General features: G+C 72.3%; 51 protein-coding genes, 1 rRNA gene and 3 pseudogenes (1 of these 55 running past the window's edge). 14 read left to right on the top strand and 41 right to left on the bottom strand.

What is annotated here, in order from left to right; genetic code table 11:
* From era to hrcA, 12 genes and pseudogenes are all read right to left on the bottom strand, one after another.
* Positions 1-679, bottom strand: the 5' portion of a protein-coding gene (gene era, locus IEY61_RS23390; RefSeq protein ID WP_189047889.1) for a GTPase Era. It extends 239 nt beyond the left edge of the window; 679 of the gene's 918 nt are visible here — the first part of the coding sequence; its start codon is at positions 677-679; its stop codon lies beyond the left edge, outside the window.
* A complete protein-coding gene (locus IEY61_RS23385; protein ID WP_189047887.1) occupies positions 676-1,053 on the bottom strand; it encodes a cytidine deaminase-like protein in 378 nt (125 codons plus the stop codon). Before IEY61_RS23385 ends, era begins: the two co-directional genes overlap by 4 nt.
* On the bottom strand, positions 1,046-2,452 hold the full coding sequence (locus tag IEY61_RS23380) for a hemolysin family protein (RefSeq protein WP_189047885.1): 1,407 nt from the start codon (positions 2,450-2,452) through the stop codon (positions 1,046-1,048). The genes IEY61_RS23385 and IEY61_RS23380 overlap by 8 nt, the downstream gene beginning before the upstream one ends.
* Positions 2,428-2,901 carry an rRNA maturation RNase YbeY gene (gene ybeY / locus IEY61_RS23375; protein ID WP_189047883.1) on the bottom strand — a complete coding sequence of 158 codons (474 nt, stop codon included), beginning with the start codon at positions 2,899-2,901 and terminating at the stop codon, positions 2,428-2,430. Before ybeY ends, IEY61_RS23380 begins: the two co-directional genes overlap by 25 nt.
* Before the next feature lie 15 nt (positions 2,902-2,916).
* A pseudogene (locus IEY61_RS31450) lies at positions 2,917-3,279 on the bottom strand (PhoH family protein); the annotation flags it as partial.
* 279 nt (positions 3,280-3,558) lie between these two features.
* Positions 3,559-4,026, bottom strand: a pseudogene (locus tag IEY61_RS31445) (LAGLIDADG family homing endonuclease); the annotation flags it as partial.
* A gap of 273 nt (positions 4,027-4,299) precedes the next feature.
* Positions 4,300-5,046 (bottom strand): annotated as a pseudogene (locus tag IEY61_RS31440) (PhoH family protein); the annotation flags it as partial.
* Positions 5,047-5,221: 175 nt separating this feature from the next.
* Entirely contained in the window at positions 5,222-6,562 is a 1,341-nt protein-coding gene (locus IEY61_RS23365) for a serine hydrolase domain-containing protein (RefSeq protein WP_189047970.1), read from the bottom strand.
* Between the two features lie 44 nt (positions 6,563-6,606).
* Positions 6,607-6,966, bottom strand: coding sequence for a histidine triad nucleotide-binding protein (locus tag IEY61_RS23360; protein WP_189047879.1), 360 nt, complete (start codon positions 6,964-6,966; stop codon positions 6,607-6,609).
* Positions 6,967-7,513: 547 nt separating this feature from the next.
* Positions 7,514-8,248 carry a 16S rRNA (uracil(1498)-N(3))-methyltransferase gene (locus IEY61_RS23355; RefSeq protein WP_189047877.1) on the bottom strand — a complete coding sequence of 245 codons (735 nt, stop codon included), beginning with the start codon at positions 8,246-8,248 and terminating at the stop codon, positions 7,514-7,516.
* Positions 8,249-8,261: 13 nt separating this feature from the next.
* On the bottom strand, positions 8,262-9,407 hold the full coding sequence (dnaJ, locus tag IEY61_RS23350) for a molecular chaperone DnaJ (RefSeq protein ID WP_189047874.1): 1,146 nt from the start codon (positions 9,405-9,407) through the stop codon (positions 8,262-8,264).
* Between the two features lie 67 nt (positions 9,408-9,474).
* Positions 9,475-10,497 (bottom strand): heat-inducible transcriptional repressor HrcA, encoded by a 1,023-nt coding sequence (hrcA, locus tag IEY61_RS23345; protein ID WP_189047857.1) that lies wholly within the window; start codon positions 10,495-10,497, stop codon positions 9,475-9,477.
* 206 nt (positions 10,498-10,703) lie between these two features.
* Here hrcA and IEY61_RS23340 point away from each other — a divergent pair, with 206 nt between their 5' ends.
* Positions 10,704-11,255 (top strand): DUF4870 domain-containing protein, encoded by a 552-nt coding sequence (locus IEY61_RS23340; protein WP_189047855.1) that lies wholly within the window; start codon positions 10,704-10,706, stop codon positions 11,253-11,255.
* Between the two features lie 37 nt (positions 11,256-11,292).
* On the opposite strand, the gene hemW is transcribed toward IEY61_RS23340, so the two are convergent.
* On the bottom strand, positions 11,293-12,516 hold the full coding sequence (gene hemW, locus IEY61_RS23335) for a radical SAM family heme chaperone HemW (protein ID WP_189047853.1): 1,224 nt from the start codon (positions 12,514-12,516) through the stop codon (positions 11,293-11,295).
* Positions 12,517-12,536: 20 nt separating this feature from the next.
* On the opposite strand from hemW, the gene IEY61_RS23330 reads away from it, so the two are divergent.
* The 3 genes from IEY61_RS23330 to IEY61_RS23320 all read left to right on the top strand — a co-directional run bounded on the left by IEY61_RS23330 (position 12,537) and on the right by IEY61_RS23320 (position 15,436).
* Positions 12,537-13,331 carry an enoyl-CoA hydratase-related protein gene (locus IEY61_RS23330; protein ID WP_189047851.1) on the top strand — a complete coding sequence of 265 codons (795 nt, stop codon included), beginning with the start codon at positions 12,537-12,539 and terminating at the stop codon, positions 13,329-13,331.
* 117 nt (positions 13,332-13,448) lie between these two features.
* Positions 13,449-14,312, top strand: a complete 864-nt coding sequence (locus tag IEY61_RS23325; RefSeq protein WP_229706377.1) for a hypothetical protein — start codon at positions 13,449-13,451, stop codon at positions 14,310-14,312.
* 218 nt (positions 14,313-14,530) lie between these two features.
* On the top strand, positions 14,531-15,436 hold the full coding sequence (locus IEY61_RS23320; RefSeq protein WP_229706376.1) for a phytanoyl-CoA dioxygenase family protein: 906 nt from the start codon (positions 14,531-14,533) through the stop codon (positions 15,434-15,436).
* A gap of 140 nt (positions 15,437-15,576) precedes the next feature.
* Here the strand turns inward: IEY61_RS23320 and IEY61_RS23315 are convergent, their stop codons facing one another.
* From IEY61_RS23315 to IEY61_RS23300, 4 genes are all read right to left on the bottom strand, one after another.
* Positions 15,577-15,864 (bottom strand): GlsB/YeaQ/YmgE family stress response membrane protein, encoded by a 288-nt coding sequence (locus IEY61_RS23315; protein ID WP_189047847.1) that lies wholly within the window; start codon positions 15,862-15,864, stop codon positions 15,577-15,579.
* Between the two features lie 248 nt (positions 15,865-16,112).
* Positions 16,113-16,403 carry a GlsB/YeaQ/YmgE family stress response membrane protein gene (locus tag IEY61_RS23310; RefSeq protein ID WP_189047845.1) on the bottom strand — a complete coding sequence of 97 codons (291 nt, stop codon included), beginning with the start codon at positions 16,401-16,403 and terminating at the stop codon, positions 16,113-16,115.
* A gap of 99 nt (positions 16,404-16,502) precedes the next feature.
* A complete protein-coding gene (lepA, locus tag IEY61_RS23305) occupies positions 16,503-18,380 on the bottom strand; it encodes a translation elongation factor 4 (RefSeq protein WP_189047842.1) in 1,878 nt (625 codons plus the stop codon).
* 93 nt (positions 18,381-18,473) lie between these two features.
* Positions 18,474-19,007 carry a DUF4240 domain-containing protein gene (locus tag IEY61_RS23300; protein WP_189047840.1) on the bottom strand — a complete coding sequence of 178 codons (534 nt, stop codon included), beginning with the start codon at positions 19,005-19,007 and terminating at the stop codon, positions 18,474-18,476.
* A 38-nt stretch (positions 19,008-19,045) separates the two neighbouring features.
* On the opposite strand from IEY61_RS23300, the gene IEY61_RS23295 reads away from it, so the two are divergent.
* Positions 19,046-20,035, top strand: coding sequence for a phosphotransferase family protein (locus IEY61_RS23295; protein ID WP_229706375.1), 990 nt, complete (start codon positions 19,046-19,048; stop codon positions 20,033-20,035).
* A gap of 169 nt (positions 20,036-20,204) precedes the next feature.
* A complete protein-coding gene (gene rpsT / locus IEY61_RS23290; RefSeq protein WP_189047838.1) occupies positions 20,205-20,471 on the top strand; it encodes a 30S ribosomal protein S20 in 267 nt (88 codons plus the stop codon).
* 204 nt (positions 20,472-20,675) lie between these two features.
* On the opposite strand, the gene IEY61_RS23285 is transcribed toward rpsT, so the two are convergent.
* From IEY61_RS23285 to IEY61_RS23270, 4 genes are all read right to left on the bottom strand, one after another.
* On the bottom strand, positions 20,676-21,170 hold the full coding sequence (locus tag IEY61_RS23285; RefSeq protein ID WP_229706374.1) for a hypothetical protein: 495 nt from the start codon (positions 21,168-21,170) through the stop codon (positions 20,676-20,678).
* Positions 21,167-22,147, bottom strand: coding sequence for a DNA polymerase III subunit delta (holA, locus tag IEY61_RS23280; RefSeq protein ID WP_189047836.1), 981 nt, complete (start codon positions 22,145-22,147; stop codon positions 21,167-21,169). The genes IEY61_RS23285 and holA overlap by 4 nt, the downstream gene beginning before the upstream one ends.
* Positions 22,148-22,259: 112 nt before the next feature.
* Positions 22,260-24,725, bottom strand: coding sequence for a ComEC/Rec2 family competence protein (locus tag IEY61_RS23275; protein WP_189047834.1), 2,466 nt, complete (start codon positions 24,723-24,725; stop codon positions 22,260-22,262).
* Positions 24,722-25,666, bottom strand: coding sequence for a ComEA family DNA-binding protein (locus IEY61_RS23270; RefSeq protein ID WP_373293201.1), 945 nt, complete (start codon positions 25,664-25,666; stop codon positions 24,722-24,724). The genes IEY61_RS23275 and IEY61_RS23270 overlap by 4 nt, the downstream gene beginning before the upstream one ends.
* 107 nt (positions 25,667-25,773) lie before the next feature.
* On the opposite strand from IEY61_RS23270, the gene IEY61_RS23265 reads away from it, so the two are divergent.
* The gene (locus tag IEY61_RS23265; protein ID WP_229706373.1) at positions 25,774-26,220 is read left to right on the top strand and encodes a TetR-like C-terminal domain-containing protein; all 447 of its coding nucleotides are present in this window, start codon (positions 25,774-25,776) and stop codon (positions 26,218-26,220) included.
* 50 nt (positions 26,221-26,270) lie between these two features.
* On the opposite strand, the gene IEY61_RS23260 is transcribed toward IEY61_RS23265, so the two are convergent.
* From IEY61_RS23260 to pepN, 6 genes are all read right to left on the bottom strand, one after another.
* Positions 26,271-27,038 carry an SDR family NAD(P)-dependent oxidoreductase gene (locus tag IEY61_RS23260; RefSeq protein ID WP_308424588.1) on the bottom strand — a complete coding sequence of 256 codons (768 nt, stop codon included), beginning with the start codon at positions 27,036-27,038 and terminating at the stop codon, positions 26,271-26,273.
* A gap of 76 nt (positions 27,039-27,114) precedes the next feature.
* Positions 27,115-27,963, bottom strand: a complete 849-nt coding sequence (locus IEY61_RS23255) for a DegV family protein (protein WP_189047830.1) — start codon at positions 27,961-27,963, stop codon at positions 27,115-27,117.
* 43 nt (positions 27,964-28,006) lie between these two features.
* Positions 28,007-28,678, bottom strand: a complete 672-nt coding sequence (locus tag IEY61_RS23250) for a histidine phosphatase family protein (RefSeq protein WP_189047828.1) — start codon at positions 28,676-28,678, stop codon at positions 28,007-28,009.
* A complete protein-coding gene (gene rsfS / locus IEY61_RS23245) occupies positions 28,675-29,079 on the bottom strand; it encodes a ribosome silencing factor (RefSeq protein WP_189047826.1) in 405 nt (134 codons plus the stop codon). Before rsfS ends, IEY61_RS23250 begins: the two co-directional genes overlap by 4 nt.
* A 100-nt stretch (positions 29,080-29,179) precedes the next feature.
* Positions 29,180-29,776, bottom strand: coding sequence for a nicotinate-nucleotide adenylyltransferase (nadD, locus tag IEY61_RS23240; protein WP_189047824.1), 597 nt, complete (start codon positions 29,774-29,776; stop codon positions 29,180-29,182).
* A 67-nt stretch (positions 29,777-29,843) separates the two neighbouring features.
* A complete protein-coding gene (gene pepN, locus IEY61_RS23235) occupies positions 29,844-32,357 on the bottom strand; it encodes an aminopeptidase N (RefSeq protein WP_189047822.1) in 2,514 nt (837 codons plus the stop codon).
* Positions 32,358-32,425: 68 nt separating this feature from the next.
* Here pepN and IEY61_RS23230 point away from each other — a divergent pair, with 68 nt between their 5' ends.
* The gene (locus IEY61_RS23230) at positions 32,426-32,644 is read left to right on the top strand and encodes a DUF397 domain-containing protein (RefSeq protein WP_189047820.1); all 219 of its coding nucleotides are present in this window, start codon (positions 32,426-32,428) and stop codon (positions 32,642-32,644) included.
* Positions 32,645-32,684: 40 nt separating this feature from the next.
* Here IEY61_RS23230 and IEY61_RS23225 read toward each other — a convergent pair whose 3' ends face one another.
* On the bottom strand, positions 32,685-33,071 hold the full coding sequence (locus IEY61_RS23225; protein ID WP_189047818.1) for a hypothetical protein: 387 nt from the start codon (positions 33,069-33,071) through the stop codon (positions 32,685-32,687).
* 176 nt (positions 33,072-33,247) lie between these two features.
* Here IEY61_RS23225 and IEY61_RS23220 point away from each other — a divergent pair, with 176 nt between their 5' ends.
* A complete protein-coding gene (locus tag IEY61_RS23220) occupies positions 33,248-33,715 on the top strand; it encodes a DUF4383 domain-containing protein (protein ID WP_189047815.1) in 468 nt (155 codons plus the stop codon).
* A gap of 88 nt (positions 33,716-33,803) precedes the next feature.
* Here the strand turns inward: IEY61_RS23220 and obgE are convergent, their stop codons facing one another.
* From obgE to IEY61_RS23190, 6 genes are all read right to left on the bottom strand, one after another.
* Entirely contained in the window at positions 33,804-35,279 is a 1,476-nt protein-coding gene (gene obgE, locus IEY61_RS23215) for a GTPase ObgE (protein WP_189047813.1), read from the bottom strand.
* 89 nt (positions 35,280-35,368) lie between these two features.
* Positions 35,369-35,623 carry a 50S ribosomal protein L27 gene (rpmA, locus tag IEY61_RS23210; protein ID WP_189047811.1) on the bottom strand — a complete coding sequence of 85 codons (255 nt, stop codon included), beginning with the start codon at positions 35,621-35,623 and terminating at the stop codon, positions 35,369-35,371.
* An 11-nt stretch (positions 35,624-35,634) separates the two neighbouring features.
* On the bottom strand, positions 35,635-35,949 hold the full coding sequence (gene rplU / locus IEY61_RS23205) for a 50S ribosomal protein L21 (protein ID WP_189047808.1): 315 nt from the start codon (positions 35,947-35,949) through the stop codon (positions 35,635-35,637).
* 332 nt (positions 35,950-36,281) lie between these two features.
* On the bottom strand, positions 36,282-39,416 hold the full coding sequence (locus IEY61_RS23200) for an Rne/Rng family ribonuclease (RefSeq protein ID WP_189047806.1): 3,135 nt from the start codon (positions 39,414-39,416) through the stop codon (positions 36,282-36,284).
* Positions 39,417-39,546: 130 nt separating this feature from the next.
* Positions 39,547-40,266, bottom strand: a complete 720-nt coding sequence (locus tag IEY61_RS23195; RefSeq protein ID WP_268240685.1) for a TIGR03936 family radical SAM-associated protein — start codon at positions 40,264-40,266, stop codon at positions 39,547-39,549.
* 91 nt (positions 40,267-40,357) lie between these two features.
* Positions 40,358-42,343, bottom strand: coding sequence for a TIGR03960 family B12-binding radical SAM protein (locus IEY61_RS23190; protein ID WP_189047804.1), 1,986 nt, complete (start codon positions 42,341-42,343; stop codon positions 40,358-40,360).
* A gap of 202 nt (positions 42,344-42,545) precedes the next feature.
* Between IEY61_RS23190 and IEY61_RS31860 the strand changes: the two genes are divergently transcribed.
* Entirely contained in the window at positions 42,546-43,910 is a 1,365-nt protein-coding gene (locus IEY61_RS31860; RefSeq protein WP_268240684.1) for a hypothetical protein, read from the top strand.
* A 70-nt stretch (positions 43,911-43,980) separates the two neighbouring features.
* Here IEY61_RS31860 and IEY61_RS23180 read toward each other — a convergent pair whose 3' ends face one another.
* On the bottom strand, positions 43,981-44,679 hold the full coding sequence (locus IEY61_RS23180; protein WP_189047802.1) for a lysophospholipid acyltransferase family protein: 699 nt from the start codon (positions 44,677-44,679) through the stop codon (positions 43,981-43,983).
* Positions 44,680-44,846: 167 nt separating this feature from the next.
* Positions 44,847-47,993, bottom strand: a complete 3,147-nt coding sequence (gene ileS / locus IEY61_RS23175) for an isoleucine--tRNA ligase (protein ID WP_189047799.1) — start codon at positions 47,991-47,993, stop codon at positions 44,847-44,849.
* 481 nt (positions 47,994-48,474) lie between these two features.
* Here ileS and IEY61_RS23170 point away from each other — a divergent pair, with 481 nt between their 5' ends.
* Together IEY61_RS23170 and sigJ are read left to right on the top strand one after the other, a co-directional pair.
* Positions 48,475-48,915: a carboxymuconolactone decarboxylase family protein gene (locus IEY61_RS23170; protein ID WP_189047797.1), complete on the top strand. Its 441-nt coding sequence runs from the start codon at positions 48,475-48,477 to the stop codon at positions 48,913-48,915.
* On the top strand, positions 48,912-49,817 hold the full coding sequence (gene sigJ / locus IEY61_RS23165; RefSeq protein WP_229706370.1) for an RNA polymerase sigma factor SigJ: 906 nt from the start codon (positions 48,912-48,914) through the stop codon (positions 49,815-49,817). The genes IEY61_RS23170 and sigJ overlap by 4 nt, the downstream gene beginning before the upstream one ends.
* A gap of 35 nt (positions 49,818-49,852) precedes the next feature.
* Here sigJ and ndk read toward each other — a convergent pair whose 3' ends face one another.
* On the bottom strand, positions 49,853-50,278 hold the full coding sequence (ndk, locus tag IEY61_RS23160; RefSeq protein ID WP_189047795.1) for a nucleoside-diphosphate kinase: 426 nt from the start codon (positions 50,276-50,278) through the stop codon (positions 49,853-49,855).
* Positions 50,279-50,421: 143 nt separating this feature from the next.
* On the opposite strand from ndk, the gene IEY61_RS23155 reads away from it, so the two are divergent.
* Positions 50,422-51,879 (top strand): VOC family protein, encoded by a 1,458-nt coding sequence (locus tag IEY61_RS23155; RefSeq protein WP_189047793.1) that lies wholly within the window; start codon positions 50,422-50,424, stop codon positions 51,877-51,879.
* Between the two features lie 42 nt (positions 51,880-51,921).
* Here the strand turns inward: IEY61_RS23155 and IEY61_RS23150 are convergent, their stop codons facing one another.
* The 3 genes from IEY61_RS23150 to IEY61_RS23140 are packed head-to-tail and all read right to left on the bottom strand — an operon-like array spanning position 51,922 to position 56,320.
* On the bottom strand, positions 51,922-52,347 hold the full coding sequence (locus IEY61_RS23150; RefSeq protein ID WP_189047791.1) for a DUF4233 domain-containing protein: 426 nt from the start codon (positions 52,345-52,347) through the stop codon (positions 51,922-51,924).
* Positions 52,344-53,705: a bifunctional folylpolyglutamate synthase/dihydrofolate synthase gene (locus tag IEY61_RS23145; protein WP_189047789.1), complete on the bottom strand. Its 1,362-nt coding sequence runs from the start codon at positions 53,703-53,705 to the stop codon at positions 52,344-52,346. The genes IEY61_RS23150 and IEY61_RS23145 overlap by 4 nt, the downstream gene beginning before the upstream one ends.
* On the bottom strand, positions 53,702-56,320 hold the full coding sequence (locus tag IEY61_RS23140) for a valine--tRNA ligase (RefSeq protein WP_189047787.1): 2,619 nt from the start codon (positions 56,318-56,320) through the stop codon (positions 53,702-53,704). Before IEY61_RS23140 ends, IEY61_RS23145 begins: the two co-directional genes overlap by 4 nt.
* Positions 56,321-56,389: 69 nt before the next feature.
* Between IEY61_RS23140 and IEY61_RS23135 the strand changes: the two genes are divergently transcribed.
* Positions 56,390-57,073: a hypothetical protein gene (locus IEY61_RS23135; RefSeq protein ID WP_189047785.1), complete on the top strand. Its 684-nt coding sequence runs from the start codon at positions 56,390-56,392 to the stop codon at positions 57,071-57,073.
* A 97-nt stretch (positions 57,074-57,170) separates the two neighbouring features.
* On the opposite strand, the gene rrf is transcribed toward IEY61_RS23135, so the two are convergent.
* Positions 57,171-57,287: ribosomal RNA gene (gene rrf / locus IEY61_RS23130) — 5S ribosomal RNA — on the bottom strand.
* Positions 57,288-57,296 lie beyond the last annotated feature (9 nt).

Below are 57,296 nucleotides of genomic sequence, written 5' to 3'. Positions count from 1 at the left end.
CCACCACCGCGATGGAGTGCGGCAACTCGTCCCGGACCCCCTCCAGCGCCGCCTCCCGGATCAGCTCCGCGACCAGCACCTGCTCCGGATCGTCGGTGAGCATGTCGTCCGGGTACAGCTGCGGAGACTCGGGAAGGTAGCCCGTCATCACCTCGACCAGGGTGTCCAGTTGATGCCCGGAGACCGCGCTGACCGGAACCACGTCGGCGAAGTCACCCAGCTCGCTGACGGCGAGCAACTGCTCGGCCAGCCGCTTGCGGTCGACCAGATCGGTCTTGGTGACCACCGCCAGCACCGTCGCCTTCAGCCCGGCCAGTTCCCCGGTGATGAACCGGTCGCCGCGGCCGATCTGCTCGTCCGCGGGGATGCAGAGGCCGATCACGTCGACCTCGCTCCAGGTCTGCCGGACCAGGTCGTTGAGCCGCTCGCCGAGCAGGGTGCGCGGGCGGTGCAGGCCGGGCGTGTCGACCAGCACCAGCTGCGACTCCGGCCGGTGCAGCACCGCCCGGATGACGTGCCGGGTGGTCTGCGGCTTGTTCGAGGTGATGGCGATCTTCTGCCCGATGATCGCGTTGGTCAGCGTCGACTTGCCCGCGTTGGGCCGGCCGACGAAACACGCGAACCCCGCCCGGTAGGGCCGCTCTCCGAGGTTGGCGGGCCCGCCGAGGCCGGCGCTCATCCGGTCACCGTGCCGAGCACCGTGCCGTCCGGCGCGGCCAGGTGGATCGGGGCGTCGACGGCCAGGTCACGTACGGCCGCGTAGCCCGCGCCGTCCAGGGTCGACGCCTCGGTCACCACCACGGCCGCCTCCAGCCGGGTGGCGCCCGCCGCCGCGGCCGAGGCGACCGCCAGTTGCAGCGCGGTGATCGCCAACGAGGGCAGCGACACGCTCGCCGCCGCGTACGTCCGCCCGTCCTGATCCCGCACCGCGGCGCCCTCCACGGCACCCACCCGACCCCGCGCCCCACGGGCGAGGATGACCAACTTGTCGTCCTCGGCGGTCAGGTCGGCGCCGGTGGGGCGAGCGGTCGGTACGGCGGTTGACTCAGGCATCGGCGGACTGCCTCTCCTCTGATCGGTCGGTGTCGCCCCCGGCGGCGGTCGCTCCACCAGCCGGTTCGTCCTGCGGTTCGGTCGGCTCCACCCGGCACACCAGCACCGTGTCGATCCGGTTGCGCCGACCGGTGGTGCCCTCGGCGAGCAGCCGGAGCCCGGCCACCTCGGCCGCCGCGCCCGGGATCGGCACCCGCCCCAGGGCCTGGGCGAGCAGACCACCCACGGTCTCCACCTCGTCGTGCGGCAGCTCGGTGTCGAACAGCTCGCCGAGATCCTCCACCGGCAACCGGGCGGTGACCCGCACCGCGCCGTCGGGCAGCTGCTCGACGGGCGGGCGTTCGACATCGTACTCGTCGGTGATCTCCCCGACGATCTCCTCCAGGATGTCCTCGATGGTGACCAGCCCACCGGTGCCGCCGTACTCGTCGACCACGATCACCAGATGGTTACGGGCGGCCTGCATCTCCGACAGCAGATCGTCGACGGGCTTGGAGTCGGGCACGAAGGTGGCCGGCCGCATCAGCTCGGCCACCGGCAGTTGGCGGTCCTCGGCGGCACCGCCCTGGGTACGCCGGACGAGGTCCTTGAGGTAGAGCAGGCCGAGCACGTCGTCGACGCTCTCGCCGATCACCGGGATCCGGGAGAAGCCGGACCGCAGGAACAACGCGAGCGCCTGGGAGAGCGTCTTGCCCGACTCGATCCACACCATCTCGGTACGCGGCACCATGACCTCGCGGGCGATGGTGTCACCCAGCGCGAAGACCGAATGGATCATCTGCCGTTCGCCGTGCTCCACCACACCGCGCTGCTCGGCGAGGTCGACCAGCTCGCGCAGCTCGACCTGGGTGGCGAACGGCCCCTCCCGGAAACCCCGGCCGGGCGTGACCGCGTTGCCGATCAGGATCAGCAACGAGGCCAGCGGGTTGAGCACCCGCCCCAGCCAACGCACCGCCGGAGCGGCGGCGCGGCCCACGGCGTACGCGTGCTGCCGGCCGAGGGTACGCGGGCCGACGCCGACCACGACGAAGCTGACCACGGTCATCGCCCCGGCGGTGACCAGCGCCGCCCACCAGCCCGCGCCGAAGGTGTCCACCGCGACCAGCGCCACCAGCGTGGTGGCGGTCAGCTCGGCGAGCAGCCGGAGCAGCAACAGCAGGTTGAGGTGACGGACCACGTCACCGGCGACCACCTGGAGGGTACGGGCGCCCCGTGCGCCGTCGCGGGCCAGCTCGGCGGCGCGGGCCGGTGAGACCGCCGCCAGGGCGGCTTCCGTCATCGCGATCAGGCCGGCGAGCACCACCAGCCCGGCGGCGAAGACGAGCAGTTGCAGGTCGGGTAGGCCGGCGGCGGACGCGGCCAGGAATGTCTCCATCACCGGGACCGGGTCGACCGCCAACTGGACAGCAACCGGGCCTGCAGACCGAACATCTCCCGCTCCTCCTCCGGCTCGGCGTGGTCGTAGCCGAGCAGGTGCAGCACCCCGTGCACGGTGAGCAGGTGCAGCTCGTCGCCGGCACTGTGCCCGGCCGCCGCCGCCTGCTTCGCCGCCACCTCGGGGCAGAGCACGATGTCACCGAGCAGCGCCGGCTCGCCGCCGGCGGAGGCGTTCTCGCCCGGGCCGTGGTCGACGCTGCCCTCGTCCATGGGGAAGGCGAGCACGTCGGTCGGACCCTCGCCGCCCATCCAGCGATGGTTCAGCTCGGTCATGTAGTCGATGTCGACCAGCAGCACGGAGAGCTCGGCGAGGGGGTTGACCCCCATCTCGTCGAGCGCGTGCCGGGCGACGGCGAGCACGGCGTCGGTGTCGACCTCGACACCGGACTCGTTGGCGATCTCGATGGACAACTTTCTTCCCCTGGTCTAGCGGCGCCGGCCGGCGCGGTTACCCTGGGCGCTGCGCCCGGACATCGCGTGCACGCCCTGCCCCTGTTGGTTCTCCCGCTCGGCGTCCCACCGGGCGTACGCGTCGACGATCTCCCCCACCAGCCGGTGCCGCACCACGTCGGCGCTGGAGAGCTGCGCGAAGTGCACGTCCTCCACGCCGGCCAGGATGTCCCGCACCACGCGCAGGCCGCTGGTCGTCCCGCCGGGCAGGTCCACCTGGGTGACGTCACCGGTGACCACGATCTTCGACCCGAACCCGAGCCGGGTGAGGAACATCTTCATCTGCTCGGGCGTGGTGTTCTGCGCCTCGTCGAGGATGATGAACGCGTCGTTGAGCGTGTTGTGCGTGACCAGGAAGTCGTCGGTGACGTAGAGCGAGTCCTCCGCCGCCACCTGGATGCACATGGTCTCCTGCACGCCGGCCGGGGTGATCGAGTCGATGAACCGCATCGGCCGACCGCCACCGCACTCCTCGTACCGCTGGCGCTTGCGGGACAGGCGGAAGGGCGGAATCCCCTCGGGCAGGAGGATATCCAGCACGTAGGCGTCGGACCGGTAATGGACCGGGCGGCCATTTGCCCGACCGGGCGTACGGCCCTCGGCCGCACGGCCGCGCCACGTCGCGACCCCACCCAGCGACTGGACCAGGTAGATCACGTCGTCGCGAAGGCGGACGGAGGTCGTCGCGTACTGCACCCGGCAGGTGCGGCCCGTCTGCACGACCGGCCCTCCGTCGGTGTCCAGCAAGCCCTGTAGAACAGCCAGCCGGACGTCGAGGCTGTTACGCAGATAGACATCCGGCACGAACTTGGTGCCCGACGTCGTTCCGGCCAGGCCCAGCTCGCGGAGTGCGACCGTCACCGGGTTGGCGACGATCACCCCGCCCCGGTGCCCGTTGACGTGCCGCAGCACGTAGTCGTACTCGCTCTTGCCAACGAGTTCGACGTCGGCGAGCGCCTCCTGGATGGCGCGAGCGAGCTCCGGGTCCGCCGTGCTGAACCCCGGCGTCGCTCGCGACGAGATGGAACCGTCACCGAGCAGCAACCCGAGCGCGTACGGGTCGAGCGGGACGTCCTTCGGCTCCATCTGGACCGGCGCCACGACCGGAAGCTCGTAGCGGCGGGTGTGGCCCCGCCACTCCTGGCCGATCATCTCCCGCGTCTCCAGCGTGCGCCGGCGTCCGCGCCGCTTGTCCTCCGGTGTCGCGACGGTCCAGAGGTGCTCACCGCAGCACAGGGTGGACGCCCCGTCTCCGGTGGTGACCCGGTAGACCTGTTTGGGTCCCTGTGGGTAGATGCCGATCACCGGGGTCGGCATGCCGTTCGAGCCGATGACCAGGTCGCCGACCTGGAGCGAGCCGAACCGCTTGAACCCCTCCGGCGTGAGGACCCGCGCGTCGTACGGCTGGGCCCTTCCCCTCATATATGCCAGCGGGGCGACCTCGATCGTGCCCGCCGCCATCAGCTTCGGGATGGTCTCGGGGTCGAGCATGTCGTGCAGCGCGTCGTAGAGCGGGCGCAGGTAGGGGTCGATCTTCTCGTTGAGCGTGCCGGGCAGGAAGCCCAGCCGCTCCCCCGCCTCCACCGCCGGCCGGGTCAGGATGATCCGGTTGATCTGCTTGGCCTGCAACGCCTGGACCGCCTTGGCCATGGCGAGGTAGGTCTTGCCGGTGCCGGCCGGGCCGATGCCGAAGACGATGGTGTGCGCGTCGATCGCGTCCACGTAGCGCTTCTGCCCGAGCGTCTTGGGCCGGATGGTGCGCCCGCGCCGGGAGAGGATGTTGAGGGTGAGGACCTCGGCGGGCCGCTCCGCGCCGCCCTGTTCGAGCATGCCGACGGTACGCCGGACGGCGTCTGTGGTCAGGATCTCGCCTTTCTCGATGAGTTCGAGCAGTTCGCTGAAGAGCCGCTCGGCGAGGGCGTTGTCGGCGGGAGCGCCGGTGATGGTGATCTCGTTGCCCCGCACGTGCACGTCGCTGTTCACCGAGCGCTCGACCAGTCGCAGGATCTCGTCACCCGCGCCGAGCAGGTTCACCATGATCTTCGAGTCGGGGACCGTGATCCTGGTCTGCACCCGGGGCGGGCCGGGAGGTGGGGTGCCGGTCATGGGTCGGGCCGAGGGGCCCTGCGCACCTGCTCTCGATCTCAACGCCGGGCCGGTCGCCGCGGCGTGCGGACGTTGCCACCATCGTATCGGGTCGACAGCCCCGACAGGCTGCCCATTCCACCGCTGCGACAGACACGCGGCAGCGGACAAAACGGGCAGCCGATTCCGGGGCGGGTCAGACCCGGAAGTCGTACCGGTCGAAGGTTTCCTGGTGCCGGGTGAACCGGTAGGTCGCCCAGTGCATCCGGACCACCGCGCCGTCGCCATCCCGGGTCAGCCGCAGCAGCTCACCGACCTCCCGACCGGAGACGGTCCGGAACACGTCCGGCCGGTCCGGCACGGGCGCGAAGATCGCCGGCGGCCTCCCCGGCGGGTCGCCGGCACCCCGGGCCCGCAGGGTCCCGTCGTGCCAGCTGAAGACATACTCGAAACCCTCTCCCCACCAGCGGCCGAGCAGTCCGCGTACGTGCTCGGGGGCCGGTTCGCCGGGCCGCCACGGGTCGATGTCGGCCGGGTCGTGCTCGACCGCGGCGGCGAGCAGCCGGTGCGTCAGCTCCAGCAGCTCGACCGCGGTGCCGGAGGAACCCAGCACGGCGGCGCCCAGCGCGGCCGGGGTGCCCTCGCCGCCCCGCCGGCCGTACGCCCCGGCGAGGAAGCCGGGCATCGCGCCGTCGTGCCCGACGTGCACCACCCGCTGCCCCTGCGGCACCAGGATCACTCCGAGGCCGAAACCGCCGGCCCACAGGGTCTCGTCGGTGACCGTCACCGGCCAGCGCATCTCGTCCAGGGTCGCCGGGGCGAGCACCCGGCCGGCCGCGTCCAGCGCCGCCGGATCCGCCAGGAAAGCGGCCCACCGGGCCAGGTCGGCGGCGGTGCTCCAGAGCTGCGCGGCGGGACCGACCGCGCCGAAGTCGGTGGGCGGCTCCGGACGCGCCTCGTCGGAGTACGCGTCGACCAGGAACCCGGTCGCCGCCCGGGGGCCCGGGGAGACCGTGGTGGCGGTCAGCCCCAGCGGAGTCAGCACCCGCTCGACCAGCACCTCGGCCCAGGTGCCGCCGCGCAACTGCCCGACCAGCCGGCCGAGCAGCGCCATCCCGAGGTTGGAGTAGTGGTAGCGGCGCCCGGGCGGCAGCACCCGCTCGGCCCGGGCCAGTTCGGCGATCAGCCGGTCGGCGTCCGGCGCACGCAACGTGTCCCAGACGTCGCCGTGCGGCTCACGTTGCAGGCCGGCGGTGTGCGACAGCAGCCGGCGTACGGTCAGCTCGCCGTGTGCCGGCAGGTCGAGGTGCCGCTCCAGCGGATCGTCGAGGTCGAGCAGGCCGTCGTCGCGGCACTGCATGACGAGTACGGCGGTGAAGGTCTTGGTCACCGAGCCGATCCGGAACCGGGTCTGCTCGTCCAGGGCGGTGTCGTTGCCGGTGCCGCCGACCGTGCAGGTCCACAACGGCCGGTCGGCCCGGTTCACCGCCGCCGAGATCGCCGGCACCCGGGCCTGCGCCTGGACCTGCCGCACCATCCGGTCCAGGTGACCGGCGGCGGCGGTACGGCCGACGGCCGAGCTCACGCCACGCTCCGGGCCAGCATCGGGCCGAGCGGCGCCCCGCCCAGCAGGTGCGCGTGCGCGTGGAAGACCTCCTGGCCGCCGTACGTCCCGGTGTTGAACATCAGCCGGAACCCGTCGCCGAGCAGGCCCTCGTCCTCGGCCACCGCGGCGGCCGTGGCCAGCACCTCACCCGCCAGGGCCGAGTCGCCCTGAGCCAGGGTGGCCACGTCCGCGTAGTGCTCCTTCGGGATGACCAGCACATGCACCGGCGCTTTCGGATCGATGTCCCGGAAGGCGAGCGTGGTGGGCGTCTCACGGACCATCGTCGCCGGAATCTCCCCGGCGACGATGCGGCAGAACAAGCAGTCGGTTCCCATCCCGGCAGTGTAGGTAGGGACGGGTGCGGCGACGGGTCAGCCCGCCGCTCGTCCCGGACTTCCCCCACCCGAATCGCGCCGGCCATCGCCCGCCGAGCCCGCCTTCCTGTCCCCGCCCGCTTTGGGAGCCGCCGGCAGGGTGAGGTACTCGGCGTGTGCCTGGGGGCGGGGTGTTGGGGCGCCCAGGGCGGGTGCGGGTTGCGGCATGTCGGGGTGTTGGGGCGCCCAGGGCGGGCGTGGGTTGCGGCATGTTGGGGTGTCCGGCCCTGTGGGCGGCACGGGTTGCGGCATGCCGGCGCTTCCGGGCCGGTTGAGACCGCGAATTGCGGTGTCCTGTGCGCTGAGTCGCGAGTTGCGGTGTCCTACGCGACAGTGCGGCCTACGAACTCACCGTTCGCGGGTCAGCGAGTAGTTGAACCCGGGATCGGCCAGAGAGATCCGCTCCCGAGGGCCGACACCAGCGGCACGGCACGGAGTCGCGGCACGGCGGCGGGTAGGGGCGGCGCGGGCAGGGACGGCGCGGGTAAGGGCTGGAGGCTGAGGCTGGCTACCAGCGCAGGAGGCGGGTGGCGAGGACCGCCAGGGCCGCCACGCCGGCGGTGGAGGTACGCAGCACCGCCGGGCCGAGGCGGACCGGCTGGGCGCCGGCGTCGCGGAAGGCCGACAGCTCGGCCGGGGTGATGCCACCCTCGGGGCCCACCACCAGCACGATCTCGCCGCGGTCGGGCAACTCGACGGTGGTCAGTCGGTCGGTCGCCTCCTCGTGCAGGACGTACCCGGCGGCGGCGCCGGCGATCCGGCGGGCCACCGACGGGGTGGGCTCGTCCGGGGCGCCGGCCATCACCGGCAGCCACGCCCGGCGGGCCTGCTTCGCCGCCTCCCGGGCCGTCGCCACCCACTTGCCCCGGGCCCGTACGCCCCGGTCACCGCGCCACTGCACCACCGAACGGCCGGCCGCCCAGGGGACGATCTCGTCCACCCCCGCCTCGGTCATCGCCTGCACGGCCAGTTCACCCCGATCGCCCTTGGCGATGCCCTGCACCACCACCAGCCGGGGGTTCGCCGCGTCGACGTACCCACGACCGGTGACGTCGAGGTCGAGGGTGCCCCGGCCGACGGCGGTGACCACCGCGCTGGCCGTGCCGCCCCGACCGTCGGCGAGCAGCAGTTCCTCGCCCACCCGCAACCGCTGCACGGTGGCGGCGTGGTGCCCCTCCGGGCCGTCGAGCACCATCGAGTCGACGGTGGGCAGCGACTCGACCAGGAACAGTGGAGCGGACACGAGTAACGGCCGGTCAGGCGTGGCCGTTGAAGGCGTCGCGCATCCGGGAGAAGAAGCCGCCCTGCTTGGTGAGCTCGGCGACCTCCTCGCCCCGGGTCTTGGCGAACTCCCGCAGCATCCGCTCCTGGTCGGCGTCGAGCTTCGTGGGCGTACGCACGTCCAGGTGGACGTAGAGGTCGCCCCGGCCGGTGCCGCGCAGGTGCGGTACGCCCCGGGCCCGCAGCCGCAGCGTGCTGCCCGGCTGGGTGCCCGGCTTGACGTCGAGCGGCTCCTCGCTGTCGAGGGTCTTGATGGTCAACCGGGTGCCGAGCGCGGCGGCGGTCATCGGCACGGTGACCCGGCAGTGCAGGTCGTCGCCCTTGCGGGAGAAGACGTCGTGCGGTCGCTCGTGGATCTCCACGTAGAGGTCCCCGGCGGTGCCGCCCCCCGGACCGACCTCACCCTGCTGGGCGAGGCGGATGCGCATGCCGTCCTCGACCCCGGCCGGGATCTTGACGGTCAGCGACCGGCGGGTGCGTACCCGGCCGTCACCGGCACAGGTCGGGCAGGGGTTCGGGATGGTGGTGCCGTAGCCCTGGCAGACCGTGCACGGCCTCGCCGAGACCACCTGGCCGAGGAAGGTCCGCTGCACCGACTGCACCTCGCCCCGGCCGCCGCAGGCCTCACAGGTGGCCAGGTGGGTGCCGGCGGCGGTACCCGCCCCGGTGCAGGTGGTGCAGAGCACCGCCGTGTCGACCGTGATCGGTGCCTCGACGCCGAAGGCGGTCTCCTGGAGGTCGAGCTCCAGCCGCAGGATCGCGTCCGCCCCGGGCCGGGTACGCGGTCGCGGGCCTCGACCGGCGCCGGTGGCACCACCGAAGAACGCGTCCATGATGTCCTGGAAGCCGACGAAGGGACCGGCCCCGCCGGGCCCGCCCGGGCCACCGGGACCGCCGCCGCCGGGCGCCAACGGGTCGCCACCGAGATCGACGATCTGCCGTTTTCGATCGTCCGAGAGGACCTCGTACGCGGCGTTGATGTCCTTGAACTTCTCCTGTGCCTCCGGGTCCGGGTTGACGTCCGGGTGGAACTGCCGCGCCAGCTTGCGGTAGGCGCGCTTGATCTCGTCATCGGAGGCGTCCCGGCTCACGCCGAGAATGCCGTAGTAGTCCCTGGCCACTGCGTTCCGTGTCCTCGTGTTCGTCTCGGGTTACGCCGGTCGACGGCCCACCGCCGACCCTGATTGGTCAGTTCTGGGCCAGCAGTTCGCCCACGTAGCGTGCCACGGCCCGCACCGTGGCGATTGTTCCGGGGTAGTCCATCCGGGTCGGTCCCAGCACTCCCATCCCCCCGACGATGGTCGCGCCCGGGCCGTATCCGGTGCTGACCACCGAAGCCGCCCGCAGGTTGTCGATCTCGTTCTCGTCACCGATGCGCACTCGTAGTGTGCTCGGTTCCACCTCGCCGATGAGCTTGAGCAGCACGACCTCTTCCTCGAGCGCCTCGAGGATCGGCCGTAGCGAGCCGTGGAAGTCCAGTAGGCCGCCGCGGGTCAGGTTCGCGGTGCCGGCCAGCGCGATCCGCTCCTCGTGCCGCTCGACCAGCGTCTCCAGCAGCACGGTGGACAGGGTCGTCATGGCCGGACGCAGGTCCGGCGGGGATTCGTCGATGAGGGCCTGCACCAGCGGCGGGGTCTCCGACAGTCGGGCGCCGACCAGCTTCTCGTTGGCCAGTCGACGCAGGTCGAGGACATCGTCGGCGAGGATCGGCGCGGGTAGTTCGACCAGCCGCTGCTCGACCCGGCCGGTGTCGGCGATCATCACCAGCATCAGCCGGGTGGTGGAGATCGGCACCAGCTCCAGATGCCGTACGCGGGAGCGGGCCAGGCTCGGGTACTGCACCACGGCGACCTGGCGGGTCAACTGGGCGAGCAGCCGGACCGTGCGGTGCACCACGTCGTCGAGGTCGACCGCGCCGGCCAGGAAGCGTTCGATCGCCCGGCGTTCGGCCGGGCTGAGCGGCTTGACCCGGCTCAGCCGGTCGACGAAGAGGCGGTAACCACGATCGGTGGGCACCCGGCCGGCACTGGTGTGCGGCTGTCGGATGAAGCCCTCCTCCTCCAGCACGGCCATGTCGTTGCGGACGGTGGCCGGCGATACGCCCAGCTGGTGCCGCTCGACCAGCGCCTTGCTGCCGACCGGCTCCTGGGTGGCGACGTAGTCCTCGACGATCGCCCGGAGCACAGCGAGCTTGCGGTCGTCGAGACTCACCTTCCCCACCTCCTGTCACAGCTCGGTCCGGAGCGCCACGGCCGCCGGCGAATGCTCTGGCACTCGACTGTAGCGAGTGCCAGTCTACGTCGCGGCCCCCCATCAGCGCGATGATCAAAGGCCGACCGGGCCGATCGCCCGATCGGAGGGCGGAACCGCCGGTGTCGCTCTGGTGGCCGTTGCCGCCGGCACCTACCGTGACCTCCATGACCGAACCACCTCGCCCCCCAGAGTCCGGCGACGAACCCACGACTCCACTGTCCGGGTCTCCTGGCCAGCCCGGCTATCCCCCGCCCGGTGGGTATCCGCCACCCGGCGGCTACCCCCCACCCGGCGGCTACCCCCCACCCGGCGGCTACGGCGCACCCGGCGGCTACCCGCCCGGCGGGTACGGCGCACCGCCCGCCGGTTACGCCAACAACGAGGACAAGACCTGGGCGCTGATCGCCCACTTCGGCGGGGCTGCCGGAATGCTGATCGGCGGCGGGGTGCTCGGCTGGATCGCGCCGCTGGTCGCGATGATCGCCCGTGGCAACCAGTCGCCGACCGCCCGGGCGCACGCGGTGGCCGCGCTGAACTTCCAACTCCTCTGGTCGATCATCGCCCTGGCGGGCTGGATCCTCAGCTGCATCGGCATCGGCATCCTCGTCGGCTTCGCCGCGATGATCATCGGCATCGTGTTCGGCATCATCGCCGGGGTGAAGGCCAACGAGGGGCAGCTCTACCGCTACCCGATGACGGTGAGCATGGTCAAGTGACCTCCCGCCGGCGGTCCACCCGCCGGCGGGTGGCACGTCACGGCAGCAGGTCGCGCACCACGGCGTCGGCGAGCAGCCGGCCGCGCAGGGTCAACACCGCGCGGCCGGCCGCGTGGTCGGGCGCCGCGAGCAGACCCTCGGCCACCGCCCGGGCCGCGGCGCTCCGGCCGGCGTCGTCGAGGACGTCCAGCGGCAGCCCGGAAGCCAGCCGCAGCCGGAGCATGACCTCCTCCATCTGCGCCTCGTCGCCGGTGAGCACCTCGCGGGCCAGGCCGGGCGACCGGTCGGCGGCCAGGCGCTGGGCGTACGCCGTGGGGTGTTTGACGTTCCACCAGCGCACGCCGCCGACGTGGCTGTGCGCCCCCGGCCCGAGGCCCCACCAGTCGCCGCCGGTCCAGTAGAGCAGGTTGTGCCGGCAGCGGGCGGCCGGCGTACGGGCCCAGTTGGAGACCTCGTACCAGGAGAAACCGGCCGCGTCGAGGGCGGCCTCGGCGGCCAGGTAGCGGTCCGCCGCGACGTCGTCATCGGGGTACGCCAGCTCGCCGCGGCGCATCCGGGCGGCCAGCCGGGTGCCGTCCTCGACGATCAGGGCGTACGCGCTGACGTGGTCCACCCCCGCGGCCACGACCTGGTCCAGTGAGGCGGCGAAGTCCTCGGCCCGCTCCCCCGGCGTACCGTAGATCAGGTCCAGGTTGACGTGGTCGAACCCGGCATCGCGGGCCTCCAGCGCGGCGGCCGTGGCGCGGCCGGCGCTGTGCCGGCGGTCGAGTACGGCGAGCACCCCCGGCGCTGCCGACTGCATGCCGAGCGAGATCCGGGTGTAGCCGGCGGCCCGCAACTCCTTGAGCGACCCGGGGGTGACCGACTCCGGGTTGGCCTCGGTGGTCACCTCCGCGTCGCCGGCCAGCCCCCAGGTCCGGTCGACGGCGTCGAGGAGACGGGCCAGGTCGCCGGCGGGCAGCAGGGTGGGGGTGCCGCCGCCGACGAAGACGGTGTCCACCCGGCCCGGTGGCGCGTCGCCAAGCACCCGCGCGGCGAGCGCCAGCTCGGCCAGCACGGTGTCGACGTAGCTGTCCCGGCTCGCCCCGCCGCCCAACTCGTCGGCGGTGTAGGTGTTGAAGTCGCAGTAGCCGCAGCGGCTGGCGCAGAAGGGCACGTGCAGGTACACCCCGAAACCGCGCTCGCCCACGGCGGCGCGGGCGGCGGCGGGCAGCGACCCGTCGGTGGGGACGGGTTCGCCTGTTGGAAGGACGCCGGGCATGGCCACTAGTGTGCCGTCTCATGACGTCTACCGACGCGCTGGTACGGGTCGCCACGGGCCACGGGGTGAGCACCCTCACCCTGGACAGCCCGCACAACCGCAACGCGCTCTCCACCCCGTTGATGACCGAACTGTTGGCAGGGCTGGCCGCCGCGGTCGCCGACGACGCGGTTCGGGTGATCGTGCTGGACCACACCGGCCCGGTCTTCTGTTCCGGGGCGGATTTGACGGAGACGGCGGCGGCGTACGCCAGCGGGACGGTGCCGGCCGGGATGCTGGGTGACGTGCTCGCGGCGCTCCGGGAGTGCCCGAAGCCGGTGCTGGCCAAGGTCGCCGGCCCGGCCCGGGCGGGCGGCCTGGGGCTGATCGCCGCGGCCGATCTGGCGGTCTGCGCCGCCGGGGCCACGTTCGCCTTCACCGAGGTACGGATCGGGGTGATCCCGGCGGTGATCTCGGCGGCCGTGCTGCCCCGGCTGCACTCCCGGGCGGCGGCCGAGCTGTACCTGACCGGTGACATCTTCGACGGCCGGCGGGCCGCCGAGATCGGCCTGGTCACCGCCGCTGTGCCCGCCGACGAGCTGGACGACGCGGTGCGACGCTACCGGGATTCGCTGGTGCGCGGTGCCCCGGCGGCGCTGGCCGGCGTCAAGGCTCTGCTGCGCCGCCCGGTCGCCACCGACCTGCGCGCCGAACTGGCGGAGCTGACCGCCCTCTCCACCCGGTACTTTCGCTCCGCGGACGGGGTGGAGGGGGTCGCCGCGTTCCGGGAGAAGCGCCCGCCGCGCTGGGTGGCCGAGCTCGACGGGGGTGAGTAGCGTCCGGGACGGGGAACCACCGCTCGCGGCGTACGCGTCGCGGGCCGGGTGCAACCGGACGGACGACGGCGTACTGGCCGAACGGGGACGTACGCTTGGCGGGTCGTCGTACGGGAGGTGTGGGTGCGGACTCGGGCAGTCGTGACGGGTTGCGTCGTCCTCGTGCTGATCGCCGTGATCGGCGTCGTTCTCGCCATGCGGCAGGTCGGCGAGCAGTTGAACCTGCCGCTGGTCGGCCGAACATGCACGGTGCAGGCCGACGGCACGGTGACCCTGAACTCGCACCAGATGGCCAACGCGGCGACCATCGCGGCCATCGGCATCCAGCAAGAGCTGCCGGACCGGGCGGTGGTGGTGGCCCTGGCCACCGCGTACCAGGAGTCCGGGCTGCGCAACCTGGCCGGCGGCGACCGTGACTCGGTCGGGCTGTTCCAGCAGCGGCCGAGTCAGGGCTGGGGCAGCCCCAAGGAGATCCGCGACCCCCGGTACGCGGCCGACAAGTTCTACGCGGCGCTGAAGAAGGTGCGCGGCTGGGAGCAGATGCGGGTCACCGACGCCGCACAGAAGGTGCAACGCTCCGCCTTCCCGGAGGCATACGAGAAGTGGGCCGACGAGTCGGAGGTGCTCGCCCGGGCTCTGCTCGGCCACGCCACCGGCGCGGTGGTCTGCACCTTCGGCGGGGATCCGGCGATGCGCGGCGAGGCCGCCGCCACCGCCCTGAACCGGGGGCTCAAGCTCGACTGGGGGCTGGCGCCCTCGGCCACCACGGCCAGCCTGACCGGCCTGACGGTGGCGGCCGGGAACCAGCGCGAGGGCTGGCGGTACGCGCACTGGCTGGTCGCGCACGCCAACGACCACGGCGTGAAACGGGTCCGTTTCGGCGACCTGGAGTGGACCAACCGAGGGCGCTCGTGGAGCCGGGTCGACGCTGACGTCGACCAGCCCGCCGAGGTGGTCGCAGAGGTCTTCGCGGACGCGTAGCGGATCCCGACGGCCTTACCCGCAGTCACCGCAAAATCCGGCTTTTCCCCACGAGACGGGCGGCACGCAGGGCGAAAGTAGCTGTCGGTAGTCGCGTCGCGGCTGTCGGTCGCCATGCCCGCGCGATACCCGCAGGGTGCCTGTCGATGCTCGGCCAAGGGCGTTACGATCGGCTGCCTGTGCCAGAAATGGTTTCACCTCTTGGGGAGGGGTACGACGTGGCATTCGACTACGGCGACCGGACCGGCTACGAACCGATCAGCGACGTCGACCGCAAGGAGTTCCATGAGCAGGGCTTCCTCCTGCTGCGCAACGTCCTGACCGAAGACCACCGGGCCGCTCTCGAGGCCGCGGTCGACCGGGTGTACGAGGAGGAGAAGGCCAAGGGCAAGACCACCAAGGACGGCACCCTGCACCTGCTGGGCTTCCTCGACCGCGACGAACTCTTCGGTGACCTGCTCACCCACCCGATCGCCTTCCCGTACATGTGGGGCCTGGCTGGGTGGAACATCTACTCCCACCACAACCACCTGGACGTCACCCCGCCGGCCCTGGAGCCGGAGAAGCCGTACTGGGGTTGGCACCAGGACGGGTACCGGCAGAACTCCGACCCGGAGACGATGGACCCGAACCTGCCCCGGCCGATGTTCTCGCTGAAGGTCGCCTACGTGCTCTCCGACCTGTCGGAGAACGGTCGCGGCGCGACCAAGGTGATCCCCGGCAGCCACCTGTGGAACTCGCTGCCCCGGCCGGCGGACACCACGGTGCACAACCCGGACCCGGAGGGCACCGTCGAGATCACCGCCAACCCGGGCGACGCCTTCATCTTCGACCGCCGCCAGTGGCACTCCCGCTCGACGAACCTGTCGAACATCACCCGCAAGATGCTCTTCGTCGGCTACACCTACCGGTGGATCCGCCCGTTGGACGAGCTGCACATCGACAAGGACGGCGAGTGGTGGGCCAACCGCACGCCGGTGCAGCGCCAACTCTGTGGCGAGGGCACCCACACCGCGAACTACTGGGGCATCAACTGGGACGGCTACATCGACGACGAGATCCCGCTCCGCAAGGAACTGAAGCAGCGCAACCAGCTCAACCGCAACATCCCCTGGCTCCGCTGAGCGGGTAAGGAAGGGCCCCTTTTTAACGCCTGGCGTAGTAAAAGGGGCCCCTTTTAACACCTACGTGCCCGCACTCACCGGGTGTACCACACACGAAAGGCGCCCGACCTGGATGTCGGGCGCCTTTTCGAGATCAGCTGTTACCGGTGGGTGACCCCCCGACGGCTGCGGCCCACTCCGGCGACCAGCGCGACCGCGACGGCGGCCAGCAGCACCTGAAGCATCAGCTCCCGCCAGTCGATACCGGCGGTCTCGGCGAAGCCGGAGGCGCGGGCGATCACGGTGCCGAGCAGCGCGGCGCCGACACCGATGAGCATGTGCAGCCACATCGGCATGCCCTGCCGGCCCGGTACCACGAGCCGGCCCAACGCGCCGACGATCAGACCGACGATCAGCGCGGTGATGATGCCCCAGACGGTGAGCTCCATGTCGCTCTCCTTCACAAAAGAAGTTCCACGTTTCGTGGCTCTGCTGTCGTGACCGCCTAATGCCCGAGCCGCGAACTTCCCAAACCGACTTTCCCGGCGGGACGTCGCATCGGGGCTGAGACAGCACAGCGGATCCGAGACACCGCAGAACATGGCCACCACGGGGCCCGTCCGGCCCGACGCACGACGGGAAATACGCCAACCGGCGCCCGGCCAGATACGGCCGGGCGCCGGCGAGGCGGATGTGGTTACCGGTGGGTGACGCCGCGGCGGCGACTTCCCACGCCGGCAACCAGGGCCACCGCGATCGCGGCCAGCGCGACCTGGACCGCGAGCTCGGCCCAGTCGACACCGGCGGTGACCGTGGCGATGCCCATCGCGCGGGCAAGCACCGTACCGAGCAGCGCCGCACCGACGCCGATGAGCATGTGCAGCCAGATCGGCATGTCCTGCCGGCCTGGTACCACGAGACGGCCCAACGCGCCGACGATCAGACCGACGATCAACGCGGTGATGATGCCCCAGACGGTGAGCTCCATTGTCGCTCTCCTAACCGGAAGATGTCATTCTGCGGGGGTTCCTGTCGTGCCGATCCAGTTCCCTCGGCACCGAAATCCCAAACCGGCCATGACACCACGTCACTTCTTCCCCGCGGCCTTGCCGTCGCCTGAGTCGGAGGAGAGCGCGGCGATGAAGGCCTCCTGCGGGACCTCCACCCGGCCCACCATCTTCATCCGCCTCTTGCCTTCCTTCTGCTTCTCCAGCAGCTTGCGCTTGCGGCTGATGTCGCCGCCGTAGCACTTGGCGAGCACGTCCTTGCGGATCGCCCGGATGGTCTCCCGGGCGATCACCCGGCTGCCGATGGCCGCCTGGATCGGCACCTCGAACTGCTGGCGCGGGATCAGGTTGCGCAGCTTCGCCGCGATGGTGGTGCCGTAGGCGTACGCCTTCTCCTTGTGCACGATGGCGCTGAACGCGTCCACCGGCTCGCCGTGCAGCAGGATGTCGACCTTCACCAGGTCGGACGCCTGCTCGCCGGAGGGTTCGTAGTCCAGCGAGGCGTAGCCCTTGGTACGGCTCTTGAGCTGGTCGAAGAAGTCGAAGATGATCTCGGCCAGCGGCAGTGTGTAGCGCAGCTCCACCCGGTCGGAGGAGAGGTAGTCCATCCCGAGCAGGCTGCCCCGCCGGCCCTGGCACAGCTCCATCACGGCGCCGACGTAGTCGGTGGGAGTGAGCACGGTGGCCCGCACCATCGGCTCGTACACCTCGGCGATCTTGCCGGTCGGGTACTCGCTCGGGTTGGTGACCACGACCTCCTCGCCGTCCTCCTGGATGGACCGGTAGACCACGTTCGGCGCGGTCGAGATCAGGTCCAGGTTGAACTCCCGCTCCAGCCGCTCCCGGATGATCTCCAGGTGCAGCAGGCCGAGGAAACCGCAGCGGAACCCGAAGCCGAGCGCGCCGGAGGTCTCCGGCTCGTACGCCAGCGCGGCGTCGTTGAGCTTGAGCCGGTCCAGCGCGTCCCGCAGCGCCGGGTAGTCCGACCCGTCGATCGGGTACAGGCCGGAGTAGACCATCGGCTTCGGGTCCTTGTAGCCGCCGAGCGGCTCGGCGGCCGGCCGGTTGTTGATGGTGACGGTGTCACCGACCCGGGACTGCCGGACGTCCTTCACGCCGGTGATCAGGTAGCCGACCTCGCCGACGCTGAGCGCGTCGGCCTTCACCATCTCTGGCGAGATCACCCCGATCTCCAGCAGCTCGTGGACCGCACCGGTGGACATCATCTTGATCCGGTCCCGGGCACCGATCCGCCCGTCCATGACCCGGACGTAGGTGACCACGCCCCGGTAGACGTCGTAGACCGAGTCGAAGATCATCGCTCGGGCCGGGGCGTCGGCGTCGCCGACCGGCGGGACGAACTGCCGGACGATCTCGTCGAGCAGGTACGGAACCCCGTCGCCGGTCTTGCCGGAGACCCGGATGCAGTCCGCCGGGTCGCCGCCGATCAGGTGGGCCAACTCCTCGGCGTACTTCTCCGGCTGGGCGGCCGGCAGATCGATCTTGTTGAGCACCGGGATCACGTGCAGGTCGTTCTCGAGCGCGAGATAGAGGTTCGCCAGCGTCTGCGCCTCGATTCCCTGGGCCGCGTCGACCAGCAGGATGGCGCCCTCGCAGGCTGCCAGCGAGCGGGACACCTCGTAGGTGAAGTCGACGTGACCAGGGGTGTCGATCATGTTCAGCACGGCCTGCTCGCCGGCCCGCTCGCCGTCGCGGATGGTCCACGGCATCCGGACGGCCTGGCTCTTGATGGTGATGCCGCGCTCGCGCTCGATGTCCATCCGGTCGAGGTACTGCGCGCGCATCTGGCGCGGGTCGACCACGCCGGTGAGCTGCAGCATCCGGTCGGCCAGGGTCGACTTCCCGTGGTCGATGTGGGCGATGATGCAGAAGTTCCTGATCCGCGCCAGGTCGGTGGCACCAGGAGCGTTCGCGCCGGGATCGAGCGTCGGTGGCACAGCGGTCCGTTCTGGTCGGCTGACGGTGAGCGGGCCGGCGCGCCGGCCCACTCTATGCTCCCACGTCCCCGGCGAGCGTCGGCCGGGCGTCCGTCACTCCTGCGGCGGTTCGACGAAGAGGGCGGCGAGCCGAGGCAGCCGGCGTCGGGCCTCGTCGGGGTCGTCGAAGTCCCAGAAGTCGTTGAGGTCCGGCTCCGGGCTCGCCGGCCGGTCCATCGGGAGTTCGGTCGCGGTCGCCCGGCGGTACGCGTCCCACGGCACGGCCAGCATGTCGGCGCACTCGAACTCCTCGCCGCTGAGCGAGGCGGTCCGCACCCGGGGCAGTTCGGCGAGCGAGTCCGGCTCGGCGACCGCCCGGGCGAAAACCGCCCGGCCCTGGGTCATCAGCCAGCCACGGAAATGATCGAACCCGTCGTCGGAGACGCCCCCGTTGATCAGGTACGCGGCACCCCAGAGGTCGACCCGGTGGGAGGCGGCGAGGACCCGCTGCTGGTGGTGGGCGTACCCGAGGATCTCCTCCGGATCGCGGTCGGCGAGCAGCGCGACGGCCCGGGCGGCGACGGCGCCGGGCTCTGCCGCACCGGCGCGGGCCCGCTCGATCAACTGCCAGAAGTCGTCGGTCCTCATGGCCTGGCAGTCTGGCAGACGTCGGGCAGCATGGTCTGGTGAGCGCCTGGTCCCCGCCGCCCGTGCCGTACCACGCGACCGCCCGGCGGCCCGCGTGGCGCACGTTGCCGGCGGCGGTCCGCTCGGCGGTTTCGGCCCGGCTCGGCGCGGCGGTGGTCGAGGCCCGCGGCGCCGGCGCCGGATTCACCCGGGGTTTCGCCGCGGTGCTGCGCACCGCCGACGGTGCCAGCGCGTTCGTCAAGGCCGCGCCCCACGCCGAGCAACCGCACCTGGTCGACTGGTACGCCCGGGAGGCGGCGATCCTGACCCGGTTGCCCGCCGGGCTGCCGGTGCCCCGACTGCGCTGGGCCCTCTGGGAGGCGGGCTGGTACGCGCTCTGCCTGGACCCGGTCGACGGCCACACTCCCCGGCTGCCCTGGGATTCGGCCGAGCTGGACGCCACCCTCGCCGAGTACGCCGACGTCGCCGCCGCGCTCGCCGACCCGCCGGCCGAACTGGTCGACCTCGGGCTGCCCCGGCTCGCCGACCTGGCCCGCGACGACATCCTCTGGTGGGACGAGGTCGCCGCCGGCCGGGAACCGCTGCCGCCGCTGCCCGCTTCGGCTCGGGGACGGCTCGCCGAACTGGTCGCGCTGGAGTCGCGCCTGCCCGGGTACACCGCCGGGGCGGCCGGCCTGACCCACGGCGACCTGCGGGTGGACAACGTGCTGATCGACCGGGCCGGTGCGCCCTGGTTCTGCGACTGGACGTGGCTCTGCCACGGGCCCGCCTGGTTCGACCTGGTCGGCCTGCTGATCACCGGGTACGCCAGCGGGCTGGACGTCGACGCCCGCTTCACCGCTCATCCGGCCGCCGCCGGCGCGCCCGACGACGCGCTCGACGTGGCCCTGGCCGCCCTCGCCGGCTACCACCTGACCGCCGCCGCCGCCGCCGCGCCGCCGACCGCCTCGGCCAGCCTGCCCGCCCACCAGCGGTGGACCGGTGAACAGGCGCTCGGCTGGCTGGCCCGCCGCCAGGGCTGGACGTGACCACCTCGTGCCCAGCCGCCCCGGGCCACCCAGGGTGACCGCCACGGCCACCGGGTGCCGTTTTGGCCCGTCCGGGGCGACCTGGTAACCTGGCTCTTCGCGTAGCGATGACGCATGCTCGTCGTGCGCACAAGCTGACCAACCCGAGCTATCAAGACGAGGCTGTCGCGTGGCGAACATCAAGTCCCAGATCAAGCGCAACCGGCAGAACGAGAAGCGCCGGCTGCGTAACAAGTCGGTCAAGTCGTCGCTGAAGACCGCCATCCGCAAGTTCAACGAGGCCGCTGAGGCCGGTGACCTCGAGAAGGCCACCACCCTCATGCGGGACGCCTCGCGCAAGCTGGACAAGGCAGTCAGCAAGGGCGTCATCCACACCAACCAGGCCGCGAACCGCAAGTCGGCGATCGCCAGCCGGGTCGCGTCGTTCTCCGCCTGAGCCGGCGACCCAGGACAAGACCTGACGAGAGCCCCGGGCATTGTCCGGGGCTCTCGCACGTCACATCACCGGGCGCTGACCGCCTCCAGATCCACCGGGCGCTGACCGCCTCCAGATCCACCGGGCGCTGATCCCGTCCGGCGTCACCGGGCGCTGACCGCCTCCGGATCCACTGGGCGCTGACCGCCTCCGGCGGACGCCTGATCAGGAGCCCGCGTCGGCCGTCGGCGGCCCGCCCTGATCGGGAGCGACCGCGCCGGGCAGCGCTCTGCGGCGCAGCCGATCGGGCACCTCGGCCCGCGTCGATTCCATCGGGTCCGCGCCGACCACCATGCCGGTCACGCGGCGCGGCAGCCAGTCGACGCGTACCCGCCCGACGACCGGTTCCATCTGCCGCCGGAACCGGTCGCGCTCCTGCTCCGGCACTGCCGCGGCCGAACGGACCACCGCGGCGGCCACCAGGTCGTTGAGCTTGACCATGACGGCCACCGCCGCCGGCAGCACCAGCACCGCCCACGGTTTCACCAGCTCGGCGAGGGCGAGCAGGGCCGCCAACGCGATCGCCCCCTCGAAGAACACGAAGCAGAGCACCCCGCCCGGGTTGACGAAGCGCAGCCCGAGCACCCGGGCGTAGAGCGGACGGTAGCGTTCCTCCTCGGCCGGGATCGTGGCCCACGAGCCACGGAGGGCTCCGCTCACCTGGCGCCACCCTGCCGCGCGGCGGCCACCGAGAAGACCGCCTTCTCCAACGCGTACGCCCGGTCGTCGGAGCCGCCCTTGACGGCCGCGTTGCACTCGGCCGCCGCCTGCATGGCCCGGACCAGCCCGTCGGGCGTCCAGCCGCGCGCCTGCCGTTGCGCCCGTTCGACCTTCCACGGCGGCATGCCCAGGCTGCTCGCCAGCTGGTAGGGGCTGCCGCGACCGGCCGAGGCGACCTTCGCCACGGTGCGTACCCCGTCGGCGAGGGCGTCGGCGATCGGCACCGGATCCACCCCCACGTGCAGCGCCCAACGCAGCGCCTCCAGGGCACCCGGAAGGTCACCGACCATGGTGGCGTCGGCCACGGTGAAACCGGTCACCTCCACCCGGCCCCGGTAGTAGCGCGCCACCGTGTCGGCGCCGATCCGGCCGTCGGTGTCGGCGATCAACTGCGAGCAGGCGGCCGCGAGTTCTCGCAGGTCGTTGCCGACCGCCGCGATCAGCGCCTCGGCGGCGTCGTCGGTGCACCGCGCGCCCGCCCGGCGGAACTCGTCGCGGACGAAGGCCACCCGGTCCCGGTGCCCCTTGAGCTTGGTCGCGGGCAGCACCTGGGCGCCGGCCGACTTCAACCCGTCGGCGAACGCCTTGCCCTTGGCCGCGCCGAGGTGCTGCACCACGAGTTGCACGTCCGGGTCGGGATTCTTCGCGTACGCCAGCAGGGCGGCGACCAGGTCCTTGCGGGCGTCCTGGCCGGACCGCAGCACCAGCACCCGGCGCCCGCCGAACAGCGACGGGCTGAGCATCTCGTCGATCTCGCCGACGGTGAGCTGCCCGGCGGCGTACTCCCGCACGTCGACGTCCGGGTCGGCGGCGCGGGCGGCGGCGACGGTTTCGGCCACCGCACGCGTGGCGAGCAGCTCCTCGTCGCCGAGGACGAGAACAATAGGAGCGGCACTGGCGGCGGTCACGCCGCCCATATTCGCACGCTCGGCGATCTGGTCCAGTCCGGTCGTCCGGACTGCGCGGGCGGAGCCCGAACACAGCGCAAATCCAGACATCTACCTCTTTTTGCCTTAAACCAGGACCGATTCATGGTTTGGCCCGGCTCAGGTCCACCCCACCGGTCACCACCGCCAGGCCCGCGGGCCCCACCAACGCCGCGACATCCCCGTCGACGTCGGTACGCAGCACCCGCGCACCGTTGCGGGACAGCCGGGCCAGCACCGCCTCGCTGGGATGGCCGTAGGTGTTGCCCGCCCCCACCGGCACCAGGGCCACCGCCGGCCGGACCGCGTCCAGAAAGGCCGGATCCTGATACGCCGAACCGTGGTGGGCCACCTTCAGCACGTCCGCCCGCAACCCGTCCGGCGGCAACCGTTCCCGCAGTTCCCGCTGCAACTCCGTCTCGGCGTCCCCGGCGAGCAGGATCCGCACCCCACCCACGGTGGCCAGCACCACCAGGGAGTTGTTGTTCGGATCCGACCTGGTGCCCCGCATCGGGTACGGCGGGCCGAGGACCACCAGGTCGACCAGGCCGGCCTGGTAGCGCCAGCCGGCCGCAGCGGCCACCAGCGGGGTGCCGTGAGCGGCGGCGGTGGTGTGCACCAGGTCCCGCCCGATCGCCGGCTCCGGCCACTGCGGGGTGAGCACCGTGTCCACCCGACGGCCACGGAAGACGCCGGCCACCCCTGCGGTGTGGTCGACGTGGAAGTGGCTGATCAGCAACAGCGGCACCCGGCGTACGCCGAGCCGGCGCAGGCAGGCGTCCGCCGCCCCCGGATCCGGACCGGCGTCGACCACGACAGCCCGGCCGGCCGCCACCGGCAGCACCACGGTGTCGCCCTGGCCCACGGCGCAGACGGCGATGACCCAGCCGGTCGGCGGCCAGCCGGGCGCGAGCACCCGCACCGGCACGGTGCCGAGCACCACCGCGAGGGTCAGCACCACCACCAGCCGGCGCACCACCGGCCGCCGGGCCGCCACCAGGAGCGCCACGGTCAGCCCGGCCAGCAACAGGGCCCCGGACACCCCGTCGGGCCAGGGCAGGTTACCGGCCGGCACCCGGGCGCCGTACCGGGCGACCAGCACCAGCCACCACGCCGGCCAGTGCGCCAGCCAGGCCGCCAGCTCGGCACCGACCGGCCAGAACGGCGACACGGTCGCGGCCAGCACACCCAGCACGGTGGCCGGGGCGATCGCCGGCACCACGAGGAGGTTGGCCGGCACGGCGACCAGGCTGACCGTCCCCGACAGACCGGCGATCACCGGCGAGCAGGCCAACTGCGCGGCGGCCGGCACCGCGAGGGCCTCGGCCGCACCCGGCGGTACGCCCCGCCGGCGCAGTCCGTCCCGCCAGCGCGGCGCGAGCAGCAGCAGGCCACCGGTGGCGAGCACGGAGAGCGCGAAACCGGCGTCACCGGCCAGGTCGGGATCGACCAGCACCAGCACCGTCACCGCGGCGGCCAGGGCCGGCACCGCGGCCCGGGGTCGACCAGCGGCCAGGGCGGCGAGCCCGATCGTGCCCATGGTGGCCGCCCGGACCACGCTCGGCGACGGCCGGACCAGGATGACGAAGCCCACCAGGGCCACCCCGCACAGCCCCGCGGCCAGGACCGGGCCGGCGCGCGCCCAGCGAGCCAGCAGCAGCACCGCTCCGACGATGATGGCGACATTGGAACCGGACACGGCATTCAGATGGGTCATCCCGGTGGCCCGGAAGTCCTCCTCCACCGTGTCGGGCAACTCGCTGGTGTCCCCGACCACCAGGCCGGGCAGCAGGCCACCCGGCTCGTCGGGCAGCGACGCGCAGGCCTGTTGCAGGCCGGCGCGGAGTCGGCCGGCGGCCCGTTGCAGGGCCGACGGCGATCCGATCCGGGCGGGTGGGCCGGTGGCGGTGAGCACGGCGCCGGTCAGGTCGCCGCCACGCGGCTCCGCCAGCCGCCCCTCGGTCGTGAGCCGCTGGCCGGGCAGCAGTCCACGCCAGCCCGGATCGTCGGCGAGCACCAGCATCCGGGCCGGCACGGTGACCCGCTGCCCCGCCGGGCCGTGCACGCTCACCAGTCTGGCCCGCACCAGCAGGGTCGGCGGACGGCCCACGATGCCACCGCGCACCGCCCGCGGATCGTCCCGGACGACCAGTTCGGCGGTGACCCGGGCACCTTCGTCGAGCAGGGCGCGCAGCGGCGCGGCGTCGCGTACGGCCAGCCGGGACGAGGTGGCCGCGCCGCCGCAGAGCACACCGAGCAGGATCGCCACCACGATCCAGCCGTAGCGGCGGGCGAGCGCGCCGGGACGGCCGACGGCTCCGAGCAGGTGCAGCGCCGCCAGTACGGCGAGGCCCGCGGCCGCGACGGCCACCAGCAGCGTACGCCGGGCGTCGAGGTGCAGCCCGGCCAGCGCGGTGAGCCACGCCGCCACGGCCAGCCCGGCCAGCCGGAGATCAGGTGGTGCGCCACCGCCCGGGACACCGGTCGCCTCGGCCGTCCCGGTCGCGGGCCTGTCGTCCGTCCGCGCCGCCCCGGCGAGTGTCCCCGTCGGCCTGCTGCTCGCCTTCACACCGTCACCAGGCTCTTGAGCTGCTCGTACCGCGCGTCGCCGATGCCGCTGACCTGGCGCAGGTCGCCGACGGACCGGAACCCACCATGCTGGTCGCGGTGCTCGATGATGCGCCGGGCGAGCACCGGCCCCACCCCGGGCAGCGTCTCGAGCTGAGCGGAGGTGGCGGTGTTCAGGTTGACCCGACCGCCGGCGGCGGGATCGCCGCCCGGCACCGTGCCATCGGCCGGCGCCACCCCCGGTGGTGGGGTGGGTGCCGTCACGCCGACCAGGATCAACTCGCCGTCGGCGACCTTCCGGGCCGGGTTCAGCATCGCCACGTCCACCCCGGGCAGCGCCCCGCCGGCCGCCTCGACGACGTCGGCGACCCGTGCCCCGGCCGGGACCCGGACCAGCCCGGGACGGCGGACCTTACCGGCGACGGCGACCACCAGTTGCCCGGTCGGCGTGGCCGCCGGCTCGGCGCCGCCCGGAGCCTCCGGGCCGTCGCCGGCCGGGTCCGGGGTGCCGGTGGCGCCCGTCGCGGCGACGACCGGCTCCACCTGAGGGCGGGACCGCCAGGCCCAGACGGCGGCGACGAGCACCACCAGGACGGCGACCGCCGCCAGCGCCCGGACACCCCGCCGGCCCGGGTCGAACGCGCCCGGCCCCGGCAACCGGGACTCCGGCATCGGCTCGACCTCCACCGGCTGCGGCTCGTCGGCCCCGGCCATCTCGGGTGGATCCGGTCGCGGCCCGGCGGCCCCGACCGGCACGGATCGCGGCCCGTCGTCGGCATGGATCGGCAACAACACGGTCGGCCAGTCCACCCGGGACGGATGCCGCCGGGACGGCGGCTCCGGGTCGGTGGACCCCATCGGCCGTACGTCCGCAGCGCTCGCCGGGCCCGCCAGCAAGCGCCGAAGGCGTTCCCGAACCACCGTCTCCTCGTCGTTGGACACGGCGCGAGGCTAGAGCGGCGAGGTCGCCTCCTGCCGGTCGACAGTGCCCGGTCTGTGGACAGCCAACGAACTGTGGACAACGCCCTGATCATGCCCACCATGTGCTAATGGCTCGTCCGGATCAACCCGGCGCAATGCGCCCGACCAAGCGGCGTGACGAGCGGTTACGCGACAAGCAGGAGCACGCTGATCTCGCCGCCCACCTGCGCCGCGCCCGGCTGGCCAACCCGGAGCCACGGCAGGCCCTGCACGCCGTCTGCCGCGCCTACCTGGAGTTCGCTACCGAACGCCCCGCCCTCTACCAGGCCATGTTCGTCATGCCGACCGACGTGAAGTTCGCGCACGCCGAGACACCGCCCCCACTGCGCGCCGCCTTCGACGAGTTCGTCAGCTGTCTTCGTTCGGACAACGCGCTACGCGAACTGGTCGCCGAAGTCATCTGGAGCGCCTTGCACGGCATCGCCACCCTGTCGGGCAGCGGCCGTATCCCCCTGGACAGTCAGGAGCAGCGGCTCGACTTCCTCGCCACCCGGCTCGCCGACACCCCGAACTGACCGGCCCATGCCCCTGTTGTGGCAATGTGCCTCCAGGGAACGGGGAGTCCTCAGCGGGATTCCGGGTCGAGGCCGAGCGCCGCGCGACCGCCGTCCACCGGCAGGGTGACGCCGTTGATGAAACTCGCCGCCGGGGAGAGCAGGTACGCCACCGCCTCGGCCACCTCCTGCGGCTGCCCGATGCGGCCCACCGGATGCAACCGGGCCAGCTCCACCTCGATCCCGCGTACCCGGTCCGGCTCCTGGCCAGCGAGGAACGCCTCGTGCCGCTCGGTCGCCACCGAGCCGAGCGCGACCGCGTTGGCCCGGATGCCGTGCCGTCCGTACTCCACCGCCAGCGCCCGGGTGAGCCCCTCGACGGCGGCCTTGGCGGTGGCGTACGGCAGGCAACCGGGCACCGGACGGCTGGCCTGGTGGGAGGAGACGTTCACCACGGCGCCGGCGGTCCCGGCGGCGAGAAAGCGGCGTACCGCGGTGGCGGCACCGACCACGGCGGGCCGCAGGTTGCGCGTGATCAGGTTGACGACCTCGCCGACCGGCGCGTCGTGCACGGAGGCGTCCCGGAACACCGCGGCGTTGTTGACCCAGCCGGTGAGCGGGCCGGACCGTTCCGCCAGGTCGGCGGCGCGGGCCGCGACGCCCTCGTCGGCGGCGTCGCCGATCACCGCCACCAGCCTCCCCGCCTCGGCATGCCGCGCAATCCAGGACACCGCCTCCGGGTCGCGCTCGACCACCACGACGGTCTCACCGCCGGCGAGCAGCCGCTCCACGATCCCCCGACCTACCCCGCGCCCGCCTCCGGTCACCACACAGGACACCGCACACACCTCCCCCACCTCGACAAGCCTCGGCCGCGCGAGCATTCTCGCCCGGCGGAAATGAAACGGCCCACCATCAGCAGCGGCGGTGAATGACCACGCAGGCCAGACCGGGGCCGGCGTGGGCGGCGACGACCGCGCCCGCCTCGGAGACGTAGGTGTCGTGCACCCGGTCACCGAGCCGGGTGGTCAGCGCGCCGAGCAGTTGCTCGGCCCGTTGCGGCGCGGCGAGGTGGTGCACGGCGAGGTCCACCGGCGCGTCGCCGGCCGCCTCGGCGGCCAGGTCGACCAGGCGCGCCACGCCCCGGCTGGCGGTACGCACCTTGTCCCGCAGCACGATGGCGCCGTCGGGCATGTGCAGGATCGGCTTGACCGAGAGCGCGGTGCCGAGCAGCGCCTCGGCCGCGTTGATCCGGCCTCCCCGGCGAAGGAACTCCAGCGTGTCGACGTAGAAGAAGATCGTGGTACGCGCGATCGTGTCGACGGCGGCGGCCCGTACGCCGGCCAGGTCGGCGCCGTCGGCGGCGGCCCGGGCCGCCGCGAGGACCGGGAAGCCGAGGCCCATCCCGCAGGACCGACTGTCCACCACCCGCACCCGGTCACCGAGCTGGGCCGCCGCCAGCTCGGCGGCCTCGACCGTGCCGGACAGGTCGGCCGACAGATGCACCGAGACCACACCGTCGGCCCCGGCGTCCAGCAGTTCACGGTACGTCCGGACGAACTGCTCCGGGGACGGACGGGAGGTGCTCACCGTCACCCGCCGGGCGCTCAGTGCGCGGGTGGCGTCCGCCGGGAAGGTCTGGACCCCCTCCAGTCCCTCGGCACCGTTGAGCACCACGGTCAGCGGCACCACGGTCAGCCGGTACGCCGGCACCAGCTCGGGTGGAAGGTAGGCGGTGGAGTCGGTCACGACCGCGACGGGCATGCCCGGCACGGTAGCCGATGCGGCCGCTGCGACCGACACCCTGTTAAGAAGGGGCCCTTTCTCTACCTGAGACGTTAAGAGGGGGCCCTTCCTTACCGAGCCGGGCCGGGGCGGACATCTGGCCCACGTTGTGGGCGCGCAGGTGCCAGCCGCGGCCGGTGTCGTGGCGCAGCTCGGTCCAGTGGCAGTTGCGCAGCGAGCCGATGGTGCGCAGCACGGCGTGCTCCCAGCCGAGCAGGTAACCGCACCCCTGCCGGGCGGCGCCGCCATGGGTGGCGACCACGATGGTGCCGCCGGCCGCCTCGGCAGCGACCTCCTGCAACGCGGTGCCGATCCGCTTGCCCAACTCGTCCAGCGGTTCGATGCCCGCCCCCGGGTCGGGGTCGCCGGCCCGCCAGCGGGCGTACTCGTCGGGAAACCGCTCGGCGATCTCGGTGAGCAGGAGGCCCTGCCAGCGGCCGAAGTGGCGTTCGCGCAGCCGGGCGTCGGAGCGTACCGGCAGACCGGTCAGCGCGGCCAGCGCGGCGGCGGTGTCCGCCGCGCGGCTCAGGTCGCTGGCGACGATGGCGTCCGGCCGCATCTCGGCGAGCAGCGGCGCGGCGGTTCGCGCCTGCTCCCGACCGAGGTCGTTCAGCGGCGCGTCGGACTGGCCCTGGACCCTGCTGGCGGCGTTCCAGTCGGTGTTGCCGTGCCGCCAGATGATCAGGCGGGTCACTCGCCCGATCCGGCGGCGGCCTCCGCGCGAGCCAGGTTCCGGTTGTCGAACGGTACGGTCGGGCAGTCCTTCCAGAGCCGGTCGAGCGCGTAGAACTCGCGTTCCTCGGTGTGCTGGACGTGCACGACGATGTCGACGTAGTCGAGCAGCACCCAGCGCCCGCCGCGTTCGCCCTCGCGCCGGACCGGCTTCGCCTTCTCCGGCAGGTTGAGCAGGGCCTCCTCGATCGCGTCGACGATGGCCAGCACCTGGCGCTCGTTCGGGGCCGCGGCGAGCAGGAACGCGTCGGTGATGGCGAGCTGGTCGCCCACGTCGATGATGACGATGTCCTGAGCCTTCTTGTCGGCTGCCGCCTGGGCGGCGGTGATCGCCAGCTCGTGAGCGCGTTCGGAAACTGTCACCGTTCTCCCTCGATCAACCGTGCGGTGCTTCCCAGCCTCTCACACGGGCCGGATCCGCGGCCCATCGGTTTTCGCCGAAAACCGTGATGGAGCGGTCGAATCACGCCCGATAGAGGCGTCTCTTCGCGATGTACTGCACCACACCGTCCGGCACCAGGTACCAGAGCGGTGCGCCGCGGGCGACCCGCGCCCGGCAGTCGGTGGACGAGATCGCCATCGCCGGCACCTGCACCAGGCTGACCGTGTCGGCCGGCAGGTGGGCGTCGGACAGCTCGAAGCCGGGCCGGGTCACCCCGATGAAGTGGGCCAGCTCGAAGATCTCGTCCAGGTTCTTCCAGCTCAGGATCTTCTCCAGGGCGTCCGCGCCGGTGATGAAGAAGAGCTGGGACTTCGGCCCGTAGAGCTCGTGCAGGTCGCGCAGGGTGTCGACGGTGTACGTCGGGCCACCCCGGTCGATGTCCACCCGACTGACCTGGAAACGCGGGTTGGAGGCGGTGGCGACCACCGTCATGAGGTAGCGGTCCTCGGCTGCGCTGACCGGCACGTCCGCCTTCTGCCACGGCTGCCCCGTCGGCACGAAGATCACTTCGTCGAGCCCGAACCGGTCCGCCACCTCGCTCGCCGCCACGAGGTGCCCGTGATGAATCGGGTCGAAGGTACCGCCCATGATCCCGATCCGCCGGATGTCGTCCGCCACCCCATGATCCTAGAACCCGCCCCGGGCCGGGTCGGCAGCCCTCGGCGCCGCCCCGTCCAGCGGGTGCTCAGGCGGTCACGGCGGCCACCGCCGTCCGGGCCACCAGAGCCCGACGCAGGTCGTCGTCGGCGTCGGTGACCACCCGACGCAGGCCGGGCGTGAGGTCGTCGCGGGCCAGCAGCGCCGCGGCCGCCTCCCGGGTGGGCTGCGCGACGGCGTAGCGGGGAAAGGCCAGCGTGGCCACCTCGTCGGCCACCCAGGGCGTACGCAGCCGCGCGGCGGCCGGCATGTCGGTGAAGTACCGCTGGACGTAGTCGACGGTCAGCTCCACCTGCTCGGGTTGCCAGAAACCGGCGGCGGTGGCCTCGACCAGCCGGTTGGACAGCTCGGTGCTGGACACGATGATCTCCCACGCGGCCCGCTTCGCCGCCGGGTCGGACAACGCCGCCCGGCATCTGGCGGCGTGCTCCGCGCCGGCGGCGCTCGGATCGGCCGCCACCTGCACCGCGACCTCGGCCGCGCCAGCCGCGCCCAGCGCCACCAGCCGGGCCAGGATCGCCCAGCGCAGCTCGACGTCGACCGCCAACCCCTTCGGCACGTCCCGGCCGGCGAGCCAGCCGGCGAGCAGGTCGGTGTCGGTGGTCGCGGCGATCAGGCCGCGCGCCGCGGCCAACTGCAGCGACTCCCCCGGTACGGCGCCGTCGAGCAACCGCCGACAGGCCCCGGCGAGCACGGCCAGGGCAGCCTGCCGCGCCGCCGCATCGAGGTAGCGGTCGATCAGCGAACGGCTCAGGGTCAGCACGTCCTCGGCGATGATCACCTCGGTCTCCGTGGGCAGTGCCGCCGAGATCAGCTCCACCACCGCGCCGACCGGCCGCTCACCGTCGGTCGCCGCGTCCAACGCCTCGCCCCACAGCAGCGCCCGGGCCAACGGGTCGGTCAGGCGGGGCAGCAGCAGTGCCACGGCGTCGGCCGAGGCGGGATCGAGCCGGATCTTGGCGAAGGTCAGGTCGCCGGCGTTGGGCAGCAGGACCGCCGCCGCCGGCTCGCCGGCCAGCCCGACGAGCACCGTGCGCCCGTCGTCGACCTGCGGGTCCAGGTCGATCTCGACGCTCTCGGCGGTGCCGTCGACGGCGTACCGGCCCACGCCGATGCGGTGCGGGCGCAGCACCGGGTGCGTGGGCGGCGCGGTCTGCGCGACGGCCACCTCGGTGTACCGGCCCCGGTCGTCCACGGCCACCTCGGCCCGCAGGGTGTTCACCTGGGCGGTGCGCAGCCAGCTCTGCGCCCAGTCGCCGAGGTCCCGGCCGCTGGCGGCGGAGAGGCTCGTCAGCAGGTCCGCCAGGGTGGCGTTGCCGAACCGGTGCCGGGCGAAGTGGTCGTTCAGGCCGGCCAGGAAGGCCTCGTCGCCGAGCCACGCCACCAGCTGCCGCAGCACGCTGGCGCCCTTGGCGTACGAGATGCCGTCGAAGTTGAGCAGGGCCTCGGCGGTGTCGGTGACCTGTTCGGGGGCGACCGGGTGGGTGGAGGGGCGCTGGTCCGCGGCGTACCCCCACGCCTTGCGGCGCAGCGCGAAGGTCGTCCACGCCCCGCCGAACCGGGTCGCCTCGGCGGTGACCCGGGTGCCAAGGTATTCCGCGAACGACTCGTTCAGCCACAGGTCGTCCCACCAGCGCATGGTGACCAGGTCACCGAACCACATGTGCGCCATCTCGTGGGCGATGGTGGTGGCCCGCAGCTCACGCTGGCTGTCGGTGACCACGGACCGGAAGATGTAGTCGTCGCGGAAGGTGACCAACCCAGGGTTCTCCATCGCCCCGGCGTTGAACTCCGGCACGAACGCCTGGTCGTACTTGCCGAACGGGTAACGCTCGTCGAAAAGCTGGTGGAAACGGTCCAGGCACTGCTTCGTGACGGTGAGGATCTCCTCCGCGTCGGCATCCAGGTGCTCGGCGAGCGAGCGCCGACAGTAGACCGCGAGCGGGATCCCGTCGTGGCTGTCCCGGCGTACGTGCCAGGGACCGGCGATCAGGGTGAAGAGGTACGTCGCGATCGGCAGGGTGGGGGCGAACTCCCAGCGCCCCGGGCTCGGGTTCGCCGCCAACTCGGCGTTGGCCACGATCGTCCAGCTCGGCGGTGCGGTGACCGTGAGGGTGACCGGCGCCTTGAGGTCGGGCTGGTCGAAGGCGGCGAAGATGCGCTGCACGTCGTCCAGGAAGGACATCGCGTAGAGGTAGGTCTCGCCGTCGGCGGGGTCGACGAAGCGGTGCATCCCCTCGCCGGTGTTGGTGTACGCCATCTCCGCGTCGACGGTCAGCGTGTTCTCCCCGGCCAGCCCGGTCAGCGGCAGCCGGTTGTCGTGCAGCGCGGCGGGGTCGACGTCGGCGCCGTTGAGGCGTACCGCCAGCAGTTTCGCGGGCTTGACCTCGACGAAGGTCTCGGTGGCGGTGGCCCGGAACCGGATCGTGACGTGTGAGCGGAACAGCTCCCCGTCCCCGGTGAGGTCGATGTCCACCTGATAGGACGTGACAGCGATCGACGCGCCACGCGCGGTCGACTCTGCACGGGTCAAGCTCGGCATCCGCTTATCCTGCCCGATGGGCCGAGCAACAGGCTTGCCCATTCCCCCTGATCCTGGAGGACTTGACCATGACAACGCACCCCAAGGGCGACTTCGACCTCTCCCGGGCGGTCTGGCAGCGGGCCGAGGGCGACACCTCCGAAGCGGCGGTGGAGGTCGCCTTCATCGACGACCTGGTGGGCATGCGCAACTCCGCCGAGCCGGACGGCCCGGTGCTGGTGTTCACCCAGGCCGAGTGGGACGCCTTCGTCGCGGGCGCCCAGGACGGCGAGTTCGACCTGGAGTGAGCCTCCCGCCGCCAGCCGGCGGGTGACCGCCCGGGGCCCGTCAACCTCGGTCACCGTCGCCCCACCCCAGGCCGCCGGGACCGGGCGCGTGGTGAAACCCGGGATGGTCGGCGACATCGGCGCAGCGCTCGCCGTCGGGGCCCACCGCGCCGCAGAACAGCCGCTCGGCCCGCTGCCAGTTGTCGGCCGGCGAGAACGCGGCCGCGCCGAGCGCCAGCTCGGGTCGCAGCAGGCTCAGCGCCTCGGCGTACCCGACCGCCAGGTCCCTGGCGACGGCCGGATCGGGCGCGGTGAAGCCCAGGTGCGCGGTGAAGAACCGGTCCGGCCGGGCCTGCCGGCGCGGCGGCGCGATCAGCGGCGGCTCCGCGCCGCCGCGCCCTGCCCCGGTCATCCACCGCCGCCAGTACGCCGGCCTGTTGTCCCGCATCCGTCCCCTCCCCCGTCTGGGCACCGCCGCTCGCAGTCAACCAGGTTCGTCCGCTGCGGGGAGGGGCCAGCCGGCGTACCCACCACCGTCGGCCCGCCCATGACCGATTCGCCGTTTCTCTGCGGAGTCGCACCAGTGGACTGGAAAATGGGGGATCATCCACGGAGGTGACATCAGTGGCCCATCACGCAGGGGACAGCCGGGCGGGACGCACCCGGGTCCAGACCGCCGCCCTGGCCGTGGCAGCCGTCTTCCTGCTCATCGGCGTGCTCGGGTTCGTGCCGGGCATCACCACCGGCTACGGCGACATGACCTTCGCCGGGCACCACTCGGGAGCGAAGCTCCTCGGCCTGTTCCAGGTCTCGGTCCTGCACAACCTGCTGCACCTCGGCTTCGGGCTGGGCGGCCTCCTGCTCGCCCGCCGCGTCGCCGGCGCCCGCGTCTACCTGGCCGGCGGGGGCGCGCTCTACCTCGGACTGTGGCTCTTCGGCCTGGTGGTCGGCGAGCAGCACGCCGCCAACTTCATCCCGGTCAACTCGGCGGACAACTGGCTGCACCTGGGGCTCGGCCTCGGGATGATTCTGCTCGGCCTGCTGCTGTCACCGAGCGCCGGGGGCAGCAGCAGACGGCTCGACCGACCCTGACACCCCCGGCCCGGCCGGCACCGCGACGGGCCCCTGGCGTGGCCAGCGAATGTCCGGCGTTGGCTGTCCGGCGCCGCCGGCGTGCCGGCTACCCGGCGTCGTCCACCCCGGCGTCATCCACCCCGGCGTCGTCGTCGGCTGCGGGCTCGACCTCGTCGGCGGGGCGCTGCCGGCGAGCCTTGCGGGCCGCCAGCCGCTCGGCCGCGCTGGCCCGGGTCGGCTTCTCCTCCAGCCGGACGTCGCGCCCCCGCGCACCGGGCACGAAGTCGACACCGGCGTAGAGCAGCGGCTGCCAGTCGAACTCCCGGCCCGCGATCCGGACCAGATCTCCGGGCTGGGCGCCCGCCTTGGCCAGCTGATCCTCGACGCCCAGCCGGGCCAGCCGATCGGCAAGGTAGCCGACTGCCTCGTCGTTGTCGAAGTTCGTCTGGCGCACCCACCGCTCGGGGCGGGTGCCGCGCACCGTGTACGAGCCGTCCTTCTCCGCCTCGATGACGAACCCGGCGTCGTCGACCGCCTTCGGCCGGAGCACGATCCGGGTCGGCTCGGCCGGCGGCGCCGATGCCCGCCCCTGCTCGACCAACTCGGCCAGCGCGTAGGTGAACTCCTTCAGCCCCTCCCGGGTGGCCGCCGACACCTCGAACACCGGCAGGCCACGCGCGGCCAGGTCGGGGCGGACGATCTCGGCGAGGTCGCGGCCGTCAGGCACGTCGATCTTGTTCAGCGCGACCAGTCGCGGCCGGTCGGCCAGGCCGCCGTACGCGGCCAGCTCCGCCTCGATGGTGTCGATGTCGGCCAACGGATCCCGGCCCGGTTCCAGGGTGGCGGTATCGATCACGTGCACCAGCACGGCACAGCGTTCGACGTGCCGCAGGAACTCCAGCCCGAGCCCCTTGCCGGTGGCCGCGCCCGGGATCAGACCGGGCACGTCGGCGACCGTGAAGGTGTGGTTGTCGACCCGGACCACACCGAGGTTCGGTACCAGCGTGGTGAACGGATAGTCGGCGATCTTCGGCTTGGCCGCGGAGATCACCGAGATCAGCGACGACTTGCCGGCCGACGGGAAACCCACCAGGCCGACATCGGCGACGCTCTTGAGCTCCAGCACCACGTCAAGTCGTTCACCCGGCTCGCCCAGTTCGGCGAAGCCGGGTGCCTTGCGGCGGGCGTTGGCCAGCGAGGCGTTGCCCCGGCCACCGCGTCCGCCCCGGGCCACCTCGAAGGTGGTGCCGACGCCCACCATGTCAGCCAGCACGGTGCCGTCCAGGGTCTGCACCACCGTCCCGTCGGGCACCTTGAGCACCAGGTCGGCACCGTTGGCACCGTCCCGGTTCGAACCCGCGCCCCCCCGGCCGTTCGCGGCCTTGACATGCGGGCGGAAGTGGAAGTCGAGCAACGTGTGCGCCTGCGGGTCGACCACCAGGGAGACCGTGCCGCCGTGTCCGCCGTTACCCCCGTCGGGGCCGCCGAACGGCTTGAACTTCTCCCGGTGGATCGAGACACAGCCGTGCCCGCCGTCGCCGGCCTGCAGGTGCAGGACGACCCGGTCAACGAACGTAGTCACGCCGCAATCCTTCCAGCGGGGATCGCCCCCGCGTGAGAAAAGGCGAAGCGGGCCGGGACATCAGGTCCACGGCCCGCGACGCCTTCGAGCTACTGCTGCGACACGATGCTGACGGTCTTGCGACCGCGCTTGGTGCCGAACTGGACCGAGCCGGCCGCCAGCGCGAAGAGCGTGTCGTCGCGGCCCCGGCCAACGAGGTCACCCGGGTGGAACTTGGTGCCACGCTGCCGGACGAGGATCTCGCCCGCGCTGACGACCTGACCACCGAAGCGCTTCACGCCGAGCCGCTGAGCCGCGGAGTCACGGCCGTTACGCGAGCTGGACGCACCCTTTTTGTGAGCCATCTTCTGACGACCTACTTCCCGCTGGTGATGCCGGTCACCTTGACCTGAGTCAGCGGCTGGCGGTGACCCTGGCGCTTGTGGTAGCCGGTCTTGTTCTTGAACTTGTGGATCCGGATCTTCGGGCCCTTGGTGTGCGCGGCGATCTCGCCGGACACCTCGACCTGAGCGAGCTTCGCCGCGTCGGTCACCAGGTCGTCACCGTCGACGAGGAGCACCGCGGCGAGCTTCACCGCATCGCCGGGGGCACCGGCGAGCTTCTCGACCTCGATCACGTCGCCTTCGGCGACCTTGTACTGCTTGCCGCCGGTCTTGACGATCGCGTACATCGGAGGCGGACTCCCTGTCGTTGAGGCTACTGACGGTCGTCCCCACGGCGGCTCGCCGGGTAGCAGAGGCACGGCGGCGCGGGCACGCGGGAACTCGGCACACCAAGGTGGGCCGCAGGCTAGCCTACGCCATCCCCACCCCCGCCCCCAAACCGCCCCGGGTGGAAAGAAGGAAGGGCCCCTTATTAACGCCTGAGGTAGAGGAAGGGCCCCTTATTAACAGCGAGGCACCCGGCCGCTCCCCCAACAGCCGGGGGGCCGCCGCCAACCGGCATACGCAGGAACCCCTCCTGGCGACTCGCCAGGAGGGGTTCGCAACACGTTCGGCCCGGTCAGGGGCGGGTACGGCGACGCGCGCTGCCCCGGCGGGACCGCCGCCGGCCGGTACCGCCGTCCGTACCGTCGTCCTCGTCGCCCTCACCGAGCGCGTCCGGGTCATCCGGCGCGGCGAGCCGGGCCGACTCGCCCTGCTGGCTGTCGGCGACGTCCGACGCGGCCGGCGTCTGGGTCTCGTACCGGGACAGGTCGTAACCCATGGTGTCGTGGAAGTCGGCGTCGGCGGTGCTCGCGGTGTCGGCCTCGGTGACCTCGGCCACGGTCCGCTCGGCCGGGGCGCTCTTGCGCGCCCGACGCCGGGAGGTACCGTTCGACTGCTCGACGGCCACGGGGGGCCCCGCCGAGGCGATCGTCTTGACCCTGTCACCGCCGCCCGGACGCGGCTTCTCCGGCACCGGCTCGGTGTGGATGATCAGCCCACGACCCTTGCAGCAATCGCAGGTCTCGCTGAACGCCTCCAGCAGCCCGGCGCCGATCCGCTTACGGGTCATCTGCACCAGGCCCAGCGACGTGATCTCGGTGACCTGGTGCTTGGTACGGTCCCGACCCAGGCACTCGGTCAACCGGCGCAGCACCAGTTCCCGGTTCGACTCCAGCACCATGTCGATGAAGTCGATCACCACGATGCCGCCGATGTCGCGCAGCCGCAGCTGACGGACGATCTCCTCGGCCGCCTCCAGGTTGTTGCGGGTGACCGTCTCCTCGAGATTGCCGCCGGCACCGGTGTACTTGCCGGTGTTGACGTCGACCACGGTCATCGCCTCGGTCCGGTCGATCACCAGGTGGCCGCCGGAGGGCAGGAAGACCTTCCGGTCGAGCCCCTTGAGAATCTGCTCGTCGATGCGGTACTCGGCGAAGACGTCGGTGGTGCCGACGTGCCGGCGCAGCCGGGTGACCAGGTCCGGCGAGACGTGCGACAGGTACGACTCGACCACGTCGTACGACTCGTCGCCCTCGATCACCAACTCGCGGAAGTCCTCGTTGAACAGATCCCGCACCACTCGGATGACGAGATCCGGCTCCGCGTAGAGCAGCACCGGCGCACCGCCCTCGGCGGCCTTGGCCTGGATGTCCTCCCACTGCGCCTGGAGCCGCTTGACGTCCCGGGCCAGCTCGTCCTCGCTGGCCCCCTCGGCCGCGGTCCGGACGATCACCCCGGCGCCCTCCGGCACCAGCTTCTTCAACGCGTCGCGCAGTCGCTTGCGCTCGGTGTCCGGCAGCTTGCGGCTGATCCCCGAGGCGTTGCCGCCCGGCACGTAGACCAGGTGCCGACCGGAGAGCGCGACGTGGCTGGTCAGGCGGGCGCCTTTGTGGCCGATCGGGTCCTTGGTGACCTGCACCAGCACCGAGTCGCCGGACTTGAGCGCCTGCTCGATCGAGCGGGCCCGCCCTTCCAGCCCGGCGGTGTCCCAGTTGACCTCGCCGGCGTACAGGACCGCGTTGCGCCCTCGGCCGATGTCCACGAACGCCGCCTCCATGCTGGGCAGCACGTTCTGCACCTTGCCGAGGTAGACGTTGCCGGCCATGGTGGCGGCGGAGTTACGGGTGACATAGTGCTCGACCAGTACGCCGTCCTCGAGCACGGCGATCTGCGTACGGTCCCCGCGTTGCCGTACCGCCATCACCCGGTCGACCGCTTCCCGGCGGGCCAGGAACTCGGACTCGCTGAGGATCGGCGGTCGGGTCCGGCGCTGCTCGCGGCCGTCCCGGCGGCGCTGCCGCTTGGCTTCCAGCCGGGTCGAGCCGGAGACACCCTGCACCTCGTCGACCGTCCGGCGCGGCTCTCTGATCTTCACCACGGTGGGCACGCCGTCGTCGACGGCCCCCTCGGTGTCGCCGGCACCCCGGCGGCGCCGGCGCCGGCGGCGGCGGGTCAACCCGTCGCCGCCCTCGGCCTCGTCACCGCCATCCTCGCCGGCCTCGTCCAGATCGGCTTCGTCAGCCTCGGCCTGGGCCGGCTCCTCGGCCTCGTTCTCCTCGACGTCCTCGAAGCCGCCTTTACCGCGGCCCCGGCCCCGGCGACCCCGACGGCGGCGCCGCCGCCCGGAGAGGCCGTCCTCGTCGTCGTCGTCCTCTTCCTCAGCGCTCTCCTCGGCCTCCGCGCAGGGCTCCTCCTCGACCTCGGCCGCCGGCACGGGTTCGGTCTCCCGCCGGCTGCGGCGGCGTCGCCGCGACGGCTCGGCAGGCTCCTCGGCGGTCTCCTGCTCGACCGGGGGCGGCGACTCGGCCGCGGCGGCGCGGGCGGCGATGATCTCCTCGGGGGCCATGAACAGCACCGTCGGCGCGGTGAGCGCGGCGCGCTGCCGGCGGGACCGGGACTCCGGCGCCGGCTCCGCGGCCACCTCCCCAGCGGGCGCGGTGATCTCCGTACCCGGCTCAGCGCCAGCCGCCGCTCGGGCGGACGCGGTGCCCCCCCTAGCCGGCTCAGCGCCGGCCGCCTTCCGCGTGGCCCGGGCCGCTGCCGAACCCGGCTCCGCCTCCGGGGCGGACGGCGTGGCCGGTGCCGGACCTGCCGTGCTGTCCAGCTCAGGCGCGGGGGCGCTCGCCTGCGGCGCGCTCGCGCCGAAATCGGTGCCCGCCTCGGGTTCCGCGTCAGTCTCCGGCTCCTCGGCGGCCGAAAGCCCCTCGACCACCGCAGGCTGCTCGACCACCGCAGGCTGCTCGACCGGCGGAGGCTGCTCAGCGGCCGCAGGCTGCTCGTCGGTCGGCTCGGCCGCCGCGGGAGTGGTCTTCTTGCGGCGGGTACGGGTGGCCTTGGCCGGCGGTACGACCTCCTCGGCGGCCGCCGTCACCTCGGCCGCGTCCAGCGGCTCCTCGGCGACCTTCTGCGCGCCGGTGGCCTTGCGGCGTCGACGCGGGGTCTTCGGCGCGGCATCAAGATCGGCGGCGGCCGGTGCGGAGACCTCGGCCTGGACGTCTTCGCCGCTGCCCACGGCCGTGCTGGGCGCCTCCACCGGGGCGTCGCTCTGCTCCGGCTGGCTGGCCGGAGTTGTCCGGCGCCGCGTCGTACGTCGTTTCGGCGGCGTCTCGGCAGCCGCCACGTCGCCCAGGTCGGCGGTGCTGTTCTCGGCGGTCTCGTCGGCCGGGTTCACGCCGGTCCGTTCGCCGCCCTCTGGCTCGTTCTCGAGCATGGACGTTCTCCAGTTCTGGCTTCCCCGGGCGCGGGTGAGCGCTGCCACGCAGGGTCGCCGCAAAAGTGTTTCCCCGGGCGCACGGCGTGCGCGACCGGCGAAGTCTGCCTGTCTGAGCGCCGACCGTCGGTCAACGCCCGCCGATGGTTGCCCCGTCGCGATCCGCGTCCAACGGATCCACGATCGCACCCTGCGCGGTCAGCGTGCCCTGAGCCAGCCGGATCACCTTCGGGGCCACCGGCGGCTCCAGGCCGGCCACCACGCGGAGGCCGGAAAGGACGTCATCGGGTCGTACGGACGGAGTGACCTGCCGCACGACCATTTCGAGTATCGCACACGGTACGGCCGACGCCCCGGAAGGCGTCACCGACGCCCCGTCCACATCGATTGACATGACCGCGCTGCGGGCGTCGAAGGTCCGCCGCCCCTGCTTGGTCATGCGCTCGACCTGCACCTCCTCGGCTTCGGTGAAGGCGGTGACGGCCTGCGCGAGAACGGCGGGATCCACCTGTGGCAACTCGATCCGCCAGTGGGACGCCTCGATCCGGTCGGCCAGGCCGGTGCCGGTGGCCACCACGGCGTCGAGCACGTCGAGGCCGGGCGAGAGCGCATTGTCCAGCGCCACCCGCAACTGCGCCGGCTCGACCGGCTCGCGCAGGCCGATCTCCAGGTACTCCGCCTCGCTCGCCACCCCGGTCGGCGCCGCGCTGGCGTACGAAATCTTGGGGTGTGGGGTGAAGCCCTGGGAGAAGGCCACCGGTACGCCGGCGCGGCGCAGTGCCCGCTCGAACGCCCGGGCGAAGTCCCGGTGTGAGGTGAACCGCAGCGGGCCCCGCTTGGCGTACCGGATCCGGATGCGCTGGACGACCGGTGCCTGGCCACCCTCGGGCTGTGGTCTCTTACTGATCTTCGTGCTCCTCGCTAGCGGACCCGACCAGGGGTCACTGCTGGGCGCCGGTGGGCAGCTTCAGACCGTTGACCGGGGTCAACGGGAGCAGCTTCCGGCCGGTCGGGCCGATCTGGATCTCGGTGTCCATGGCCGGACAGACGCCGCAGTCGAAGCACGGCGTCCACCGGCAGTCGTCCTGCTCGTACTCGCTGAGCGCGTCCTGCCAGTCCTGCCAGAGCCAGTCCTTGTCCAGGCCCGAGTCCAGGTGGTCCCAGGGCAGGACCTCCAGCTCGTCGCGCTCCCGCGTGGTGTACCAGTCGAGGTCCACCCCGAAGGCGGGCAGCGTCTCGGCGGCGGCGTCCACCCAGCGCTGGTACGAAAAGTGCTCGCTCCAGCCGTCGAACCGGCCGCCGTTCTCCCAGACCCGGCGGATGACCGCACCGACCCGGCGGTCGCCCCGGGACAGCAGGCCCTCGATCAGCGACGGCTCGCCGTCGTGGTACCGGAAGCCGATCGCCCGGCCCAGCGAGCGGTCCGCGTTGATCGCCTGCTTGAGCAGCTTGAGCCGGCCGTCGATGACCTCCGGCCGCGCCATCGCCGCCCACTGGAACGGGGTGTGCGGCTTCGGCACGAACCCGCCGATGGAGACGGTGCAGCGGATGTCCTTGGAGCCGGTCGCCGCGCGGCCGGCCTTGATCACCTCGTGCGCCATGTCGGCGATCTCGAGGACGTCGGCGTCCGTCTCGGTGGGCAGGCCGCACATGAAGTAAAGCTTCACCTGCCGCCAGCCGTTGGTGTACGCGGTGACCACGGTGCGAATGAGGTCGTCCTTCGACACCATCTTGTTGATCACCTTGCGGATCCGTTCCGACCCGCCCTCCGGGGCGAAGGTCAGACCGGTCCGCCGGCCGTTACGGGACAACTCCTGGGCCAACTCGATGTTGAACGCGTCCACCCGGGTCGACGGCAGCGACAGCGACACGTTGGTGCCCTGGTACTGCTGGGCGAGGCCGGAGCACATGTCGCCGATCTCGGAGTGGTCGGCCGACGACAGCGACAACAGGCCCACCTCGTGGAAGCCGGAGAACTCCAGCCCCTCCTGCACCATCTGCCCCACCGTGGTGATCGACCGCTCCCGGACCGGGCGGGTGATCATGCCCGCCTGGCAGAACCGGCAGCCCCGGGTGCAACCCCGGAAGATCTCCACCGCGAACCGCTCGTGCACCGTCTCGGCGAGCGGGACCAGGGGCTTCTTCGGGTACGGCCAGGCGTCCAGGTCCATCGTCGTGCGCTTGTGCACCCGGAACGGCACGTCCGCCCGGTTCGGCACGACCCGCTGGATCCGGCCGTCCGGCAGGTAGTCCACGTCGTAGAAGCGCGGCACGTAGACGCTCTCCGTGCGCGCCAGCCGCAGCAGCAGCTCGTCCCGGCCGCCCGGGCACCCCTCGGCCTTCCACTCCTGGACGATCGCGGTGATCTCCAGGACCGCTTCCTCGCCGTCGCCGAGCACGGCGGCGTCGATGAAGTCGGCGATCGGTTCCGGGTTGAACGCGGCGTGCCCGCCCGCCACGATCACCGGGTCGGCGTCGGTGCGGTCGGCCGCGAGCAGCGGAATCCCGGCCAGGTCGATCGCGGTGAGCAGGTTGGTGTAGCCCAGCTCGGTGGCGAACGACACCCCGAACAGGTCGAAATCGCGCACCGGGCGATGCGCGTCGACGGTGAACTGCGGCACGCCGTGGGCGCGCATCAGCTTCTCCAGGTCCGACCAGACCGCGTACGTCCGCTCGGCCAGCACGTCGGGCAGCTCGTTGAGCACCTCGTAGAGGATCTGCACGCCCTGGTTGGGCAGGCCGACCTCGTACGCGTCCGGGTACATCAGCGCCCAACGCACGGTCGCCGTGTCCCAGTCCTTGACCACCGCCCCAAGTTCGCCACCGACGTACTGGATGGGTTTGGTGACCTGGGGCAGCAACGGCTCCAGGCGGGGCCACACGGAGTTGGCTGCCACGGGGCGCGGCGTGGTGGACGGGACGCTCATGATGCCCAAGGGTACGCGCCCGCCCGCCGGTCGCCGCGCCACACCTGCCAGGGGGCCCCGGCCCCTGCGCTACCGCGGGCGTCCATCACGGTGTTCCTGGTCACAGCCGTCCGCCGGCTGGATCCGGCCAGGTGGCGCACCGGATTCGGTCCGGTGGCGTATCGGTACTAACCTCAGGTCGGCGCGAGAGGAGATTGCCGCGATGCCGGAGCCGCAGCCGGGTGCAGACCGGCCGGTCGACGGGAACCTACCGGATACACGCCAGGACGGTGAGCCGGCGGTCACCGAGAGTCAGCAGCCCATCCCCGTACCAAATTCGGAACCACCCACCGTCGTCCCAGCGGCGGAGCAGCCCACGCCCGTACCGACGGCGGAGCAGCCCACGCCCGTACCAACGGCGGAGCCGCCCACCGGCCCACCAGCGACGGACGGGCCGTCCACCGGCCCGGACGGCACCCGAGTGCTGCCCGACGCGACGGCGGACGAGCCACCGGCACCCCGCTGGAGCGGCTCGGCCCCCGTGCCGCCGGCGACGCCGCGCCGCCGCGCGTGGGGCGAGTCCGCCGAGCCGACCCCGCCACCGCCCCGGCCGCACGAGCCGGAACACCAGACCCCGGTGGACCCGTGGGCGGGAGTGGACACTAGCGGATGGGAAGTGCCCTCGACCGACTTCCCCGCCCTGCCGCCGACGCTGTCCTACCCGGATCCGCCACCGACCCGGCCGTACTCCGGGGCCCCCGCCCCGATGCCGCCGGCCGCCCCGGCCTACCCGACGCCGGCCGCACCGATGCCGCCGGCCGCCCCGGCTTACCCGGTGCCGGCCGCCCAGCCGCCGGTCCACCACGCTCCGCCACCGCCGGCCCCGCCGGTCTCTCCGGCCGGCCGGCTGCCCGTCCCGGCCGGACCACCACTGTCACCGCCGTCGCGTCCCGGCTGGCGCGGCGCGAAGAAGTCCCCGCCCGTCGCCCCGCCGCCCGGCTGGCAGCCGCCCGCGGGGTACGTCCCGGTCGCGGTCCGCAAGCGGCGCCGCTGGCCGTGGCTGCTCCTGCTCGCCCTGGCCTGCTGCTGCGGCTGCCCGGCCTACTACGGCATGCCGATGGCCAGTCAGTATCCGGCCACCGCCAGCCTGCCCCAGCAGGTCGCCGACCTGCGGCTGCGCGAGGACCCCCGCAACGCGCAGGCCGCCCGGCAGTTGGAGACGCAGATGCGGGCGACGCACTGGCTCGCCGAGGACACCTTCGCCGGCGTCTACACCACCAACGCGGGCAAGCGGGTGACCATCTTCGGTAGCACCGGCTTCCGGTTCGCCCCCGCCACGGAGGCCGACGCCGAGATCGAACGGCTCACCGAGCCGTACGCCCTCGGCGAGAGCCAGGTGATGGAGAGCGACGTACGGGGTCGGCACGTGCGCTGCGCGGTGGGCCGCTCCGACGGCGACGGGGTGGTGGTCTGCACCTCGGTCGACCACGGCAGCATCACCACCGCCGTGTTCACCAATCTGTCGGTGGATGACAGCGCCCGCCTGCTCGGCACCCTGCGGGAGCAGATCGTCACCACGGACGGCTGACCGGTTGAGCGGTTCCCGCCAGCGCCGGCCCTCAACCCGCGAGGCGCCTCGTCCCCGCCCTGAGTGCAGGTCAGCCGGCGCTCGACTCGTCGGCGACCGTCGGTTGGCTGCGCGCCGGCGCGTACCGGTGGACGTACTCCTGGCCGGTGAGCTTCTGGATCTCGGACATCATCTCGTCGGTCATCTCGCGCAGCGACGTGCGGTCGTTGGGCCGCCCGGTGAAGTCCAGCGGCTTGCCGAACCGTACGGTGATCTTTCCGGTGAAGGGCCTCGGCACCCGGGCGCCAATCGGCTGCACCTTCTCCGTACCGATCATGCCGACTGGAATGATCGGTACACCCGCCGCGATGGCCAGGCGGACCGCCCCGGTGCGGCCCCGGTACAGCCGCCCGTCCGGCGACCGGGTGCCCTCGGGGTAGACGACCACCAGGTCGCCACCCTGCAGCGCGGGAATGGCCGCGTCGAACGCGGACAGCGCGGCCCGACCGCCAGCGCGCTCCACCGGAATCGCGCCAAGGCCGGTGAGCACGAACTTCGAGAACCGCCCCTTGACGCCGGTGCCCTTGAAGTACTCGGACTTGGCCCAGAAGGCCAGGTGCCGCGGCACGACCGTGCCGAGAAACAATTCGTCGGCCACCGACAAATGGTTGCCGGCGAAGATCGCGCCACCGGTCTGCGGGACGTGCTCCAGTCCCTCCACAGTCGGGCGGAAGGCCAGCCGCAGCGCGGGTGCCACGGTGAACTTGCCGATGGTGTAAAGCAGCGGCACTGGTCCTCCGACGGATCGAGTGGGGGGGTAGGGGCGGTGTCACCGTAGCGGACCGCCCCACATCGGCGTGCGCGAGGTGGGACGGGTCCGCTGGCTGGCCGACAGCTGGTGTTAAGAAGGAGCCCCTCCTCTACCGTAGGCGTTAAGAAGGGGCCCCTCCTTTCACCTCATACGCGGCGGACGGTGACGGTTACCGGCTCGCCGTCGCCGACCTCACCGGCGAAGCCGGCGATTCCCTCGGCGACGTCGACACTGTCGGCGAGCACTTCCCGGGCCACGAAGTCGGCGTACGCCGCCACCGCCGCCCGGACCTCCTCGGAAGCCGATACCGACACCACGATCCGGTCGGAGATGTCCAGGTCGGCGTCCCGGCGGGCCTGCTGCACCACCCGGACGACGTCCCGGGCCAGCCCCTCGGCGGCCAGTTCCGGGGTGACCGTGGTGTCCAGCACCACCACCCCCTCGCCGCCGGGCAGCGGCGCCGAGTGTTCGGCGTCGGCCGCGACCAGGCGCAGCTCGTACTCGCCCTCGGCGAGGGTGACCCCGGCGGCGACCGGGGCGCCGTCGTGCAGCTCCCACTCCCCCGCCTTGACCGCCCTGATCACCTGCTGCACCTGCTTGCCGACCCGGGGCCCGAGCGCCCGGGGCACCACGGTCAACACCTGCTGGCAGTACGCCGACACGTCGTCGGTGAAGACGACCTCCTTGACGTTGACCTCGTCGGCCACCAGGTCGGCGAAGGGACGCAGCTGCCCCGCCGCCGGGCTGGCCACGGTCAGTTTCGACAGCGGCAGCCGCACCCGCAGCGCCTTGGCCTTGCGCAGCGACAGCGCCGCCGAGGCGACGGCGCGCACGTTGTCCATCGCGGTCACCAGGTCGTGGTCGGCCGGGAACTCCTCCGCCGACGGCCAGTCGGTCAGGTGCACCGAACGCTCGCCGGTCAACCCGCGCCAGATCTCCTCGGCGGTCAGCGGCGCCAGCGGCGCCACCACCCGGCAGAGCGTCTCCAGCACCGTCCACAGCGTGTCGAACGCGTCGGCCTCGCCGGTCCAGAACCGGTCCCGGGAGCGGCGCACATACCAGTTGGTCAGCGCGTCCAGGTAGGAGCGGACGGTGGCGCAGGCGCCGGAGATGTCGTACGCGTCCATCTGCGCCCGTACCGTCGACACCAGCTCGTTCGTCTTGGCCAGCAGGTACCGGTCGAGCAGGTGGGTCGAGTCCGTCCGGCGCCGGGCGGTGTACGAGTCGGCGTTGGCGTAGAGCGAGAAGAAGTACCAGACGTTCCAGAGCGGCAGCAGCACCTGCCGGACCGCGTCCCGGATGCCCGACTCGGTCACCGCCATGTCGCCGCCACGCAGCACCGGCGAGGACATCAGCATCCAGCGCATCGCGTCCGAGCCGTACGAGTCGAAGACGTGGTAGACGTCCGGGTAGTTGCTCAGGCTCTTGGACATCTTGCGGCCGTCGGAGCCGAGCAGGATGCCGTGGCTGAGACAGTTGCGGAACGCCGGCCGGTCGAACAGCGCGGTGGCCAGCACGTGCATGGTGTAGAACCAGCCACGGGTCTGCCCGATGTACTCCACGATGAAGTCGCCCGGGTAGTGGTGCTCGAACCAGTCCCGATTCTCGAACGGGTAGTGCACCTGGGCGAATGGCATCGAGCCGGACTCGAACCAGCAGTCCAGCACCTCCGGCACCCGGCGCATCATCGACTTGCCGGTCGGGTCGTCCGGATTGGGGCGGACCAGCTCGTCCACCGCCGGCCGGTGCAGGTCGCTCAGGCGTACGCCGAAGTCCCGTTCCAGCTCGGCGAGGGACCCGTACACGTCGATGCGGGGGTAGTTCGGGTCGTCCGAGCGCCACACCGGGATCGGCGAGCCCCAGAAGCGGTTCCGGCTGATCGACCAGTCCCGGGCGTTGGCCAGCCACTTGCCGAACGAGCCGTCCTTGATGTGTCCCGGAGTCCAGTTGATCTGCTGGTTCAGCTCGACCATCCGGTCCTTGAACCTGGTCACCGCGACGAACCACGACGACACCGCCTTGTAGACCAGCGGGGTGTCGCAGCGCCAGCAGTGCGGGTACGCGTGGGTGTAGGTGTCCTGCTTGAGCACCACCCCCCGCTCCTTGAGCTCCCGGATCACCGGCTTGTTGACGTCGAAGACCTGCTCGCCCTGGTACGGCGGGACCAGCCCGGTGAACCGGGTGTGGTCGTCCACGGTGACGATGGTCGGGATGCCGGCGGCGTTGCAGACGTTCTGGTCGTCCTCGCCGAAGGCCGGGGCCAGGTGGACGATCCCGGTGCCGTCCTCGGTGGTCACGAACTCCGCGCCGAGCACCTGGTAGGCGTTCTCGCCGGCGTGCTCGACGAGGAAGTCGAACAGCGGGGTGTAGCGGCGCCCCACCAGGTCGGCGCCGCGCACCGTGCCGACCTGCTGGTATCCCTCCAGCTCCTTGGCGTACGCGCCCACCCGGGCGGCGCCCACCACGTGCCGGACGCCGTCGCGCTCCAGCACCGCGTACTCGATGTCCGGGCCGACGGCGAGCGCGAGGTTCGACGGCAGGGTCCACGGCGTGGTGGTCCAGACGCCGAGGCGCACCGGCCCGCGAACCAGCTCCGCGGCGGACTCGTCCGGCGTCAGCTCGAACCACACGGTCAAGGTGGGGTCGTGCCGGTCCCGGTAGACGTCGTCCATCCGCGTCTCGGTGTTCGACAGCGGCGTCTCGCACCGCCAGCAGTACGCCAGCACCCGGAAGCCCTCGTAGACCAGGCCCTTGTCGTGCAGGGTCTTGAAGGCCCACATGACGCTTTCCATGTAGTCCAGGTCGAGGGTCTTGTAGTCGTTGGCGAAGTCGACCCAGCGGGCCTGCCGGGTGACGTACCGCTCCCAGTCCTGGGTGAACTCCAGCACCGAGGTGCGGCACGCCTCGTTGAACCGGGCCACGCCGAGGTCGAGGATCTCCGCCTTGCTGGTGATGCCGAGCTGCTTCTCGGCCACCACCTCGGCGGGCAGGCCGTGGCAGTCCCAGCCGAAGCGCCGTTCCACCCGCCGGCCACTCATGGTCTGGTAGCGCGGCACCACGTCCTTGACGTACCCGGTGAAGAGGTGGCCGTAGTGCGGCAGGCCGTTGGCGAACGGCGGCCCGTCGTAGAAGACGTACTCGTTACTGCCGTTCTCGCCGGCCTCGCGGTTTTCGACGCTGGCCTCGAAGGTCTTGTCGGCCGTCCAGTGCTCCAGCACCCGGCGCTCGACCGCGGGCAGGTCCGGGCTCGCCGGGACGCCGGCGGCGGTCGGGTCGTGCATCGGATAGGCCATCGGGGGTCGCTCTCCTCGCTGACGCTCACTGTGGTGTGGGTCTGCGAGGACGAACCTTCTCCGGTACGCCGCAACCGGCGCCCCGGGCCGGGCCCGCGGTACCACCCCGCTTGACGGTCAGGTGCGACCGCCCGCTCGTTGGCCGGCTGTGACGGGCCGGACCCGCCCGGTTCTACTGAGCCGGTCACCCGGCCGTTCTTCCGGAAGCTCCCCGGTGATAGCCGGATCATCGCCATACACCCCCATGATACCCACCCCACCCCGCCCCCTCCTCCCGATAACCCCCACCCCGCCCCACCCACGCGATCTTGCACTTCTGGTCGCCGTTACGCGGCTTTCAGCCCGCTATGCCCCGACAACAAGTGCAAGATCGACGAAGCAGGGGCGGTGGGAGGGCGTGATGCGGGTCATAGGGGCGGCCTGTCACGCGATGGCGGCGGCGATCCGTCGTGTCGGTGTCACAGTGATCTAGGGGGTCGTCATGCAGCGAATGAATCTGGCCGAGGTGGCACCGGGGGCGTTCCAGAGCGTGCTGGGGTTGGAGAAGTACGTTCGGGCCAACGTGGACCACACCGTGCTGGAGTTGGTGAAGTTGCGTGCGTCGGTGCTGAACGGCTGCGCGTACTGCGTCGACATGCACAGCCGCGAGGCGCTCGACGCGGGCGAGAGCAGCCGGCGGCTGTTCGCGGTGGCCACCTGGCGCGAGGCGCCCTTCTTCGACGAGCGGGAGCGGGCCGCGCTGGCGTTGACCGACGCGGTGACCCGGCTCGGCGAGCACGGGGTGCCCGACGAGGTCTGGGACGCCGCCGCGAAGGTCTGGCCGGAGAAGGCCCTCGCCGACCTGGTCCTGGCGATCGCCACAATCAACGTGTGGAACCGGATCGCGGTAACCTTCCGCACCGAACTGCCGTCGGAGGGGTGAGCCGGGCGGCGTCGGCCGATGCGGTGAGTCCGGCCGACGCGGCGGAGGCGGCCGGTGCGCTCACCGCGCACCGGCCGATGCTGCTCGGGCTGGCGTACCGGTTGCTGGGCAGCCGGCACGACGCCGAGGACATCCTCCAGGAGGCCTACCTGCGCTGGGTACGCGTCGACCGGGCCACGGTGACCGAGCCGCGCCGCTACCTGTCCCGCGTGGTGGCCCACCTGGCCATGGACCGGCTACGCGCCCGACAGTCCGCCCGCGAGGCGTACGTCGGGCCGTGGCTGCCGGAGCCGGTGCCGACCGCGCCCTCGCCGTTCGGTCCGCTGGAACGCGTCGAGCTGCGCGACTCCCTCTCCACCGCGCTGCTGCACCTGCTGGAGCGACTCACCCCGCCGGAGCGCGCGGTCTACGTGCTGCACACCGCCTTCGAACTGCCGTACACCGAGATCGCCGAACTGCTCGACCGGTCCGCCGAGGACTGCCGGCAGCTGCACCATCGGGCGAGCGTCCGGATCGGTCGCGACCAGCGCCGGTTCACCGCAGACCGGGCGGAGCAGGAACGACTGCTGGACGCGTTCATCGCCGCCGCCGACGACGGTGACCTCGTGGCGCTGACCGGGCTGATGGCCGCCGACGCGACCGCATGGAGCGACGGTGGCGGCCGGGTACGGGCCGCCCGCAACCCGGTCACCGGGGCCGACCGGGTCGCCCGCTTCCTGATCGGGATCCTCGGCAAGGGCTGGCCGTTCAGCGTGCACCGCACGGAACTCAACGGCCAGCCGGCCGTCGTGGTGGTCACCGCGGCGGGTGCCCGGTACGCGGTCACCCTCGGCACCGCCGCCGGTCGGATCACCGACGTGTTCCTGGTGGCCAACCCGGACAAACTGGCCTGGTCGGCCTGAGGCCCCACCCCCGGCGACCGGCCGGTCCGACGACCTCAGCCCAGGTCGGGGAACCAGAGTGCGATCTCCCGCTTGGCGCTGTCGGCCGAGTCGGAGGCGTGCACCAGGTTCTCCCGGTTGGACAGGGCGAGGTCGCCCCGGATGGTGCCGGCGGCGGCCTTGCGCCCGTCGGTGGCCCCGATCATGCCGCGTACCACCCCGATCACCTGGTCGCCGGAGAGCACCAGCGCGACCAGCGGACCGCTGGTCATGAACGCCTTCAGCGGCGGGTAGAAGGGCTTCTCCACGTGCTCGGAGTAGTGCTCGTCGGCCAGCGCGGCGTCCATGCTCCGGGACACCATGGCGTCGATCTGCAGTCCCTTGCGCTCGAAGCGGGAGATGATCTCGCCGACCAGTCCACGGCGTACCGCGTCGGGCTTGATCAGTACGAGCGTGCGCTCGTCGGGGCTGCTGGTGGACACGCTGGGTTCCTCCTCGGAGCGGAATCCGGTCGGGCTGGGTACGGTCAGCCTAGCGACCCGGTCGCGGCACCGGCGCGCTGGTCGGTTCTTCCCCCGGCCCCCGATCCGGCTTAGCCTGGCCCTGACCATCCGGGAGGTCCACTGTGGCGAACGGCGGGAACCCACCCATCGCACCCGTACGCAAGTTGATCGCCGCGGTCGTCGGCACCGTGGCCGCCTTCGTTATCCTCTTCGGCCTGGGCATGACCAGCTGGGCCATCGTGGCGCTCGGGGTGGCTTTCCTGGCGCTGGCGATCGCGCTGGCCACCGTGCGCGGCGGGGGTCGCACCTGGGTGGTCGGCGACGGGCACGTGCACAGCGCCTCCGAGCCGCCCACCCAGTACGCCTTCGGGCGCTGCGAACTCCAGTTGGTGATCGACGCGCCGGGGCTGCCACCCCGGTCCAAGAAGATCATCGAGCCACGGGTACCGGTCTCGAAGTGGCCGGCACTCGGCCAGACCCTGCCGATCCGGGTGGCCCTGGACGATCCGCGGCACGTCCGGGTGCTCTGGGACGAGGTGCCCACCCACGCCGAGGCCGGCACCGCCGACCTGCCGCCCGAGTACGCCGACCCACCGCCCGAGTACGCCGCCCAGACCCTCTCCGACGAGGTGCTGATCGGCCAGCAGGCGCCGCCGTGGGCCGGCCGGGCACCCGAGGAAGACCTGCACGGTCCGCTGGGCGAACCCCCCGGTGGTTCGCGCCGCGACGACCCGGTCGGCCCCGTCGAGCAGCGCGATCCGGTGCGGGTACGCCAGCGCCCGGGTGGACCGGTCGTGCTGGAGGGGACGGTGGTGGAGCAGCCCGGCGACCAGACACTTCCCCGCCGGGCCACGCCCGCCCCCCGCACGTCGGCCGAGGAACGGTTCGCGGCGACGGTCGCGGAGGAGCCACCCCTCACCGGGCGGTTCGCCGGTCCCCCGCCGGCCGGGAGTCACGCCGACGCGCCGCCCGCCCCGGTGGACCAGTTCGATCCGCTCGACCTGCCGCTCGAGGACCCGCAGCCGGCAGCGAGCACCGGTGGCGGCCCGGGACTGCCCGCCACCGGGGCCGCGACGGCCGCCGGCGGCGGGCACGCGGGCAGCCCAGCCGACCAGGCGGTGCCCGTCCCGGACGAGCCGGTCGGCGCCCGCGAACTGGACGAGGCGATCTTCGGCTTCGATCCGGAGGCGGCCGACCCGGCCGCACCGATCAGCGGCGTGGGCATCACCCTGCTGGTCACCGAGCTGCCCCGGTCGCTGGAGTTCTACCGGGACCGGCTCGGGTTCGCCGAGGTCGACCGGGGCACCGGCAACGCGGTGCTGGCCTCCGGGGCGACCCGACTGGTGCTGCGGGAGGTGACCGGCGCCCAGCCGATCAGCCGTCGTCTGGTGCACGTCAACCTCGACGTCGACGACATCCAGGGCGCGTACGAGCGGCTGCGTGACTCCGGCGTCCGGTTCACGTACGCCCCGCGGGTGGTCAACCGCGGCACCAAGTTGGAGGTGTGGGCGGCGGCGTTCCGCGACCCGGACGGCCACGGGATCGCGCTGACCCAGTGGCGGGAACGCGCCGAGGCGTGACCCTGCCCCGGGGTGGCGACGTGCGCGCGCCACCCCGGGAAATCAGCCCAGGATCACGCGGCGCACGTGCCACGCGTACGCCCACACCAGCGCGAAGATCACGCCCAGCACGAACAGCGACCAGTGCAACAGACCGGACAGCAGCAGCAGCCCCTGCAACGCCGTGCCGGCGTGCCAGGCCCAGGGGCGGCGCATCATTCCGGCGAGCCCGACGGCGGCCACGGCCAGCGCCACCACCACCCCGATCGCCGCGCCGCCGAGGTCACCGCCGACCATTCGGATCGGCTGGAGCGCCAGCAGCAGCACCAACGCCTCCAGGGCGAGGGTGCCCGCGCCGAGCCCGCGCACCGCCCGTTGCGGATCACGCAGCCCCGACCGGCGCGGTCCCGGCGAGCCGTCGGGCCGGGATGCCTCCTCCGGGCCGGACGTCCGCCCCGCGCCGCCCGGAGCGTCGTTTCCCCCGGTCATCGCTTCAACAACCGGCGGGCGTCGGCCACGGTCACCACGGACCCGGTGATGAGTACGCCGACGCCGGCCAGCTCACCCGGCACATCTTCCTCGGCCAGTGCCACCGCCGCCTCGATCGCGTCCGGCATCTGCTCGGCCACCTCGACGCGGTCCGGCCCGAACACCTCGGCGGCGAGCGCGGCCAACTCCTCCACCGGCAGCGCCCGCGGCGAACTGTTCCGGGTCACCACCACCTGGTCCACCACCGGTTCGAGCAGTTCCAGCAGGCTGGCCGCGTCCTTGTCGGCCAGGGTGCCCACCACGGCGACCAGCTTGCTGAACGCGAACTCCTCCTGGAGCGCGGTGACCGTCGCCGTCATGCCCTGCGGATTGTGCGCGCCGTCGAGCAGGATCGCCGGCGCGGTGCGGACCCGCTCCAGCCGGCCCGGTGAGGTGGCGGCGGCGAATCCCTCCCGTACCGCCTCCACGTCGAGTTGCCGTCGGGCGCCGGCGCCCAGGAACGCCTCGACGGCGGCGAGCGCGACCGCCGCGTTCTGCGCCTGGTGGGCGCCGTGCAGTGGGACGAACACCTCGTCGTAGACCCCGCCCAGGCCCTGCAACGTGAGCACCTGCCCGCCGACCGCCACCGCCCGGCGCAGCACACCGAACTCCGAGCCCTCCCGGGCGATGGTGGCACCGACCTCGGCGCAGCGTTCCAGGATCGGCCGGGCCGCCTCCTCCTCCTGCGCGGCGCAGATGACGGTCGCGCCTCGGTGGATGATTCCGGCCTTGGCCAGCGCGATGTCCTGAAGCGTGTCACCGAGCCATTCGGTGTGGTCCAGCCCGATCGGGGTCAGTACGCACACCCCGGCCTGGAGCACGTTGGTGGCGTCCTCGGCCCCGCCCAGGCCGACCTCGACCACGGCCACGTCCACCGGGGCGTCGGCGAAGGTGGCGAACGCCAGCGCGGTGGTCATGTCGAAGTAGGTCAGCGGCTCGGCCGAGCGGTCGTCGACCAGCTCGGCCAGCGGCTTCACCTCCCGGTAGACGGTGGTGAACCGGGTCTCGTCCACCGGCTCGCCGTCCAGGCTGATCCGCTCCCGGACGGTCTCCAGGTGCGGGCTGGTGTAGCGGCCGGTGTGCAGCCCGAACGCCCGCAGCAGCGAGTCGATCATCCGCGCCGTGGAGGTCTTGCCGTTGGTGCCGGTGAGGTGGATCGACGGGTACGCCCGCTGCGGGCTGCCCAGCAGGTCGAGCAGGGACGAGATGCGATCCAGCTCGAAAACCATCCGGGTGAAGCCGCGCCCGGTCAGCTCGGCCTCGACCTCGGCGAAGGCGGCCTGCTCGGCGCGGGTGGTGTGGTTTGCGCTGTCGGTCATGAGGGCAGCGCCTCCAGGGCGGCGTCGATACGGACCAGGTCGGCTTCGGCCACGGCCAGCCGTTCCCGGATCTTCGCGACGACGTGCTCCGGGGCCTTGCCGACGAACGCCGGGTTGGCCAGCTTCGCCCGGGCCTGTCCGGCCTCCTTCTCGGCCGCCGCGCGGTCCTTGGTGAGCCGGGCCCGCTCGGCGGCCACGTCGATCGAACCGCGGGTGTCGAGCGCGACGCTGATCTCACCGGGCATGGCCAGCGTGGCGCTGGCCTGGAAGTCGCCGCCCGCCGGGTCGAGGCGGACCAGCGAGCGGATCAGCGGCTCGTGCCCGACGATGCCGGCGTCGGCCAGCCCGTCGAGCCGGGCGGCGACCCGCTGGGTCGGGCGTAGCCCCTGGTCGGAGCGGAACCGGCGGATCTCGGTGACGACCCGCTGCAGGGTGGCGATCTCCGCCTCGGCGGTGGCGTCGACGCGCGCCCGGTCGGCGACCGGCCAGGCGGCCGTCATCACCGTGTCCCCGCCGGTGAGCGCGGTCCACAGTTCCTCGGTGACGAACGGGATCACCGGGTGCAGCAGCCGCAGCAACTGGTCCAGCACGTGTCCGAGCACCCGTCGGGTGGCGTCCGCCGCCGGCCCGCCCTCGGCCAGCACCGGCTTGCTCAGCTCGACGTACCAGTCACAGACGTCGTCCCAGGCGAAGTGGTACAGCAGGTCGCAGACCTTGGCGAACTCGTACGCCTCGAACTGCTCGTCCACCTCGGCGGTGACCTGCGCCAGCCGGGACAGGATCCACCGGTCGACCGTCGACAGTTCGGCCGCGCCCGGTAGCGGTCCCTCGGTGTGCGCGCCGTTGAGCAGCGCGAACCGGGTGGCGTTCCACAGCTTGTTGCAGAAGTTGCGCGACCCCTGGCACCACTCCTCGCTGACCGCCACGTCCCCGCCCGGGTTCGCTCCCCGGGCCAGGGTGAAGCGGGTGGCGTCGGCGCCGAACCGGTCGATCCAGTCCAGCGGGTCGACCACGTTGCCGAACGACTTCGACATCTTCTTGCCATGCTCGTCGCGGACCATGCCGTGCAGCGCCACCACGTCGAACGGCTGCACGCCGTCCATCGCGTACAGGCCGAACATCATCATCCGGGCGACCCAGAAGAAGAGGATGTCGTACCCGGTGACCAGCACGCTGGTCGGGTAGAACTTGGCCAGGTCCGGGGTCCGCTCCGGCCAGCCGAGCGTGGAGAACGGCCACAGGCCGCTGGAGAACCAGGTGTCCAGGACGTCCTCGTCCTGGTGCCAGCCCGCACCGGTCGGCGGCTGCTCGTCGGGGCCGACGCAGACGACCTTCCCGTCCGGGCCATACCAGACCGGGATGCGGTGACCCCACCAGAGCTGTCGGGAGATGCACCAGTCGTGCATGTTGTCGACCCAGGCGAAGTACCGCTTGGCCAGCTCCGTCGGCTCGATCCGCACCCGGCCGTCGCGCACCGCGTCGCCGGCCGCCTTGGCCAGCGGTGCGGTGTTGACGAACCACTGCAGGGACAGCCGGGGCTCGATCGTGGTCCGGCAGCGGGAGCAATGGCCCACCGCGTGCACGTACGGCCGCTTCTCCGCGACGATGCGGCCCTGCTCGCGCAGCGCGGCGACGATCGCCGGGCGGGCCTCGAAGCGGTCCAGACCCTCGAACGGGCCGTGCACGGTGATGACGCCGCGCTCGTCCATGACCGTCAGGGACGGCAGGTCGTGCCGCTGGCCGATCTCGAAGTCGTTCGGGTCGTGCGCCGGAGTCACCTTGACCATGCCCGTGCCGAAGGCCGGGTCGACGTGCGCGTCACCCACGATCGGGATCCGCCGCCCGGTCAGCGGCAGCTCGACCTCGGTGCCGATCAGGTGCCGGTACCGCTCGTCGTCCGGGTGCACCGCCACCGCCGTGTCGCCGAGCATCGTCTCGGCCCGGGTGGTGGCCACCACCACGTCGTCGCTGTACCGGATGGTGACCAGTTCGCCCTCGTCGTCGGTGTGTTCCACCTCGATGTCCGACAGCGCGGTCAGGCAGCGCGGGCACCAGTTGATGATCCGGTTCGCCCGGTAGATCAGCCCGTCGTCGAACAGCTTCTTGAACATGGTCTGCACGGCCCGGGACAGGCCCTCGTCCATGGTGAAGCGCTCGCGGTCCCAGTCGACGGAGTCGCCGAGGCGGCGCATCTGGCCGAGGATCGCACCGCCGGACTCGGCCTTCCACCGCCACACCCGCTCGACGAACTTCTCCCGGCCCAGGTCGTGCCGGGACAGGCCCTCGGTGGCGAGCTGCCGCTCGACCACGTTCTGGGTGGCGATGCCGGCGTGGTCCATGCCGGGCAGCCAGAGTGCCTCGAAGCCCTGCATGCGCTTACGCCGCACCAGGGTGTCCTGCACGGTGTGGTCCAGCGCGTGGCCCATGTGCAGCGAGCCGGTGACGTTGGGCGGCGGGATCACGATGGTGAACGGGGGCTTGTCACTCTCCGTTGAGGCCCGGAACCGACCGTCGGCTACCCACCGCTCGTACCGTCGCTGCTCTACCTCGCCGGGCTGGTACTGGCCGGCAATGGTCGGGGCGTCGGGTCGTCGGGCATCCAGTCTCTCGGTCACCCGACAAGTCTACGGAGCGCTTCGGCGGACCCGACGTGCGCCACCGGTCGTTGGCGTACGGTGACGGCTATGTCCGACGCACACCTCGGCGCCCGCCGGCTCGACGAGGCTTCCTCGCCGGTCGAACTGACCGACGAGCCGATCCAGCTGAGCAACCGCGACCCGGAGAAGGCCGGCGACCGCGTCGACGTCCGGATCCGTCGCCGGCGGCTCGCGGTCGCGCTGTTGGCGGTCCTCGCGCTGGCCGGCATCGGCACGCTCGGCACCTTCGGCTGGCGCATCGCCCAGCAGAAAGACGCCCGGATCGCGACGCCGGACCAGGTCGCCGGCCTGAGCCGGGACACCAGCGAGCGGGCCAGCAGCACCGCCGACTACCTGCGCAGCGGCCTCGCCGCCGACATCGAGCTGGACAGCAGCTTCGGCGCCGTCTACCAGGACGCGGCCGACGCACGCCGCTCGGTGCTGATCTTCGGCGGTACCACTCTGCTGTGGCAGCCGGAGCGGGACCTGGAGAGCCTCTTCCGGCTGATGGCCGACGAGGCCGGCGCGGTGACCGGCCTGCGGAACGTGCCGCCGGGCCGGCTGGGCGGCGTGATGAAGTGCGGCAGCACCAGCGGCGAGGGCGGCGACTTCGCGGTCTGCGGCTGGGCCGACCACGGCAGCGTGGTGCTGGCCATGTTCCCCTTCCGGCCGGTCGACGAGGCCGCCGGGCTGCTTCGGGAGATCCGCGAGAGCGTCCAGACCCGCGCCTGATCTCGCCGCGTTCGCACGGGGCGCAGCCCGCCGAGAAAGAAGTGGGCAGAAACGCGTTTAGGGCCACCCCAGATGGGGTGGCCCTAAACGGAAGAATGTCCGGCGGTGTCCTACTCTCCCACACCCTCCCGAGTGCAGTACCATCGGCGCTGGAGGGCTTAGCTTCCGGGTTCGGAATGTAACCGGGCGTTTCCCCTCCGCCATAACCGCCGTAACCTTATCA

Origin of the sequence: Micromonospora sonchi (assembly GCF_014646235.1) — a bacterium.
GTDB lineage: Bacteria > Actinomycetota > Actinomycetes > Mycobacteriales > Micromonosporaceae > Micromonospora > Micromonospora sonchi.
The sequence above is the reverse complement of the archived record's forward strand: the minus strand, read 5'-3'. Positions and strand labels throughout refer to the sequence as shown.

What these genes read in the sequence shown, in the direction of transcription:
- IEY61_RS23385 (WP_189047887.1), bottom strand. Translation starts at nt 1,053, where the DNA reads ATGCCTGAGTCAACCGCCGTACCGACCGCTCGCCCCACCGGCGCCGAC.
- IEY61_RS23365 (WP_189047970.1), bottom strand. Translation starts at nt 6,562, where the DNA reads ATGGTGCGGCAGGTCCAGGCGCAGGCCCGGGTGCCGGCGATCTCGGCG.
- IEY61_RS23360 (WP_189047879.1), bottom strand. Translation starts at nt 6,966, where the DNA reads ATGGGAACCGACTGCTTGTTCTGCCGCATCGTCGCCGGGGAGATTCCG.
- IEY61_RS23340 (WP_189047855.1), top strand. Translation starts at nt 10,704, where the DNA reads ATGACCGAACCACCTCGCCCCCCAGAGTCCGGCGACGAACCCACGACT.
- hemW (WP_189047853.1), bottom strand. Translation starts at nt 12,516, where the DNA reads ATGCCCGGCGTCCTTCCAACAGGCGAACCCGTCCCCACCGACGGGTCG.
- IEY61_RS23330 (WP_189047851.1), top strand. Translation starts at nt 12,537, where the DNA reads ATGACGTCTACCGACGCGCTGGTACGGGTCGCCACGGGCCACGGGGTG.
- IEY61_RS23315 (WP_189047847.1), bottom strand. Translation starts at nt 15,864, where the DNA reads ATGGAGCTCACCGTCTGGGGCATCATCACCGCGCTGATCGTCGGTCTG.
- IEY61_RS23310 (WP_189047845.1), bottom strand. Translation starts at nt 16,403, where the DNA reads ATGGAGCTCACCGTCTGGGGCATCATCACCGCGTTGATCGTCGGTCTG.
- IEY61_RS23300 (WP_189047840.1), bottom strand. Translation starts at nt 19,007, where the DNA reads ATGAGGACCGACGACTTCTGGCAGTTGATCGAGCGGGCCCGCGCCGGT.
- holA (WP_189047836.1), bottom strand. Translation starts at nt 22,147, where the DNA reads ATGGGCGGCGTGACCGCCGCCAGTGCCGCTCCTATTGTTCTCGTCCTC.
- IEY61_RS23265 (WP_229706373.1), top strand. Translation starts at nt 25,774, where the DNA reads ATGGCTCGTCCGGATCAACCCGGCGCAATGCGCCCGACCAAGCGGCGT.
- IEY61_RS23255 (WP_189047830.1), bottom strand. Translation starts at nt 27,963, where the DNA reads ATGCCCGTCGCGGTCGTGACCGACTCCACCGCCTACCTTCCACCCGAG.
- pepN (WP_189047822.1), bottom strand. Translation starts at nt 32,357, where the DNA reads ATGCCGAGCTTGACCCGTGCAGAGTCGACCGCGCGTGGCGCGTCGATC.
- IEY61_RS23230 (WP_189047820.1), top strand. Translation starts at nt 32,426, where the DNA reads ATGACAACGCACCCCAAGGGCGACTTCGACCTCTCCCGGGCGGTCTGG.
- IEY61_RS23225 (WP_189047818.1), bottom strand. Translation starts at nt 33,071, where the DNA reads ATGCGGGACAACAGGCCGGCGTACTGGCGGCGGTGGATGACCGGGGCA.
- rpmA (WP_189047811.1), bottom strand. Translation starts at nt 35,623, where the DNA reads ATGGCTCACAAAAAGGGTGCGTCCAGCTCGCGTAACGGCCGTGACTCC.
- rplU (WP_189047808.1), bottom strand. Translation starts at nt 35,949, where the DNA reads ATGTACGCGATCGTCAAGACCGGCGGCAAGCAGTACAAGGTCGCCGAA.
- IEY61_RS23200 (WP_189047806.1), bottom strand. Translation starts at nt 39,416, where the DNA reads ATGCTCGAGAACGAGCCAGAGGGCGGCGAACGGACCGGCGTGAACCCG.
- IEY61_RS23190 (WP_189047804.1), bottom strand. Translation starts at nt 42,343, where the DNA reads ATGAGCGTCCCGTCCACCACGCCGCGCCCCGTGGCAGCCAACTCCGTG.
- IEY61_RS31860 (WP_268240684.1), top strand. Translation starts at nt 42,546, where the DNA reads ATGCCGGAGCCGCAGCCGGGTGCAGACCGGCCGGTCGACGGGAACCTA.
- ileS (WP_189047799.1), bottom strand. Translation starts at nt 47,993, where the DNA reads ATGGCCTATCCGATGCACGACCCGACCGCCGCCGGCGTCCCGGCGAGC.
- IEY61_RS23170 (WP_189047797.1), top strand. Translation starts at nt 48,475, where the DNA reads ATGCAGCGAATGAATCTGGCCGAGGTGGCACCGGGGGCGTTCCAGAGC.
- IEY61_RS23150 (WP_189047791.1), bottom strand. Translation starts at nt 52,347, where the DNA reads ATGACCGGGGGAAACGACGCTCCGGGCGGCGCGGGGCGGACGTCCGGC.
- IEY61_RS23145 (WP_189047789.1), bottom strand. Translation starts at nt 53,705, where the DNA reads ATGACCGACAGCGCAAACCACACCACCCGCGCCGAGCAGGCCGCCTTC.
- IEY61_RS23135 (WP_189047785.1), top strand. Translation starts at nt 56,390, where the DNA reads ATGTCCGACGCACACCTCGGCGCCCGCCGGCTCGACGAGGCTTCCTCG.